This window comes from Collinsella sp. AM29-10AC (assembly GCF_003469085.1).
Lineage (GTDB): Bacteria > Actinomycetota > Coriobacteriia > Coriobacteriales > Coriobacteriaceae > Collinsella.
In genome coordinates this window covers 1-57,671 of record NZ_QSKB01000008.1, presented here as the reverse complement: position 1 = coordinate 57,671, position 57,671 = coordinate 1, and the positions used below count along the sequence as shown (strand labels likewise).

Sequence of the window (57,671 nt, the reverse complement as noted above, 5' to 3'; positions counted from 1 at the left end):
GCCCGAACCCGTCTCGGTAATATAGCCAGCCTGCTGCGGACGCTGACCATAACGCGTTGAGCGACCACCCTGAACCATCAGGAAGCGCCCGTTATCGACAGAGGAACGCGAATTGACATAGCCGGCGGCGTCCTGAAAACGACCGCCCTGCTGCGACGTCTCGCGTTCGTATGCCATCAGGTCGTCAAAGTAGGCATTGACGACCTCGCGCGGATTGAGGCCCAAAAAACGAGCATAGCTCGAAATCATGCCCTGCGCATAGCCGCGCGGCGGCATCGAAGCAAAGTTACCGGTCTCGAAAAACTCGATGATCTGCGGCCTGATTTTGATGGTGTTGGCGACCTGCTGAATGGAAAGGCCCATTCGGCGACGCTGCTCGAGCAGCATGTCACCAAAGCGTGCAGCCATCAGAATCCTCCAAACTCACGATCTTCACGTGCCATCTCGGCGTCGACAGATTCCAGCGCGGCAAGCCCCTCCTCGTCCAAAAGGACCTCGCGCGGCTTGGAACCGTCGGGCGGGCCGACGACACCCTTTTCTTCCAGCATGTCCATAATACGCCCGGCACGCGCATAGCCAACCTTCAGACGACGTTGCAGGCCAGATGTGGAGCCAAGCTGCGATTCCACCACAATATGGGCGGCTTCCCAAATGAGTGGATCATCGTCTTGCGGCTCGGTTACTCCGGTGCGGACAATGCCTCCGCCACCCGCCATGGACATGGAAGCGGGCGCCACGGCAGACAGGATCTCCTCGTGGTAGTCTGGCTCACTCTGCGACTTGACGAACTCGACAATCTCGTTGATCTCATCATCCGAGACAAAGCAGCCCTGGATACGGCGGGGCTTGCCCCAGTCGACCTTGGAGAACAACATGTCGCCCAAACCGGTGAGCTTCTCGGCGCCCATCTGGTCGATGATGACGCGCGAGTCGATGCCCGTGGCGACGTTAAAGGCGATGCGGTTGGTGATGTTGGCCTTGATGAGGCCCGTCACCACGTTGGAGCTGGGGCGCTGCGTGGCAACGATAAGATGAATACCGGCGGCACGGCCCAGCTGTGCAATACGCACGATCGAGGCCTCGACATCCTTACCGGCGACCATCATCAGGTCAGAGAGCTCGTCAATGATAATGACAAGGTAGGGCATCTTTTGCGGCGGATTGTCGTAATGCTCAAACTCGCCAGCAGCCTGCTTTTCGTTGTAGGTCGAGATCTTACGCACGTTGAGACGCTCGAAGACCTTCAGGCGACGCTCCATCTCGGACACAGCCCATTGCAGAGCGCTCGCGGCCTGCTTGGGCTCGGTCACCACGGGCACATAGAGATGCGGCAGACCGTTATAGCCCGCAAGCTCGACACGCTTGGGGTCGACCATGATCAGGCGAACGTCCTCGGGAAGGGCGCGCATGAGCAAGGTCGTGATGATGGAATTGATCATCACCGACTTACCAGAACCGGTCGTACCGGCGATCAACAGGTGAGGCATCTTGGCGAGGTCGGCGACAACCGGCGTGCCCTCGGCGTCGCGGCCGATGGCGAGCTCGAGCGGACCGCCCTTCACATAGGGCAGCACGTCGCCCAGATTGACGTTCTGGCGCTTGCGGTTGGGAATCTCGATGCCCACGAGCGAGGTGCCGGGGATCGGGGCAAAGATACGCACCGACTGGGCAGCGAGCGAAAGCGCGATATCGTCCTCGAGGCTCGAGATTTTGCTCACACGCTCGCCCTCACCGGGCTGCAGCTTAAAGGTCGTCACCGTGGGGCCGGCGATCCAGCCGACCACGCGGGCACTGCGGCCAAACTCAAGCAAGGTGGATTGCAGTGACTCAGCGGTCTGCTCCAGCTCCTTGTCCGAAGACGCAGCGGAAGCCGACTGCGGGTTGGCATGCAGGATTTCGAGCGGCGGAAGCTTGAGGCCGTCCTCTTCTTCGCCCTCGTTATCTGCGGCGCCGTCGTCCACTCCCCCATCACGAGCCGCAGCCGATTCGATAGCACTCGTGGCAGGCGCATCGGCAACCTTGGGATGCTTCAGGAAGTCGGGAATCTGAGGTGCGGCCGAGACGGGATTCACGGCAAACGGCGGCTCGGACTCGTCAATCTTATCGGGGTCGTCTTCCATCGAAAGCTGGCCGGTTACCTGGCCGCGCTTTGCATGGCGACGCGGCAGCAAAGTTGTCTTTGCGGTCTCAATCGGAGCCTCGTCGTCCTCGTCATCGCCCTCGGTAAGCTCAATCTCGCTATCGGACCAAGATGGGTCGGGCTCACTCGTATTAAGCTTAGGCGCAGCCTTGCCCTTCTTGACATGGCGACGCGGCAGCAGCGTGGTCTTGGCCCGCTCGGCATCCACGGCATCGGACACGTCAACAAACGGATCCTCGTCCTCGTCGTCATCCAAAACCGGGTCGACATCGCCACCCATGACCGTGGTCACCGCGGCGTCAGTCCCCTTCTGGCGCAGAATGCTAAGGTGCGGACGGGCGACGCCGGGAACCGACAGGGCCTCTTCATCGCCCCACGGGCTCGCATTGACATCGGCACGTCGACGCTCGGCAAAATCGGCAGCGCGATCGCGTGCGGAGCGCAAAACGCCACCCACCGAAAAGCCGATAATGACCAAACCAACGACGACAAGCCCCAGCAAGACAACCATGGCGATAGGTTTACCCAGGGCGTTTTGCAAGGCACTTGCGATAAAGGCGCCAATGTAGCCGCCCGACACGGAAAGGTTCTGCGGCGTAAACATAAGGTCGCACGAATCGCTCGTGCCCGGCACCATCAGCGAAAGAATGGAGACGACGGCGATAAAGACCAAGGCGCCGCCCGCAACAGAGCGCACGTTGAGCGGCGAGTCCTCACCCAAAAAGAGCGTGGCGGCAAACAGCAAGATGACGATCGGCAGCACGTAGGCGCCCAGACCAAAGCCCAGGTGGTAGAAACCGGCAACCGCAGCCGTCACGGGCGCTGTTGCCGGAGAGATCACGGCAATGAAGGACGCGATCGCCAAAACGGCGATGACCACACCGGCGATATCGCGATTGGCCGAAGGCTCGACCAAGGGCTCAAACTCATCAAACTCGGACTCGTGGCCCTTATTGGCACGCAGATGGGAACCGGCACCCTTAGCAGATGCCGGTTGGTTGTTGGCCTTATTGACTTTGGCGTTTTGTGCAGATCCGCGCGCCAAACTAAACCTCCATGACGACCGGGATGATCATCGGACGGGTGCGCGTACGGCTCCAGATAAAGTTAGAGAGCGAATCGCGCACGGCCTTGCGAATGGCATCGGAACCGCTGCTGGTAAAGCTAAACTTACCCTTCTCGATCGTCTTCATAATGGACGCGGAAGCATCCTCGGAGAACTGGTCGTCGATGGCAAACGAGACGCCGCGGCCCGAGAACTCGATGGCCTCGATCTTCTTGTGTTTGAGGGAGACGATGGCAACGGCCGTGACCATACCGTCGTTGGCGAGCTTCTGGCGATCGCGCAGGACGATGGGGTCGGTATCGCCGATGCGCAGGCCGTCGACATAGACGACGCCGGACTCGACGGGCGTACCGCGTTTGACGATACCGCCGCGCATCTCGAGCGTGTCGCCGTTATCGAGGATAAAGATATGATCGTCCTTGAGACCCATCTTACGGGCCAGCTGGGCATGGGCGCGTAGATGCACGGCCTCACCGTGAACCGGCATAAAGTACGTGGGCTTGGCCATGGCCATCAGGAGCTTGAGCTCCTCCTGGCTACCGTGACCGGAGACGTGGACGAGAGCGCGGTTCTTATCCCACACGTCGCAGCCGAGCTTGGCCAGGCTGTTGACGACCTGCTGGACGGCTTTCTCATTGCCGGGAACAGGAGTTGCCGAGAGGATAACGGTATCGCCCTCGTGAATGGAGAGCGTCTTGTGCTCGCCATTGGCCATGCGAGACAGGGCCGACAGCGGCTCGCCCTGCGAACCAGTGCACATGACGACGATCTTGTCGTCAGGCAGGTTATCAATATCGAAGGCATCGATGATATCGGCATCATCGATGTTGAGATAACCGAGCTCGCGCGCCACGCGGGTGTTCGTGAGCATGGAGCGACCGGTCACAACGACCTTACGGCCGCACTTGCGGGCGGCATCGCAGATCTGCTGCAAACGATGGATGTGGCTCGAGAACGATGCGACGAACACGCGACCCGGGGCGTTCTTGATGGCGTGCAGCAGGTTGGGACCAACCTCGGCCTCGGACTTGGTAAAGCCGGGAACCGTGGCATTGGTGGAGTCGGAAAGCAGCAGGTCGATGCCCTGCTTGGCAAAGCGGCTGATAGCGGCATAGTCGGGCGTGACGCCGTCGATGGGCGTCTGGTCGAGCTTAAAGTCGCCGGTGTGCATAACGGTGCCCTGGTTGGTGCGAATGAACACGCCCAGAGCGCCGGGGATGGAGTGCGTCATCGAGAAGAAGTCGAGCGAGATGCCGCCGAGGTTGACATGGCTGCCGCCCTTGACCTCGCGGAACTTGGGTGCGCGGATGCGGAACTCGGAAAGCTTGCCCTCGATAAAGCCAAGCGTCAGCTTGCTCGAGAAGATGGGCACCTTATTGTTGAGGTCCTGCAGCAGATACGGAAGCGAACCGGTGTGGTCCTCGTGGCCGTGGGTGACGACGATACCGCGGAGCTTCTCCTCGTTCTCTAGAACATAGGTGTAGTCGGGAAGCACCAGGTCGATACCGGGCTGGGAGTCATCCGGGAACATGAGACCGGCGTCGACGAGCACCATGTCGTCGCCGCACTCGAAGACCGTCATGTTCTTGCCGATGCCGTCAAGACCGCCGAGCGGGATGATCTTCAAGGGAGATGTTTTTTTAGCTGCCATAGGTTAGTGTGGTTTCCTTTCTTCGAAACGGGTCTGGAACAACCGACGGGGCGCTTCTGGCAAACCGACCGTCGGGAACGTACAAACATGCATCACAGAGTCGATGCAATAACCACAGTATGATACCCATTTGCCCACCAACAGACCACCCATGCATCAAAGCCCCATCCAAACCGGTCTATCCCGCCGGTTTCCCGTGGGGCGGGCACTGATGAAGTTTCCTGCTCTACAGTCCTGCTCACGACGGAGGCCACATTAAGTGGCCTCCTGTTCGTGCGGAACTCGCGATAAACTTCATCAGTGCCCGCCCCACGGGAAACCTGCCAAAAAGGGACAGGTTTATTTTGGTCGGTTTTATCTGGGAAGATGCTGCTGCGGCTATCTACAGATCTGAAATCTGACTACTGAATAGACTGTCTAACTAAATAGCGAGCGGCACTAACCAGTCCTTTTGCTTGCGCCCGGGAGGGCCGCATATGAAGTTTATCGCGAGTTCCGCACGCAAAGGAAAGCACTTAATGTGCTTTCCATCTTGCGCAGGACTGTAGAGCAGGAAACTTCATATGCGGCCCTCCCGGGCGCAAGCAAAAGGGCGACCCCTGTCCGGAGTCGCCCTTGCGGTGCTGGTTATGTACGGCTGTTACTCGGCGTCGTGGTGACGGCGGGGCTTGCGGCCTCCGTTGTCGCCGGGACGGCGCGGACGGTCGCTGCGCTCGGAGCGCTCGCGACGCGGACGCTCACGACGCTGGAAGTGCTCGCCGTCGCCCTCGGAGGTACCCTCGGCGCGAGCCGGGGCCTCGGGCTTGTCAAGACGATCGAGCGAGATCTTGCCGCGATCGTCGACCTCGATGACGACGACCTTGACCTCGTCGCCCACATTGAGAACGTCCTCGACCTTCTCCACGCGGCCCTTGGCAACGCGGGAGATGTGAAGCAGGCCGTCCTTACCGGGCAGCAGGTTCACGAAGGCGCCGAAGGGCTGGATGGAGACCACGCGACCGGTGTACTCCTCGCCCGGCTCGGGAACCTTGATGATGAGCTTGATGCGCTCGACGGCCTGGTCCACGGACTCGCCGGTGCCGCCGACAAAGACGGTGCCGTCCTCCTGGATGTCAACCGAAGCGCCGGTCTCGTCCTGGATGCCGCGGATGACCTTACCGCCGGAACCGATGACGTCGCGGATCTTATCGGTCGGAACCTGGATGGAGACGATGCGCGGAGCGGTGCTGCGCGTGGTATGACGCGGCTCGGGGATCACATCGAGCATCTTCTGCAGGATGAAGGCGCGACCCTCCTTGGCCTGCTGCAGAGCGCGGGCCAGAATGTCGAAGGTAAGGCCGGTGGCCTTATTGTCCATCTGCAGAGCGGTAATGCCCTCGGTGGTGCCGGTGACCTTAAAGTCCATGTCGCCCAGGAAGTCCTCGAGACCCTGGATATCGGACAGGACCACGGTCTTGCCCTCCTCCTGGATCAGGCCCATGGCGATACCGGAGACCGGGCGCTTAATGGGCACGCCGCCGTCCATAAGGGCGAGCGTAGAGCCGCAGGTCGAAGCCATCGAAGAGGAGCCGTTGGACTCCATGACCTCGGAGACGACGCGGATCGCGTAGGGGAACTCGTTCTCGTCGGGAAGCACCGGAAGCAGGGCGCGCTCGGCCAGGTTGCCATGGCCGATCTCGCGGCGCTTGGGGCTGCCCATACGGCCGGTCTCGCCGGTGCAGAACGGCGGGAAGTTGTAGTGGTGCATGTAGCGCTTGCCCTCGGTGGGCTCGATGGTATCCAGACGCTGGCCCTCGTTGAGCATGCCGAGCGACAGGACGGAGAGCACCTGCGTCTGGCCGCGCTGGAACAGGCCGGAGCCGTGAACGAGCGGCAGGTAGTTGTCCTTCACCATGATGGGACGGATCTCATCGGCGGCACGACCGTCAACGCGCTCACCAGTCTCGACGACCATGGTGCGCATAGCCTTCTTCTCGAGCTTCTTGAGCGCCACGGGGATCTCGCGCTCCCAAGCGGCCTGCTCCTCCTCGGTAAACTCGGCACGGATGGACTCCTTCAGAGCCTCGACCTTGCCGATACGGGAGAGCTTGTCGGCGTCGCGCAGGGCGGCTGCCATCTCGTCGTAGTGGGCGAAGATGCGCTCCTGGACCTCCTCGACGGGCTGATCTAGCGGGTACTCCTTCTTGACGATGGGGCCGTTGACCTGCTCCCACTCGGCGACGAACTCGTCCTGAGCCTGGCAGAAAGCAGCAAGGGCCTCCTGGCCAAACTTCATGGCAGCGAGCATGTCGTCCTCGGAGATCTCCTCGGCGCCGGCCTCGACCATCGAGATGAAGTCGGCAGAGCCGCCCAGCTCCAGGTCCAGGTCGGAGTTCTCGCGCTCCTCGTAGGTGGGGTTGACGATAAACTCGCCGGTCTCCACGTTACGGCCGATGCGCACGCAGGCAAGCGGGCCCTCGAAGGGCACGCCGCCGAGCGTCATGGCCAGGGAGGCACCCATGACGTTGATGACGTCAAAGGGGTTGACCTGGTCGGCGACGAGCGAGGTAGCGACGATGTGCACCTCGTTGCGGAAGCCGTCCGGGAAGCTCGGGCGAATCGGACGGTCGATCATGCGCGCGGTGAGCGTGGCCTTCTCACTGGGACGGCCCTCACGCTTGAGGTAGCCACCCGGGATGCGGCCGGCGGCGTACATCTTCTCGTTGAAGTCGACGGTCAGCGGGAAGAAGTCGTAGTTCTTGCGCTCCTTGGAGACGACCACGGTGTCGAGCATCGTGGTGTCGCCCTGCTTGACCAGGCAGGCGCCGGTGGCCTGCTTGGCAAGCTCGCCCGACTCAAAGGTGTAGGTCTTGCCGTACAGCTCAAAGGTCTTGGATACGAGTGTCATTGTTCTCCTTTACCCCGCAGGCCCCTTGCCTGCAGGCTCCTCATGTGACGCGGGCCCCCTGCCCCCGCCACGCTTCAGAGCGTGATTGTTCGCGCCCTTACACAAAAAGAGCGCCCCGCTGCGCAGGACGCTCTTAGCATGTACAAATCCTTACTGGATGTTGTCGCGGATGCCCAGAGCCTTGATGAGCTCACGGTACTCGACGATGTCGTTCTTCTTGATGTAGGAGAGAAGACGACGACGACGGCCGACGAGCATGAGCAGGCCACGACGGGTGTGGAAGTCCTTCTGGTGGGACTTCATGTGCTCGGTCAGCTCCTTGATGCGCTCGGACAGGATGGCGACCTGAACCTTGGGGTTGCCGGTGTCGACCGGGGTGTTACCGAACTGGGCAGTCAGCTCAGCCTTGCGCTCTTTGGAAACAGTCATTGTTTCACCTTTCGTTTCTTGTCGCCCGCGGGCGACACTATTCGCCTCGGACTGGGAAGCCGCCGGTGGAGCGAGCATCCAAGGTCGAGGTACCAACAGGTCGGTATGTTACCACAAGCAACCCGCGCCTGCGCATCATCACCGACCCAACATGAATTCCATCGCACGGAGGCGCTGATCGGCATGTGTTGCCGCCCAGACGTGCGAAAGCCCCAACAAAAAGGCGGCAGTATGGGAATCGATCCTCTCGGCCATGAGCGCATCGAAAGTCATGGACATAAGGGCACGCAGCCATGCGACCTCACCGGTCGATACCAGCTCGGCACCCGGAACGCTCGACGCGCACGAGCCGCACATGAGCCCGCCGGCCTGGGGCGAAAAATACGACAGCATGGGGTCTCCGCACAGTACGCAGGCCGAAAAATCGGGTCGGTAGCCAACGTGCGATAGCAGCTTAAACACATATGCCGCCACAAGCAGATCCATATGCGCCGTGTCGAGCCCGCTGCCCACCAGAGCAAGCGCTCGCTGCGTGATGGCAAAGGTAAACGGGTCCTCGGCATCCTCGAACGAGCACACGCGCGCGACCTCGGCGATCGCGCTTGCGGCGCAGGTCGTCTCGTAATCGGGTGCTGCGCCGAGCGGCGCCTCCATAAGCTCGGCCTGGGAAACCACGTCGAGCGACCGCCCATGCGCGAGCAGCATATCGACGGTACAGAACAGCTCGCAGCGCGCAGCCAGGCGCCCACCGGGTTTACGGGCGCCCTTTGCCACGGCACGAACCTGCCGACCCCGCTCGTCAAGCATCGTCAGGATCAGGTCCGTCTCTTTGAGCTTCGTCTTGTCGAGAACGAGCACCTTCGTGCGATATGTCCGGGAGCCTGCCATGCGTGCCGCGCGCCCTTAGTCCTCGGCGTTGTAGCCAAAGCGGCGAATCTGGGCCTCGTCGTCACGCCAGCCGGCCTTGACCTTCACGTCCAGCTCCAAAAAGACCTGCGTGTCAAAGATGCGCTCAAGATCGCGACGGGCGTCGATACCGATATGCTTGATCATCTCGCCGCCCTTGCCGATGATGATGCCCTTTTGGCCCTCGCGCTCGACGTAAATGGTGGCGTGCACGCGCAACACCTTCTTGGTCTGCTCGAGCGCATCGCAGATCACGCCAACGGAGTGCGGAATCTCATCACGGGTGCGGCGCAAGACCTTCTCGCGCACAAACTCGGCAACGAGCGTCTCGTCGGAAGCGTCGGTACCCATGTCCTCGGGGAACCAACGCGGACCCTCGGGCAAAAAGTGAGCAACGGTCTCGATAAAGGCATCGACGTTGAAGTTCTTGACCGACGACGTCACGATCTCGTCGTCATATTCCATGAGCTCGTGGGCGGCCTTAAGCTGCTCCATGACCTGTGCGGGATCGGCCTCATCGGCCTTGGTGAGCACCAGGACCTTCTTGGAACGAGCGCATCTGACTCGCTCGGCAACCCAGGCGTCTCCCCTGCCGATCGGTTTGGTGGCATCAATCAAAAACGCGACGACATCGACATCGTTCAGCTCGAACAGCGCGCTCTTGTTGAGTTCGGATCCCAGACCGTCCTTGGGCTTGTGGATACCCGGGGTATCGACAAAGACCAGCTGGTAGCCGGGACGGTTGACGACGGCGCGCATGCGGCGGCGGGTCGTCTGGGCCACCGGCGAGGTGATGGCGACCTTTTTGCCATAGCAGGCGTTGAGCAGCGTGGACTTGCCGGCGTTGGGGCGGCCGACCAGGGCCACAAAGCCGCTGCGGAAACCGGGTTCAACGTCGCCAAAGCCCGCGAGGCCATCGTCCTCGTCGCACAGGGCGTCGAGTTCCTCGTCACTCATGCCCTCAAACGGGTCAAACTCCTCGACTTCCTCGAACTCCTCGGCATCCACCACATCCAGGGACTCGTCGTCCAGAGTTTCATCGATAGGCAGCATATTGTCGGACATGGAAATCCCTTTCTAAATAAAGTCGAGCGCGTGGGCAAATACCAGCAAGCCCACAATCGCGGCGGTGATGGAAAGTACGTATACGGAGGCGGCGGCGATATCCTTCGCACGCTTTGCCAGCGGATGGAGCTCCTGGGTCGCCAGGTCGACAATCGCCTCCATGGCGGTGTTGCACAGCTCGCCGTGAATCACCAGGCCACAGCAGATGATAACCGTAGCCCACTCGGCAATGTCGAGTCCCACGATGCAGCCGGCGATGACGGTGCACACGCCCGCCACAAGCATGACCTTAATGTTGCGCTCGGTCTTGACGGCGGTGACGAAGCCCTCCATGGCGTAGGAGAACGACTTTAAGAAGGACGGATGGTCCTTGTTCGATCCGGGAATCATAGACGGCTCCTAGTCGTGGGCGTGATTGGTGATGGGACCGACGTGGACCAGCTTGGGGTCCTCGCCGCGCTCGAGCGCCAGATCGCGCAGGATGGCGTCCTCGCGGGCCTCCATGACCTCGGCCTCGTCGTCATCAATGTGGTCATAGCCCAGCAGGTGCAGAATGCCATGCACGAGCATCAGGCGGCACTCGTCGGCAGGACTATTGCCAAAGCCGGGGGCCTGACGGGCAATGACCTGCGGGGCCAGGATGATATCGCCGAGCTCGAGCGTCTCGTCGGCGGGAATATCCTCGTCAAAGGCCGAGTCACATTCAAACGAGAGGACATCGGTGGTGCGGTCGATACCGCGCCACTCGTGGTTGAGCTCGTGCATCTCGTCTTCATCGACATACGAAAGGGAAATCTCAACTTCACGCTTAACGCCCTCGGCGGCAAGCACAACCTCGCAGATGTGCTCTACCTCCTGCGCGTCGAGCAGCGTATCGAGCTCGGCATCGTTGCTGATCAATACACTCAACGGGACTCCTTTCGGTCGTGCACGCGCTTCTCGCGTACATCATCATAAGCATCGTATGCCTCGACGATACGCCCAACCAAGGCATGACGTACCACGTCGGCACGCTCGAGGTGAGAGAATGCGACATCGTCGACACGGCCCAAAATCCGCTCAACGTCAGCAAGACCGCCGCGACGACCCACCAGGTCACGTTGGCTCAGGTCGCCGGTAATCACAAACTTGGAGTTAAAGCCCAGGCGCGTCAGGAACATCTTCATCTGCTCGGGCGTGGTATTTTGGGCCTCGTCGAGCACCACGAAGGCATCGCTCAGCGTACGGCCGCGCATGTAGGCAAGCGGGGCGATCTCAATCACGCCGCGCTCCATAAGCTCATCGGTGCGTTCGCGATCCATCATGTCAAAAAGGGCGTCGTAGAGTGGACGCATGTAGGGATCGATCTTTTCCTCGAGGGTACCGGGCAAAAAGCCCAGGTTCTCCCCCGCCTCGACAACCGGACGCGCCAAGATCAGACGACACACCTCGTGACGCTTGAGCGCGGCGACGGCGAGGGCCATAGCTAGATAGGTCTTACCGGTACCGGCGGGACCTAGGCCAAACGTGATGGTATGCGAGCGGATGGCGTCAACATAGCGCTTTTGTCCGAGCGTTTTGGGGCGAATGGCACGGCCGCGATACGAAAGCAGCACATCATCGCGAAGCGATGTAGCCTCGTGCTCACCGTCGCGCAAGACGGCCAGGCAACGCGAGACATCGTCGGCAGACAGGGTACGACCGGCCGCCGCCTCGCGAAAAGCATGTTCGAAAAAGCGAGCCACGAGCTCGACCTCGTCCGGGTCGCCGCTTACGGAGATCCTATCGCCACGGGCGACCACGTGAGCGCGAACCAAGCTCTCGAGCGCACGAAGGACGCCGTCGCCGGCGCCCAAAACACGCGAGGGATCAACTCCCTCGGGAACGGTAAGTCTAATCTTCGAGGCTTCCATGGACCTCCCTGCGCGCATGGACCAAGCCGGAATCATCGACTCCGATGATAGCAACATCGAGCAGGCACGGGGCTGTAAGTCCACAGGTATCGTCAAGACGGGCATGATGGAACGAGCCGAGCGTCAAATTGTCACCGTACTCAAGCACGGCGCGTTCGACGGTACCCACGCGACGGCGGGCATCGGCAATAGCGAGCTCCTGCGCCGTGTCTCGCATACGGCGGCTGCGCTCGGCCATAGCCTCGGGCGGCACCTGGTCGGGCATGTCGGCAGCAAGGGTACCGGGACGCTTACTGTAGCGGAACACGTGCATACGCGAGAACCCCACGCGGCGGCACAGCGCCAGCGACTCCTCGAACTCCTCGTCCGTCTCACCAGGAAAACCGACGATGACGTCGCACGAAAGAGACGCCTGCGGCAGGATGGCGCGAATCATACGCACCGTGTCCTCAAAGGCCTCCGCACTATAGGGACGACCCATGCGATGCAAGGTCGCCGTACAGCCGGACTGCACGGGCAGGTGCAAAAACGGGGCGATACGCTGCGGATAGCGCGCCATAACCTTAAGCAGGCGCTCAGAGATATCCATGGGCTCGACCGAGGAAATGCGCACATGCGCAATAGTCGTGCGCTCCATGATGGCCTCGAGCAGCTCATCGATTTCGACATGCTCGTCGGTCGCGCTCTTGCCATCGTAGGCACCCAGGTTCACACCGGTCAGCACCACCTCGGGCACGCCGGCCTCCTGGGCCTCGCGAACTTGCTCAAGCACGGACTCGACGGGCACGGAGCGCTCGGGGCCGCGCGCCTTCCACACAATGCAATAGGTACAGCGATGGTTGCAGCCGTCCTGGATCTTCACGCCCAGGCGAGAGCGACCGAGCGCATCGACCACCTCGCCATCGCTGCAGGCGGGAACGCTATCGGACTCAACGCCCAGCACCTCGCAGACACGTTCGGCGACATCGATCTTGGACGGCTCGGCGATCACGCGATCCGAAAGCTCCAACAGCTCCTCGGGATGCAAATTGACCACGCAACCGGTCACGAGCACATAGGGCTCATTTGGATGGGCCAGCGCATGACGGACGGCCTTACGGGTCTTGGCCTCAGCCTCGCCCGTAACGGCACAGGTGTTAATGACGATCAAATCGGCATCCTGGGGCTCCACAATAGCAAAGCCCAGGCGCATAAGATCGGCAGTGATACGGTCAGACTCAACCCGGTTGACACGGCAGCCGAGGTTGACGACGGAAATATGGGGTGCGAGCACGCGGGCTCCTTAATCGAGGATATCGTCGAGGGCACTCTTGATACGGTCGGTCACCGACTTCTTACCGGAAGCGACGTCATCGCCCATCTCATCGGCAAAAGCACGGAGCAGCTCGCGTTGCTTATTGGAAAGATTGGTGGGAACGACCACGCGCAGTTGCACGATCAGGCGGCCACGCGAACCGCCACCGCCAATGCGCGGCATGCCGTAATTATTGACGCTCACGGTGTCGCCGTACTGGGCGCCGGCGGGAACCGTCACCTTAACGACCTCGTCGGGCATAATGCCCTCGACCTCGATCTCGCAGCCGAGCGCAGCCTGCGCAATCGAGATATCGCTCACCAGGTACAGGTCGTCACCGTTGCGCTTAAAGCGCTCATGGTCGGCAACGCGCACGTTGACAATCAGGTCGCCAGAAGGCTCGCCGCGAAGGCCGGCCTCGCCAAAGCCGCTCACACGCAGCTGGCGACCGGTCGAAACGCCGGCGGGAATATCGATGTCGATCTTTTCGTGCGAAGGCGTGCGGCCCTGACCGTCGCAGGTCTCGCAGGGATGGTCGATAACCGTGCCCTCGCCATGGCAGTCGGGGCAAGGCGAGGAAGACTGAACCTGGCCCAAAAACGATCGCTGAACCGTCGTAACGTAGCCCGTACCGTGGCAGCGACTGCACTGCTTTTCCTGTGCACCCTCGGCCCTACCGGTACCGTTGCAGTCCTCGCAAGGAGCAAGGCGATCATAGCTGATAGTCTTTTTGCAGCCGAGTGCCGCCTCCTCGAGCGTCACCGAAAGCGAGATGGCCATGTCACGTCCGCGACGACGCTCACGACGGCTGCGGGCGCCACCACCGGCGCCACCGCCAAAGAACGACGAGAACAGGTCGTCCATGCCCATGCCACCAAAGATATCGTTGATGTCGACATAGCCCGAACCACCAGGGCCGTCCGCGGTGCCGTAGCGGTCGTAGTTTGCACGCTTCTGCTCATCGGAAAGAACGGAATATGCCTCGTTGAGCTCTTTGAACTTGGCCTCGGCCTCGGGGTCGTCCGAAACGTCCGGGTGTACGGTACGGGCCTTCTTTAGAAACGCGCGCTTAATCGTCCGCGCGTCGGCATCCTTTTCGACGCCAAGTACCTCGTAGTAATCCCTATTTTCCGACACGACCGAATCCTTCCGACTTTCATTATTGTCACAGTGCGTCCTATACCCAAGCTGGGGCGGCCGCAAACAGAGGGTTTGATGTTAGTACATTCCGTACGGCGAAAGCATGGCACGCTGCGAGCAGCTCGCAAACCAAACCGACACGAGTGCGAACATGAAGCCGTTGGCAAAACCGTTGGCAAACTGCATCGCGCCGCGTTTCCACCACAGCAGGCTGCGATGAAGCACGCCGTCCGAGAGCACCATGAACAGGCCCATGGCAAACGGAATAAAGCACATCATGGCAAAGGCCGAGAACACGCCCGAGATGGCCGACAGCACCAAAAACGGCGCCACAATGCCCATCAGGTAAAAGCCAGTACGAGCTTTGCCTTCCAAGCGCTCGGCCTCAACATGGGCGCGGCCGACCAGGTCGCCGCCCGCGGCACCGTTAGTGCCTGCGTGGCCCATGCCGCTAATGCGGACCTCGTCGCCATCGTGCGTGCCGGCAGGAAACTCAATCGTCTGCTCGGAGGTCACACGGGTTCGCCCGCTGCCACCGCAATCGGGGCAGGGGTCGGCCACGACCTTACCGGAACCGCCGCACTCGGGGCAGACCGACTGGAACGTGCCCGCACCAAACAGGAAGGACAGGTCGACGTCGATGTGGCCGCGGCCACCGCAGCTCGGACAGGTGTGGGCATGCTCTGAAGAAACGGAGCCCGATCCGCCACAATGCCCGCAGGTGTCAAAGCGGGTATATCGAACGGTCTTGTGGGCACCGCTCTTGGCCTCCTTGGCGTCGAGCTTGATATCGACGACCACGTTGGCGCCGTTCTCGGGATTGTAGGCAGCCTGCCCGCGACGCTGCTGGCCCCAGGCGCCACCAAAGGGAAAGCCGCCCTCAAAGGGATTGCCATAGCCCGTGCTGCCGGCGTAGCCGCCACCATAGGGCGAAGCCGTAGGAGCACCGGCAAAGGGATTGCCAGATCGCATGGCGTCGTAGCGCGCACGTTTTTGCTCATCCGAAAGCACGGCGTAGGCCTCGGAAACCTCTTTAAACTTTTCCTCGGCATCCGGTTCTTTGTTGACGTCCGGATGGAGCTTACGGGCCTTTTGCTGGAAGGCCTTTTGAATATCACGCGAGGTGGCGTCCTTGGAGACACCCAGAATCTCGTAGTAATCTTTTTCGTTCATCGTCGCCATGCGCGGCAACCTCCTGCTCACAGCAGCGTATATATTCCGGTAATTCTACCCGAGCGGCCTAAGCTAGATCCCAAAACAGCTCGAACAGAACATTTCCATCGAGCCAGCCCAGATGGGTCGGCGCCAGACGAGCTCGAACATGGCCCGCGACGACATCTGCCGTAGTGAAGGGTCCCTCATGACCCCAGAGCGTCTCGGGCACCCAAGTGGCAAGATCCAATTCGAGCGCACGATCGCAGGCAGCTGCCAGCTCGCCCGTTGGGATGACGCAAGCTGCACGAGCCAACAGGTCGGACGCAACACCGCGCGTCATGCGACAAGCGAGCATCAAGTCTTCGGCGACAGCCTCGCGCTGCGACAGATATTCGGCCTCGAACGCCGTCGCGTCATCGTCGCGTTGCACCAGACGCACACGGTACGCATCGCCTCGAGCAGACACGCCGGGGAACAAACCTGCAAGACGGTCGAAATCCTCGGCATCGAGCATACCCGCGGCAGAACGACCCAGGCCCAGGTAGCCCCGTCCGGTCCAGTAGGCAATGTTATGGGCGCACTCATGGCCGTCGAGCGCATAGCTTGCCACCTCATAGGGGTGATAACCGGCCGCACCCAGGAGCTCGCGTGCCACGTCCATGCATGCGGCCTGAAAATCCTCATCAGGCTCAAGCGACTCGTCGCGGCACGCCATGCGATAAAGGGGCGTCCCCTCCTCGAGCGTGAGCGGGTACACCGATACATGATGCGGCGCCGCCGCCAGCACGCCATCGAGCGTGCTCCGCCAGCTTGCGGCCGTCTGCCCGGGAAGGCCGCACATCAGGTCGCACGACACATCGAGGCCAGCGTCCTTCACCGTCGCGATAGCCGCAAGTGCCCGATTAGCATCGTGAATGCGGCCAATAGCAGCCAGCTCGGTATTGTCGAGGGTTTGCACGCCCAGAGAGATGCGCGTGACGCCCGCCTCGGCAAGCGCGGTGGCGAGCTCAGCAGTCAGCGACTCGGGATTGGCCTCGCAGGTAAACTCAACGGGCTTGCACCACATGGAGATACGACGGGCAAGTTCTACCAGGCGCTCCCCTGCCAGCGACGGCGTGCCGCCGCCTACGTAGACTGTGCGGATCTGCCTGAGTGCCCCAGCGTTGCCAAAGGCATCGAGCCGCGCATACAACTGCTCAAAATAGGCATTGAGCGCAGCGTCCAGGTCGCACGGGGCAAAGCTGCGCGAGTCAAAGTCGCAATAGCGGCATTTTTGAGCGCAAAACGGTACGTGCACATACAGTGCGGTAACGGCCACCCTTAGGCCTCCAGCGGATGGGCGGGCACCGACTCGCCAGCTGCAAGTGCGGCCTCGCAGGCCACCACATCGCGCTCGATATCATCGACCAACGCCATGAACTCCTCGTATGTGGAGCAGCGCACCACCTGGGCGCGCCAGGCGGCAGCATGGGGCATGCCCTTGAGATACCAGCTTGCGTACGTACGGGCACGCGACATGAGCGGCAACAGCTCGTGCGTAAGCGTCAGGTGCTCGCGCAGGGCATCCAGACGCTCGACCGAGGTGCGAGACGGCACCGGCGTGGCGTCGAACGCAAGGGCGCGAGCATCGCCGAACACCCAAGGATTGCCATAGATACCGCGCGCGATAAACACGGCACGGGCGTCGGAGCTGCGCAGACGCTCCGCCGCATCCTCAGCCGAGAACACATCGCCCGAACCGATCACGGGAATCTCAACGGCGTCGGCAACCTCATCGACGACCGACCAATCGGCCTGGCCCGTATAGAGCTGCGTGGCGCAGCGGCCATGCACCGCCACCGCGGCGGCACCGGCGCCTTCGAGCATCTGGGCAAACGTCGCGGCATTACGGTCCTCAGCATAAAAGCCCTTGCGAATCTTGACGGTCACGGGCACGTGCGCCGCGCCCACCGTCGCCTCGACGATCTTCTCCGCCAGGTCGGGCGTGCGCATGAGCGCCGAGCCCTCGCCCTTGGTAACGACCTTGCGGGCGGGACATGCCATATTGATATCGATGAGCGACAGGCGATCGCCAACGCGCTCCTCGACGGCGGCGACGGCACTCGCAAATTGATCGGGCTTGGAGCCAAAGAGCTGCACGCAAATCTGCTGCTCCTCGTCGGCCGGCAGCACCAGGCGCCACGTTTTGTTGCTGGCATAGGCAAGGCCTGCCACGCTCACCATCTCGCTGTAGGCAAGGTTGGCACCGCGGCGGCGGCACATGATGCGGTAGGCAGGGTCGGTCACACCCGCCATGGGAGCCATAAGGAACGGCTGCTCGGCATAGGCGCCCAGCAGCCGCTTGCTGTATTCAGAAAGCACCATAGACCTACTCGTCCACCTTGAGGATCGCCATAAAGGCCTCCTGCGGGACCTCGACCGATCCGATGGCCTTCATGCGCTTCTTGCCCTCTTTCTGCTTCTCGAGCAGCTTGCGCTTACGCGAGATATCGCCGCCGTAGCACTTGGCAAGTACGTCCTTGCGACGCGCCTTGACGGTGGAGCGGGCAATAATCTTGTTGCCGATAGCACCCTGGATGGGCACCTCGAACAGCTGACGCGGGATGATCTCCTTAAGCTTGTCGCACAGGCCACGGGCCAGGCCATAGGCCTTGTCCTTGTGGACGATAAACGACAGCGCGTCCACCTCATCGCCCGAAAGCAAGATATCGAGCTTAACGAGCTCGGAGGGACGGTACTCGTTGAACTCGTAGTCGAGCGAGGCATAACCCTTGGTACGGCTCTTGAGCTGGTCAAAGAAGTCCAAGATGAGCTCGGCGAGCGGCATATCGAAGCGCATCTCGACCGATTTGCTCGTGAGGTGGATCATGTCGGTCGTGACGCCGCGGTGCTCGATGGCGAGCTGCATGACGGCACCCGTGTACTCAGGCGGGCAGATGATCTTTGCCTTGAGGTAGGGTTCCTCGATACGCTCGATGCGCGTGGCCTCGGGAAGGTCCTGCGGACTGCGGACATCGATCATCTCGCCGTCGGTCTTGTAGACGTGATAGTCGACCGAGGGGCTCGTGGCAATGAGGTCCAGGTTGAATTCGCGCTCCAGGCGTTCCTTGACGACTTCCATGTGTAGCAGGCCCAAGAAGCCCACGCGGAAGCCAAAGCCGAGCGCCACCGAGGTCTCGGGCTCCCACACCAACGATGGGTCGTTAACGTGCAGCTTATCGAGCGCGTCACGCAGGTTCTCGTAGTCCTTGTTATCGATTGGGAACAGGCCCGTATAGACCATGGGCTTGGCCTCGCGGTAACCCGGAAGCGGCTCGGGGCAGGGGTTCGACGCCCAGGTAAGGGTGTCGCCCACGCGAACGGCCTCGGGGTCCTTCAGGCCCGTGACCACATAGCCGACCTCGCCAACCGTCAGCGCGTCAACCGGGGTCTCGGCAGGACGCTTGACACCCACGCCGTCGACCAAAAAGTCGCCCTCTGCCTGCATCATGCGCAGGGTATCGCCCTTTTTGATGGAGCCGTCAAAGACGCGCACCGTGGCGACGACGCCACGATACTCGTCGAAGTACGAATCCAGAATAAGTGCCTTGAGAGGGGCATTTGCATCGCCCTTGGGAGGCGAGATCAAAAAGACAATGGACTCCAGCAGATCATGGATGCCCTCGCCGGTCTTGCCCGAGACACACACGGCATCATCGGCAGGAATCGCCAGGTCATCCTCGATCTCGGTCTTAACCTCATCGGGATGGGCAGAGGGCAGGTCGATCTTGTTGATGGCCGGCACAATGTCCAGATTGGCGTTCATGGCGAGCGTCGCGTTGGAGACGGTCTGCGCCTCGACGCCCTGCGTGGCGTCGACAACGAGCACCGCGCCCTCACAGGCTGCCAGCGAGCGCGAGACCTCATAGGTAAAGTCAACGTGGCCCGGCGTATCGATCAGATTGAACTGATACGTCTCGCCATCGTCGGCGTCATAGGACACGCGAACGGCATTGGACTTGATCGTGATGCCGCGCTCGCGCTCGATATCCATGGTATCGAGCAGCTGCGACTCCATGTCGCGTTCGTCGACGGTATGGGTGAGCTCGAGGATGCGATCGCTGATCGTGGACTTGCCATGGTCGATGTGCGCAACGATTGAGAAGTTGCGGATGTGGGAAATGTCAATTGAAGTATTCATGCGGACTATCTTACCCGAGCGGTACAAAAAATGGAGCCTGTTCCATAAAACAGGCTCCATTTATGCGCGCAATCTGTGTGGTGTGAAATTTACAACTTAGGCGTTGATGCTGTTCACGAGCTTGGCAAGACCGGACTTGCGGTTGGAAGCCTGGTTCTTGTGGATAACATGCTTGGCGGCAGCCATATCGAGACGCTTGGTGACGGTCTTGAGGGCAGCCTGGGCCTTCTCGGCGTCGCCCTCGGCGACGGCAGACTGGACGTGCTTGGTCAGCGTCTTGAGCTCGGACTTGACAGCCTTGTTACGCATGCGAGCTGCCTCATTGGTGCGGATACGCTTCTTCTGAGACTTGATGTTTGCCACTTCTGGAGTTCCTTTCGAGTTCCTTGCAAAAAATGTATGACACCTCTGAGACACGGTGAGGTCATGCAAGCGCCTACTATAGCACGCTCCCCCTCAAAGGGATAGAACGAATTTGTCAAATAGGCAGGTATCATCACGATTTTCTCAAGATGTTCGTAATCCAGAGCAAAAGCGCGGTCTGAGAATCGGCCGAACCCTTCAGCGCGAGCTCCACATCGACCGCGCCCTCGAGCGCGGCAACGAGCTCTGCCATCGAAAAGCGACGTGCCCAGGTCAGGTGATTCTTGACCTGCCAGGACTGGAGCTTAAGTGTTGCGGCCAGCTCACGACCCTGTCCGCGCGCCTCGAGCGCCTTGGCAACGATAAGCTCGCGGATGCGGCCGCACAGCAATGTGTAAGTCCACACATAGCTCTTGGCGGGCAGTAGATTGAAGAGCTCGAGCGAGCGTCGCATGTCACGGGCCGAGACCGCATTGAGAAAGTCCCAGGGTTGAACCTCGGCCGTACGGACAATCCAGCGCTCAACGTCGGCAAGCTCAATCTGGGGCGCCTCGACCATCTGGGCAAGCTTAGCCAAGTCGTTATCGAGCATGCGCGTGTTTTCGCCCGAACGCGAGACGAGCTCCTCGGCGGCCGCCGTCGAAATCGACTTACCGCGCTGCGTCGCCATCTGCTGAACACGGCGCGGCAGTTCCCAGCGCTTGGTACCCGAGCAATCGACGATAGCCTTCTTGTCGATCTTGGCGATTGCCTTATACAGGCGCGTATTCTTGGCAAGTGAGTCGGCGATGATGAGGCAGACCGTAGTGGGGCTGGGACTCGCCAGATACCCAACGAGCGGCTCCGAGACCGCCTTGGCGAGCTTTGAGCAGCCATCGAGGATTACCAGACGAAACTCGCTGCCCATCGGAAAGGTGTTAAGCGATCCGATAATGGACTCGATATCGGGGTCCTTGGTCATGTCTCGCTCGTCGAGGTTGAACTCGACCATACCCGACTTTTCCAGACGCGCTTTCATACGCGAGACGGCGTGATCGCGCTTAACTCCGTCGGTACCGACGATCAGATATGCCGGCAGCAAACCGGTTTCGGACATTGCGCTCCCCTCCCGCAGGCCTTCGCATTCGTTCCGTGCCATTCTAGCCCAGGGGCCCACCACACGCCAACGACGTCGTCACGGTCGCTGGCATCGCATCACAAAGCCATTCGCAGTCGGTGCGACGGTAATGTCGCCGTGTTCGATGGTACACGCGAACACACCACCCGCTTCCTTAACGGCATCGATGCAGGCATCGGACGGATGGCCGTATCGATTCCCCTCACCGGCGCTTGCGAGGGAAAGCTCGGGCTTCAGGACGTCCAGCAACTCACCATCGACTGAAACCTTGGAGCCGTGATGCCCAAGTTTAAGTACATCGATATCCCCCACCTCCTGCACGAATTCCCGTTCTTGGTCGAGCTCGGCATCACCGGTGAGAAGTATTCGCAGGCCCTTACCTTCCTGAACATAAGAGAGCAGCAGGACAAGCGAGTCCTCATTTCCCTCGCCATCCACGGACTCGAATGGCCACATCACGCGGGCGCAAAATGAGCCGATGTCGACCGTATCCCCACGGCGCACCTGCCGATACTCCACGCCGGGTCGGTTCAATACCTCGGCAGGAGCATCCTCCAGCGCATCCGCCGCCACGGCAATCGTTCCGACCGAAAACTGTTCGAGCACGGCAGGCAAACCACCCCAGTGGTCCTCATCCCAATGCGTCACAAAGACGGCATCGATATGGTGCACGTTATTGCGAACCAACGCCGCCACCACGCGCTCGTCGAGCCCGCAGTCGACGAGAGCTACTGCGCCGCCTTGGCGGATAAGAATCGCATCGGCCTGGCCCACATCGAGCAGCGTCACCGAAGGCGGAGCGAATCGATCCCAATAGACGTACGGAATCGCAGCCAAGAGCATCAGGCATGCAAGCCCCGCCGCCATAGGACGTGCACGGGGACGCGGCCACCAGACCAGCAGAACCGCCAGAAAACACGGCAATAGGTAAATCCACATGCTATCGGGCGGCACGCTCACGTATGCACCCGGCACGGCGGCAAACAGCTGCTCGAAGAACAGCGCGCAACGGGCGGCAATCATGGGCACAACGAGCGCCCAAGTCCGCAACGGTCCCACGAGCGAAAAGGGAGCCAGCACGATCGACACAGCGAGCAGTACGCTCACCACCGGACCGATGACCGCATTTGCCAACGGAGCAATGAGCGAGAACGTACCGAATGCAGGAATGGTAATGGGAAGGGTCGCCAACTGCGAGCACAGCGTGACGGAAAGCATGCCGGCAACGCCCGATGGCACACCCAGCTCACCCAAAGCGTAGGTCGCATAGGGGCAAAAGCACAGAATGGCTAAGACGCTGGCACATGAAAGCTGAAAGCCCATCTCGAACAGCACCGTCGGCCTCAGTAGCACAAAGATGGACATGGTTACGAAGAGTGCCGATGCGCCGTGCCGACGACGACCCGCTCCGTTTACGACAAGCGTCGCGAACACCATGCAGCACGCGCGCACGGCCGAGGGAGACGCGCCCGTAAAGGCAGCGTAGCCCACAAGCGTTATCGCCAATATCACCCGCTGAAAACCACGTGAGCACCGAGTCTTTTGCAATACGCCCTCGATCACAAACCCCACGATAGCCAGATGGCTGCCCGAGACGGCGATAAGATGCGCCGTTCCCGTCACCGAAAACCAGTCGCCCGCCGGCTGGGCGCGCAGCTCGGCCGAACGACCACAGACGACACCGGCTATGAGCGCACGTGCCGGGTCGGTCGCAGGCGCGATGGACGCAAGCAGCCAATTTCGCAGCCGAAGCAGCGGCCCCGGAGAGCCCTCATCGACCGACACAATCCGAACGGCTTTAACCTTGCGCACCTCGCCTCGGAGCACGCGCAATCGTCCATACGCATCGTTCTCAAAACGTGAAACGCGACCGATAACACGCACGTGCGCCCCGACCTTGAGCTCGCGGTCGCACGATAGGCGAACCGTTGCCAAGTTCTTACCGTCCGCGCGTACCTCGCAGGTATAGGAATACACGTCGTCGTTTATGGATGGATCACCCTGCACGACAAACTCGAGGCTGCTTGCCGCTCGACCGTCGAGCGCCTTCGAGGCGTTGAGCGCGCCCGCAGCCCACCACGCCGAGACGACCGCTCCCGCCACGAGACCGACGGACGCGGCATACAGCCACCGCTTCCAAGGGGCAAGCCGCGCACAAGATTGAGCCAGCACAACGAATACCGTCGCCGCAACGGGAATGGCCCATAGCAGCCCGACCGCCGGCGCCTGCTCCCTCAGCAGCGCATCAGCGGCCACGTTGAGCACCAAGGCGCAGCTCATGCACATGCCGGCACACAGGGCCATCGTCCACGGCATCAGGGGCCGCGGAGGCATCACATGTTCGCGCTCGGTCGCACTCATACGCAGATGCAATCTTTGATTTTGGCAAGCTTCTTCTCGCCGATTCCCGACACACGCATCAGATCGTCAACCGAGGCAAAAGCACCGTTCTTTGTACGCTCATCGATAATCGACTGTGCCACGGAGGGACCGATGCCCGAGAGCGTCTGCAGCTCTGCCGCGCTTGCCGTATTGATGTTGACTAGGCCCGTTGCGCCACTCACGCCCAATGATGCGGAAGCCCCACCATCAACACCGGCTTCCGCAATGGACGCCTGCTGCTCCCCCACCGTTGGAACGTGAATCTTCTGCCCATCGACGACCTTGGATGCCCGATTGAGCCCCGTAACGTCTGCCTCGGGCGCCAGCCCGCCGGCGGCATCAATCGCCTGAGCCACCCGCGCCCCGTCTTTGAGGCGATATACACCGGGTGACACCACGGCGCCATCAACATCGACATAGACCTCTGCCGCGGCAGACGCCTTAGGCGAAGAGCCTTCGGATGTCTTTCCGCTCGAAGCATCGCCGGATCCCGGCTCCACTAACGTGCCCGAACCATCAGTGCGCTCAAACGACACACCGCCGGCACCGCCGCCAAGGTTCGCCATCGCCAGCCCACTCGCCATCGCAATGACGACCAGTATCGCCATCACCACTGCCTTATGACCGAGCAGTTTGCCCGCCCAGCGGTCCATCTTTTTGACTCGTTCGTGTTGTTCGCGCTGCGCCATAGCAAAACCTCCCAACACCATCGTGTCAGGAAAGGAGCTCCACAACAGCCACGCCCCAAAACCGGTTTTTGCGGTCAAACCAAAAACCGACCAAAACCTTGCACAAATCTGTCCATTTATTCAGGCACACGTCAGCAAATGAACGCTTAGCCGCAAAATGCCCAGATAGCAAAAGACCGACGATGCAGGCGCATCGTCGGTCTATGCACAAATTTACTCGTAATCTTGGTAAATCTCACGCGGAGCAAGCTCCGAATGTTTGCGTTTTAAGGTCTTAGGGGCCTTATATGTGTTGCTCTCGAAGTCGATGTACTCGGTCTGCTTGAGCAGGCGCTCAATCATCTCCTCGTGATCAAACAGTTCCCAGGCCTCATGCACGGCATCGAGTTTAGCGTGCGTCTCGGGTCGGCGCGGCATAAACAGCGTGCAGCAGTCGGGAGCGGCCTCAGTCGAGATATCGAACGTACCGATCTCCTCAGCACGCGCGATGATCTCCTGCTTGTCCGAACCGATGAGAGGACGGAACACGGGGATCTTCACGGCCTCGTTGACGGCCATGATGTTCTCAAGCGTTTGGGAGGCAACCTGCCCAAGCGATTCGCCCGTAACGATGGCCTTGGCGCCCTCGATGTGCGCAATGCGCTCGGCAACCGAATACATAATGCGACGATACATGATCACACGCAGGTTGCTGGGGCAGGTGACCGAAATCTCACGCTGGCAGTCGCCAAACGGCACCACGTACAGGCGGCCGATCTGGACACCCGGCTCAAGCGCACGGATGATGTCCTGCACCAAATACTCGCTCGTATCAGGCGTCTGCGGACGACCGGAGAAATGCACCGGCACGCACACCGCGCCGCGACGCGCGAGCATCCAGGTCGCCACCGGAGAATCGATACCCGACGACAGCAGCGTCACGACCTTGCCGGCAGAACCCACCGGCAGACCGCCCACGCCGCGCTCGGAGCGCGCGTACACGTAAACGCTACCCTGGACCACCAGTACGTGCACCATCGCATCGGGGTCGTGCATTTGAACCTTTTTATCGGGGAAGGCCTCACACAGTACCTCGCCCACCTGACGATTGATATCAATCGAGGTGAGCTCATAGTCGGTATTGGAGCGCTTGGCGTGCACCTTAAACGAATCGAAGGAACCAAACTCGCGCAGCGCCTTCACGGCGGCGGCGCAGTACTCCTGCGGGTCGCGGTTGGTGTGATACGCCAAAGACACACGGGCAACGCCGGGAACGGTGCGAATGACACGCGCCGCCTCGTCGGCCTGATGCTCGTTAAAGGTCACGAGGATATAACCGGAAATTCGAGACACGGCGTTCACGGAAAAGGCGGCCAAGGCCGCCTTGATGTTATCCATGAGGATATGCTCAAAATGTGCGCGGTTCTTGCCCTTCAGTCCAACCTCGTGATAGTGGACCAGGCAGACGCGAGCCGCCATTTAGGCTTCAGCAACCTTGTGGCCAAGCGCCTTCTCGTAACGAGCCTCGTCGTAAGAGATGTCACCGTCGACAATCTCGTCCATAGCCATCGAGATGGTATCGGCACCGGAAAGCCCAATGGTGATGTCATCGACATCCTGGACGGCAAGCACGCGGTTGTGCTGGCCACGCAGCATGCTATTGATGTCGCAGGCGCGCTTGGAGGCAAGCGAAGCGAGCAGGAAGCGGTTGTGATCGGTCTTCTCCAGAAGATCGTCAATGCAAGGCTTTACAACGGACACGGACCTCAGATCCTTTCATGCATATCGAGAACGCGAACGAGCTCATCGGTCGCGCGGTCGAGATCGTCATTCACCACGACGTCGTCGTAGCGGTCGGCAAGGGCAAGCTCATCGGCGGCGTTTGCCATACGCAGCTCAATCGTCTCGGGCGTCTCGGTACCGCGACCGACTAGACGCTCGCGGAGCACCTCAAGCGAAGGCGGCTTGATAAAGATCAGCACGGCCTCGGGGAAACGCTCCTTCACCTGCAGGGCGCCCTGGACATCGATCTCCAAAATCAGAGACGAGCCCGAGGCGAGCTTGGATGTGACCTCGCTCACCAACGTGCCGTAGCAGTTACCGTGGACCTCGGCCCACTCAACAAACTCACCGTTTGCCACGCGGCGGTCGAACTCCTCGCGCGTCAGAAAAAAGTAGTTGACGCCGTCGACCTCACCTTTGCGTGGTGCTCGCGTGGTAGCCGAAACCGTCAGACCCAGGTTCGAGCGGCGCTCGCGCACACGAGCGACGAGCGTACCCTTGCCTGCGCCTGACGGTCCAGAAATCACAAAGAGCTTGGAATCCTGAGCGCTCACTTATTTGGTCAGCTGCTCGAGGAGCTGCTCGCGCTGACGGACGCCGAGGCCCTGGACGCGACGAGTAGCGGAGATACCGAGCTCCTCCATGATCTTGGCGGCCTTGGCCTTGCCATAACCGGGGAGAGACTCGATGAGGGTGGAAACCTTCATGCGGGAAGCGATGGGGTCATCGGAGTTGAGCACGGACTCGAGGGACTTCTCGCCCTTCTTGATCTGCTCGCGAAGCTCAGCGCGGGCGTGACGTGCGGCAGCAGCCTTCTCAAGAGCCTGCTTGCGCTGCTCGTCGGTAAGCTGAGGGAGTGCCATTCGTACCTCCAAATAGTTGGGTTATATCTGATTCAATAATTGGCATTTTAGCACGTAGAACGTACAAAATGCCTAATCGCGGCTCCATAGGTTAGACGATACCCGCAAAAAGTGCAATATACTGCGCCCAAAGTTAAGCCCCTGACCTGCGATTCCACACAAAGGATGGGAAAGTTTACGCAGGCACAGGGGCTATTTTGTGCTAATGAGACCCAAAAGTGGTGACTTAGGGGAATCTTTTACGCGACGTTTTCTACCAGCTCGGCGACGATGGCGTCAAAGGCGGCAACCGGATCGTCGGCACCGGTGATGGGACGGCCCACCACAATGTGGCTTGCGCCACGCTCGATAGCCTGGGAAGGCGTCGCCACGCGGGACTGGTCACCAAGGGCGGCACCCACCGGACGCACACCCGGAGTCACGATCAGGGCATCAGGACCCAGCAGCTCACGCATGTCATGAGCCTCCATCGGTGAGCACACGATGCCATCGATGCCGTTGGCCTGGGCAAGCTTTGCCAAGCGGGCGGCCTCCTCGGCCACGGGCGACTCGACGCCGATCTCGGCCAGCGCATCCTGGTTCATACTCGTGAGCACGGTAATGGCGACGAGCTTGGCGCGGTCCTCGCGCGCCTCCTCGGCACCCTCACGGCACGCGGCGAGCATGGCGCCCGAACCCAAACCGTGGACCGAGAGCAGGTCGGCACCGGCAAGCGAGGCCGAACGGGCGGCACCGCGCACCTGATGCGGAATGTCATGGAACTTGAGGTCGAGGAAGACCTTAAAGCCCAGGTCCTTGAACGTCTTGACGATCTCGGGGCCCTCAGCGTAATAGAGCGTCATGCCGACCTTGAGCCAAGCGGCATGACCAGAAAGCTCGTGGGCGAGCTCGAGCGCACGCTCACGGTCGCAGTCGAGGGCGACGATAACGCGGTCGCGGGCATCGGTCTCTAGCATTCGAAAGCACCTACCAGCTCGTTGATGTCCTTCACGCCCTGGGACTCCGCCCAGGCCTCGAGCTCGTGCGCGATCTTGAGCGAGGCGCACGGATCGACGAAGTTGGCCATGCCGACCGACACGCAGGTAGCGCCAGCCAGGATAAACTCGGCCGCATCCTCGCCCGTCATGACGCCGCCGACACCGTTGATGGGGATATCGACGGCCTGAGCGACCTCCCAGACCATGCGAACGGCGATGTGGTGGCACAGTGGACCCGAAAGGCCGCCCTTGGGTTTGGCAACGCGGGACTTGCGGGTGTGCACGTCAATGGCCATGCCCTGGATGGAATTGATGACCGAAAGGCCGTCGGCGCCTGCGGCCTCGAGGGCTTTGGCGATCTCGGCGACGTTGACCGGAGCCATCTTGACGAACAGCGGCTTATCGGTCACCTTACGGCAAGCAGCCATAACGGCAGAGGCGCCCTCGGGCGAGGAGCCCATGGCGGCACCGCCGGCGGCGATATTGGGGCAGCTCACGTTGATCTCATAGCCGGCAGCCCAGGGGCACAGCTCGACATACATCTCGAGCGCGCGGACAAACTCGTCAACGGAATGGCCGGCGACCTGACAGATGACCTGGCAGCCGTCCTTGGACAGCTGTTCGAGCCACGGACCGGACTCACGGGCAAAGGCGGCCACGCCAGGGTTCTGAAGGCCCACGGAGTTGATCATGCCGCCCGGGATCTCGGCCATGCGGGGCGCGGGGTTGCCGGGCCAGGGCTCGGCAGCGCAGCCCTTGGTGGTGATGGCACCCAGCTGGGAGACATCAAAGAAGTTCTGGAACTGCCAACCGTAGCCAAAGGTACCGGCTGCGGTGTTGATGGGGTTCTGCATCTTGACGCCGCCGAAATCGACGGCCATATTCACGGTACCCACTAGAAGACCACCACCTTGGAAGCATCGAACACGGGGCCGCACATGCAGGCGCCCTTCATACCGTCGACCGTCTCGACGTTGCAGGTGTTGCAGGCGCCAAAGCCGCAGCTCATCATGCGCTCGAGCGACACCTCGCAGTACACACCGGCCTCAGCGGCAGCGGCGGCGACCTTCTTCATCATGACGGCAGGGCCGCAGCTGGCCACGTAGTCGTAGCCGCCCTCGCCGAGCAGCTCGGCTGCCGGTTCGGTGCAAAAACCGTGCGTGCCCAGCGTGCCATCGTCGGTGCATACGTTAACCGTGGCGCCCAGCGCGCGGAACTCATCGACACCCACGGCCTTGGAAGCGGTGCCAAAGCCCAGGCACACGTCGACATCCACGCCCTGCTCGGCAAGCATGCCAGCGAGGCAGAGCACGGGCGGAACGCCGATGCCGCCTGCCACGAGCAGCGCCTTCCTGGTGCCCTCGGGAACAAGCCAGCCGCGGCCGCCAGGGCCCAGCAGATTAGAGGTGGAACCGGGGGCCATCTGCGACAGACGGCGGGTGTCGTCGCCCACGACGGCGTACCACAGCTCGACGGTGCCGGCCTGGGCGTCGGCGCGATAGAAGCTCAGAGGCACGCGAAGCAGCGAAGAGGCATCGCCGGGCACGGCGATGTTCACAAACTGACCGGGCTTGAGCGCACTTGCAAGCTTGGGGGCCGAGATTACGAGCGAGAAGATGCCCTCGGCGATCTCCTGGTTCGAGACGACCTCGAAGTCGTGCATGCGTGCAGTGGAAGGTGTGGGCATAGACGCTCCAATCCCCCATGCGGTTGCATGGTTCAGGCGAACAGAAAGCGCGGCACCGCAAGGGCGCCGCGCACAAAAGCGATAAGGCTATGCTAGCAGATGCAGCCGTCGGCGAGCGTCTGCTTGCCGCCGACAAACACATCGGTGGCACGACCGGTGAGCGTGCGGCCGGCAAAACCGGAGTTCTCGGCGCGCGACTCGTAACCGTCCTCGCCGACCGTCCAGGTGGCGGACGCGTCGAACACGGTCAGGTCGGCAACGGAGCCCGCCTTGACCTGAACCTGGTCGAGGCCCAGGATCTCACGAGGCTTGATGGCCATGAGCTCGACCATGCGGCCCATGCTCATCTTGCCCGTGTTGACCAGCTCGGTGAGCACGAGCGACAGCGAGGTCTCGAGGCCGATCATGCCGAAGGGCGCAAGCTCGAACTCGCGCGCCTTCTCCCACGGAGTGTGGGGAGCGTGATCGGTGACGATAGCGTCGACGGTGCCGTCGATGACGCCCTGGCGGATGGCCTCGGCGTCCGCCTCGGTACGCAGCGGCGGGTTGACCTTGAGCGAGGTGTTGTAGGTCTCGTCCAGGTCGTTCTCGGTCAGGAACATGTGATGCGGCGTGGCCTCGCAGGTAACCTGAACGCCAGCGGCCTTGCCGGCACGCACGAGCTCCAGGCCATGGGCGGTGGAGATGTGCTGGATGTGCAGCTTGGCGCCGGTCAGCTTGGCAATCTCGATGTCGCGGGCGATCTGGAGCTCCTCGCCGACAGCCGGCCAGCCCTCGAGAGCCAGACGGGTCGAGACCTTGCCCTCATTGATCTGGCCGTGACCGACCAGGTCCTCGTCCTGGCAGTGGCTCATAAAGACCTTGCCGAACATCTTGCCGTAGTCCATGCAGCGACGGAGCATGCCCGCGCCCTGCACGCCGCGACCGTCGTCGGTGAAGGCGACGGCGCCGTGGGCGACCATATCGCCCATCTCGGACATAGCCTCGCCCTTAAGACCGCGGGTCATGGCGCCCGACGGATAGACGCGGCAGTGACCGACCTCGGCAGCACGGGACTTGACGAACTCCACGACGGTGCCGTTATCGGTGACGGGATCGGTGTTGGGCATGGAGCACACGCCGGTAAAGCCGCCCTTGGCAGCTGCGCGGGTGCCGCTCTCGATGTCCTCTTTGACCTCGTAGCCGGGCTCGCGAAGGTGAACGTGCATATCAACCAGGCCGGGGACGAGGTACTTGCCGGAAAGGTCGCGGACCTCGGCTCCCTCGACGGCGAGATTCTCGCCGACCTCGGCGATCTTGTCGCCGTCAATCAGGACGTCAACGACACCGTCAAGCTCGACGGACGGGTCGACGACGTGGGCATTCTTAAGAAGCAAGGCCATTATCGGCACCTCCAAGCAGCAGATACAGGATAGCCATACGCACGCAGATACCGGCGTAGACCTGCTCCAGGATGACGGAGCGTTGCGGGTGGTCGGCCATATAGGAGTCGAACTCGACGCCGCGGTTGATGGGGCCCGGGTGACAGATGATCGCGTCGGGCTTCATGAGCTTCTCGCGGTCCTTGGTCAGGCCGAAGAGCTTGTGGTACTCACGAATGGTCGGGAACGGAGCGCCCTCGAGGCGCTCCTGCTGCACGCGCAGCATGTAGACGACGTCCAGCTCGGGGAGTACCGAATCGAGGTCGCTCGTCACGTGGTCGCAGCCCAGGACCTCGGGCGCCGGCGGCAGCAGCGTGCCGGGGGCGACGGCGTAGGTCTCGCAGCCCATGATCTTCAACGCGGGGATCAGCGAGCCGCAGACGCGGGAGTGCGCGATATCGCCGACGACGGCGACCTTAAGACCGTGGAAGTCGCCCTTGTGCTCCCAGATGGTGTACAGGTCGAGCAGGGCCTGCGTGGGATGGTTGTGCTTGCCGTCGCCGGCGCAGATGACGCTCGCGGGCGAGTTCTGCGTGACGATGTAGGGAGCACCGGCGTGCTTATCGCGAACGACGATGCAATCAATCTTGTAGGCGTTGAGGGTCTCGACGGTGTCGACGAGGCTCTCGCCCTTGACCGTGGAGGTCGAGGAGCCGCCAAAGTTGAGGCTGTCGGCCGAAAGACGCTTCTCGGCGAGCTCGAAGGAGCTGCGGGTGCGCGTCGAAGGCTCGTTGAACATGTTGACGATGGTCTTGCCCTTGAGCGTGGGGACCTTCTTGATCGCACGCTCATTGACCTCGGAGAACGCCTTGGCGGTCTCGAGGATGAGCTTGATGTCCTCTTCGGAGTACTCGGTAATGTCGATCAGGTGCTTATGGTTGAACGCCACGGTACTACTCACCTCCCAGCGGCGCGGAGCCCACGTGGGAACCCGGCGCGACGTCGTTAATCTCGACGGCGGTGTGGCCGTCGACTTCCTTCATATATAGGTGCACGTTCTCCTCATGCGACGAGGGAACGTTCTTGCCGACAAAGTCCGGCGAGATGGGGAGCTCACGGTGACCGCGGTCAACGAGAACTGCCAGCTCGATGCGGCTCGGACGGCCCAGGTCCATGACGGCATCCAGAGCGGCGCGGATAGTACGGCCCGTATACAGGATGTCGTCCACCAGCACGACGCGCTTGCCGTCGACGCTGAAGGGAATGTTGGTAGCGTGGATCGCGGGAGCGAAATTGGTCGCATAGTCATCGCGGTAGAAGCTGATGTCCAGGCTGCCGAGCGGAACGTCGACGCCCTCGATCTCCTTGATCTCCTCGGCGAGCTTCTTTGCCAGAAGGTCGCCGCGCGTGACGATGCCGACCAGAGCGAGGTCTTCACAGCCCTCGTTGCGCTCGAGAATCTCGTGCGCGATGCGGGTCATCGCTCGATTGACGGCGGTCTCGTCCATGATGACCGCCTTGGGGGAAGTCGTGCCCATCGATCTCCTTCCTCACATGTCTTGACTGCTGACACAGTCAAAAAAAATAGATGCCCGACCGCTTAAAGCGGACCAGACACCCACAGGAAGGGCTGCTCTTTGGCAGCTATGTAATTCCATGTGGGTATCTCGTACCCCTTTAATGGTCAAGGGATAGTGTAGCCAACCTCGAGCTTAATTGCGAGCATAAATACAGGGCAATCCGTAAACGGGCGCAGGTGCTCCATAAACCTATATATATTTGTGGGACGAGCTTGAAAACGCACGCACGAGCTGGCATAATCCCCTCTGCTGCACGCAAATCGGATCTACGTCCAGGGCCGTGGCGTGAGCACTATCGCCAAAAGAGGAATATCTCTGTGTAGATTACGCACAGGGAGCTGCTTCTGTGCTATAGTTCAGGCTTGTTTGTTAACGCGACATGTTCGTTTGTCGCCCAAGGAGGGTCAGTTATGTCCAAAGTTTGCGAAGTTTGCGGTAAGCACCCCGTTGCCGGTCGCTCCATCAGCCACTCTCACCGCGTCACCAACCGTAAGTTCCGCCCCAACATCCAGCGCGTTTACGTCGTCGTCGATGGTCACCGTCGCAAGATGAACGTTTGCTCCACCTGCCTCAAGTCCGGCAAGGTTGCGCGCTCCTAAATAAGGTCTTACCAACAAGTACCTCGGACTCTCCGGGTCAAAGACCTCGCGTTCACATAGAACTTACCAAAGGCGTCCTCCCATGTGGAGGACGCCTTTTTTTCAATCATTGGGAACAGACTTACATGAGTGTTTTCGAGCATAGGGGCCGCATCACAAATATCAAAAGGATCGTAGCCCAGCTGATATGCTTTGCAACTTGACCAGCAGTACGACTCGAGCGAGTCAAGCGCACCTTTCACAGGATTGAGATGGATGTAATCGAGCAGCTGCACCGCCTGCGTGTCCGACTCAACCGCGACCCGCGAATATCGATTATCAAACAGTTGCCCCGTTCTCCCCGTTTTCCCATTGAAATACTCATGCAAGTCTGTCCCCAATGAGCAGGGTGATGCAGTAGGCTGATAGTATTTAGTTAAAACGCTTCATTAGGTTGAAGCGTTTTAGTATGCCTTTTACGGGAATCTTACCGTTCGCCGAATAATTTCTTGCTATCATGCAAGGCGTAGGGTAAATCTCCGATCGCAAGGAGACACAAATGGTGAAAAAGTCACCGGAAAACACTACTCCCGCAATTGTGGACAACGTAGAGGCGCTTGAGGCTAAGCTCGCTCAGATGCGAGAGGCCCAGGCGCTTTTTGCTACGTACACGCAGGAGCAGGTCGACAAGATCTTCTACGAGGCCGCCATGGCCGCCAACAAGGCTCGTATCCCGTTGGCGAAGATGGCCATCGAGGAGACCGGCCGCGGCGTTCTTGAGGACAAGGTCATCAAGAACCACTACGCCGCAGAGTACATCTACAACGCTTACAAGAACACCAAGACCTGTGGTGTCCTGGAGCGCGACGAGGCCTACGGCATCACCAAGATCGCCGAGCCCATCGGCATCGTGGGCGCCGTCATCCCGACGACCAACCCCACCTCCACCGCGATCTTCAAGACGCTGATCAGCCTGAAGACCCGCAACGGCATCATCATCTCGCCGCACCCGGCAGCCGCCAAGTGCACCATCGCCGCCGCCAAGCTCGTGCTTGACGCCGCCGTCAAGGCCGGCGCCCCCGAGGGCATCATCGGCTGGGTCGATGTCCCCTCCATCGAGCTGACCAACATGGTCATGCGTGACGTCGACATCATCCTCGCCACCGGTGGCCCGGGCATGGTCAAGGCCGCCTACTCCTCGGGCAAGCCCGCCCTGGGCGTTGGCGCCGGTAACACCCCGGTCATCATCGACGACACCGCCGACGTGCTGCTCGCCGTCAACTCCATCATCCACTCCAAGACCTTCGACAACGGCATGATCTGCGCTTCCGAGCAGTCTGTGACCGTCATCGACACCATCTATGACCAGGTTAAGGCCGAGTTCCAGAAGCGCGGCTGCTACTTCGTCAAGCAGGGTGCCGAGATGGAGGCCCTGCGTGCCGCCATGTTCAAGAACGGCGCCCTCGATCACCGCATTCCCGGCATGGCTGCCGCCAAGATCGCCGAGCTCGCCGGCATCGAGGTTCCCGCCAAGACCAAGATCCTGATCGCCGAGGTCACCTCCACCGACCCCGCCAAGGAAGAGTTCTCCCACGAGAAGCTCTCCCCGGTCCTGGCCATGTATCACGCCAAGGACTTCCAGGAGGCCGTCGACAAGGCCGAGCACCTGGTGCTCGCCGGTGGCCCGGGCCACACCGCCTCTCTGTACGTGCACCCCGCCCAGGCCGAGAAGATCAGTCTGTTCGAGCACGTCATGAAGGCCTGCCGTATCGTCATCAACACCCCGTCCTCGCACGGCGGCATCGGTGACCTGTACAACTTTGGCATGAAGCCGTCTCTGACCCTGGGCTGCGGCTCCTGGGGCGGCAACTCCGTCTCCGAGAACGTTGGGGTGAAGCACTTGATCAACGTTAAGACTGTGGCCGAGCGCCGTGAGAACATGCTGTGGTTCCGCGCTCCCGAGAAGGTCTACTTCAAGAAGGGTTCCACGCCCGTCGCCCTCGACGAGCTCGGTACCGTTATGGGCAAGAAGCGCGCCTTCATCGTCACCGACCAGTTCCTCTTCAAGAATGGCAACACCCGCGCCATCGAGGCCAAGCTCGACGAGATGGGCATCGCCCACGACTGCTTCTACGACGTCGAGCCCGATCCGTCGCTGCAGTGCGCACGTCGCGGCGCCAAGCAGATGGCTCTCTTTGAGCCTGACGTGATCATCGCCGTCGGCGGTGGCTCCGCTATGGACGCCGGCAAGATCATGTGGATGATGTACGAGCACCCCGAGTGCAAGTTTGAGGACATGGCCATGGACTTCATGGACATCCGCAAGCGTATCTTCACTTTCCCCGAGATGGGCAAGAAGGCCTACTTCGTCGCCGTCCCGACCTCTTCGGGTACCGGCTCCGAGTGCACGCCGTTCGCCATCATCACCGACAAGGAGACCGGCATCAAGTGGCCGCTCGCCGACTACGCGCTGCTCCCCAACATGGCTATCGTCGACGCCGACAACTGCATGACCGCCCCGCGCGGCCTGACCGCTGCCTCCGGCATCGACGTCATGACCCACGCCATCGAGTCCTACGTCTCCATCATGGCTTCCGACTACACCAAGGGCCTCTCCGAGCGCGCTGCTAAGCTCGTCTTCGAGAACCTGCCCTCCAGCTTCACGAACGGCGCCAAGGACCCGCATGCCCGCGAGGAGATGCACAACGCCTCTTGCATGGCCGGTATGGCCTTCGCCAACGCCTTCCTGGGCCTCAACCACTCCATGGCTCACAAGCTCGGCGCCTTCCATCACCTGCCCCACGGCCTCGCCAACGCCGTCATCCTGACCCGCGTTATGCGCTACAACGCCGCCGAGGCTCCCGTCAAGATGGGTACCTTCTCCCAGTATCCTTACCCCAACGCGCTGCACAACTACGCCGAGATGGCCAAGTACTGCGGCATCGAGGGCAAGGACGACAAGGAGGTCTTCGAGAACTTCATCACGAAGCTCGAGGAGCTCAAGGACTTCATCGGCGTCAAGAAGACCATCGCCGACTACGGTGTTGACGAGCAGTACTTCCTCGACACCCTCGACGAGATGACAGAGCAGGCATTCAACGACCAGTGCACCGGCGCCAACCCGCGCTACCCGCTCATGAGCGAGATCAAGGAGCTCTACCTGGACGCCTACTACGGCCGCGAGCCTCAGGACTACGCCGTCTGCTAGTTTTAGCACGGTTTTTAACGGCGGGGGTGCACGGGTGTTTCACACACCCCCGCCGTCGCTTCTATCGCATCGTTGAAAGGATGCAACCATGCTGCTACCCGATTCCAAGACCGAGCTCGTCCGCCGTGGCAACAAGGTCGTTTACGACCTGGGCGACAAGATCGTCAAGGTCTTTAACGAGACCAAGCCTGTCTCCGACGTGTTCAACGAGGCTTTGAATCTTGCCCGCATCAATGAGTGCGGCATCCGCAGCCCCAAGGCTCTCGAGGTTTCCCAGCTCGAGAACGCCAACGGCTGGGCGCTCGTGACCGAGAAGGTTCCGGGCACCACCCTTGCCGAGAAGATGACTGCCGAGCCCCAGCGCTTTGGTGAGTATCTCGAGATGTTCGTCGACCTCCAGATCGAGATCCACGGCTACACCTCCCCGCTGCTCAACCGTCAGCGCGACAAGTTCGCCCGCATGATCGACAGCCTTGATCAGCTCAATGCCACCACGCGCTACAACCTTCAGGAGCGTCTGGACGGCATGACCAAGGAGTTCAAGGTCTGCCACGGCGACTTCAACCCCTCCAACGTCATCGTCGGCGACGACGGCCAGCTCTATGTGTGCGACTGGGCACACGCCACCCAGGGCTCCCCTGCTGCCGACGTTGCCACCACCTACCTGCTCTTCGCCCTCAACAGCAAGGATCAGGCTGAGGCCTACCTGGAGCTCTACTGCGACCGCGCTGACATGCCCATGCAGGTCGTGCGTCAGTGGACGAGCATCGTCGCCGCTTCCGAGCTCGCTCGTAAGCGCAACGTGAACGATGAGTTCCTGAAGAACTGGATCGACGTCGTCGATTATCAGTAATATCTGAGCGATTTATTTCGCATCGGAGGCACAAGAAAACCCCGCAGCTCATATGGGCTGTGGGGTTTTCCTTTTAGATATCGAGGATGCCACAAGATAAAAGGACGGCCCCACATCTCCCCGATCTGGAGAAATGTGGGGCCGTCCCGTATATCGAACTACAAGCGAAATCGTCGATTAACGGCGGGCCGCCTTAACAAGCTCGGCAACCTTGGCGACGACCTCGTCGATCGCCACGTCCTCACGCTCGCCCGTGGCACGGTCCTTGAGCTCCACAGTACCATTCTTGAGGCCGCGCTTACCCAGAACGACCTGATACGGGAAGCCCATGAGGTCGTTATCGGCAAACTTAAAGCCGGGACGCTCGTCACGGTCATCGACGACAACCTCGATACCCTCGGCGCACAGGCCCTCGACGATTTGGTCGCAGACGGTTGCGCACTCCTCCTTCTTGGGATCGAGCGGAATCACCGCGACCTCGTACGGGGCAACGGAGACCGGCCAGACGATGCCGTGTTCGTCGTTGTGCTGCTCCACGACGGCAGCAAGCGAGCGGGACACACCAACGCCGTAGCAACCCATGATGAGCGGCTTCTCCTTGCCGTCCTCGTCCATAAAGGTGGCACCCATGGCCTCGGAGTACTTGGTGCCCAGCTGGAACACCTGAGAGACCTCGATGCCGCGGGCAGCAGAGAGCGGCTTGCCGCAGTGCGGGCAGGGATCGCCGGCAACGACGGTGACCAGATCTGCCCACTCATCGACGGTAAAGTCTCGCTCGGGGCAGGCACCGGTAAAGTGATAATCGACCTCGTTGGCACCGCAGGCCCACTGCTTGGACTCGCGCAGGCTCTCGTCACACACCAGACGGATGCCCTCGGGCAAGTTAACCGGTCCGATAAAGCCCTTGTGCAGACCGTTCGCCTGAAGCTCCTCGTCGGTCATCATGCGATAGCCCTTGCCAAAGACATGCTCGGCCTTGCAATCGTTGAGCTCGTGGTCGCCCGGGACAATGGCCACGACGGGCTTGCCCTCGGCGTCGATGAGTGCCAGAGACTTGCGCGTGCCGTTCTCGGGGAAACCGAAGAACTTTGCAACGGCCTCGATGGTGCCCATGCCCGGAGTCTCGACCTTGGTAAGCGCACCGTCGCCAGGACCCTCGGTCACAACGACCTTGGTGCTTGCGGCCTCATCGTCGGCTGCAAAGCCGCAATCGTCGCAGTAGACGAGCGAAGCCTCGCCGGCGTCAGCCAAAGCCATGTACTCGACGGAGGTATCGCCACCGATCTCGCCGGAGTCGGCGACAACGGGCAGAGCCTTGATGTAGCAGCGCTCGCAGATGTTGGCGTAGGCCTGCTTCATCTTGTCGTACTCCTCCTGCAGACTCTCCTGCGTGGCGGAGAAGCTGTAGGCGTCCTTCATGATGAACTCGCGGCCGCGCATCAGGCCAAAGCGGGGACGGAACTCATCGCGGAACTTGTCCTGAATGTGGTACAGGTTGACGGGCAGTTGCTTATAGGAGCGCAGCTCGTTGCGCACCAGGGCAGTCACGGTCTCCTCGTGGGTGGGGCCCAGCACGAACTCGCGACCATGACGGTCGTCAAAGCGCACAAGCTCCTTGCCATAGGCATCGATACGGCCGGACTCACGCCACAGCTCGGCATCGACCATAATGGGCATCATGAGCTCCTGGGCGCCGGCGGCGTCCATCTCGTCGCGCACGATATTCTCGATCTTGCGGATCGAGCGCCAAGCAAGCGGCAGGTAGGAATACAGACCGGCGGCCTCCTTGCGGATCATGCCGGCACGGAGCAGCAGGCGGTGGCTGGCGAGCTCAGCGTCCGCCGGATCCTCTTTAAGCGTCGGCGCATAGAGCTTAGACATATACATTGCTCGGGTCATTTATTTCTCCTCAATAAGTTTGTCGACCTCGGCCATAAGCGCGTCGACAATTTGATCCTCAGCTACTTTACCAATGATCTGGCCATGCGAAAAGAGCAGGCCCTGACCACGTCCGCAGGCAACACCCAGGTCGGCGTCAGATGCCTCTCCGGGGCCGTTGACCGCACATCCCATCACGGCGATCGAAAGCGGCGCGGAATAGTTCTTAAGCCGCTCGGTGACCTCCTCGGCGATGGGAATCAGGTTAACCTGGCAGCGGGCGCACGTGGGGCACGAGACAATCTCGGGACCACGGCGACGCAGGCCCAGCGACTGTAGAATTCCCCAGGCGACCGGCGGCTCCTCAGCCGGATCGGCCGTGAGCGACACACGCATGGTGTCACCGATGCCTTCGGAAAGCAAGATACCCAAGCCTACAGAGCTCTTGATGGTGCCCTGAAGCTTGGTCCCCGCCTCCGTCACGCCCAGGTGGAGCGGAACATGCGGTATCTCGCGCGACAGGGCGCGATAGGTATCAAGTGTCGTCTGTACGCGATGGGCCTTGGCGGATAGCACGATGTTGGTAAACCCACGGTCCTCAAAGTGCCGCACAAAGCGATCGCTCGACATCACGAGCTTTTCGGGCTGCGTGAGGTCGTCGCGCTCGGCAATATCTTGCTCAAGCGAGCCCGCGTTCACGCCAATGCGAATCGCGCAGCCCGCGGCACCCGCGGCATCGATGACGGCATCGACCTTAGCCCAATCGCCGATATTGCCGGGGTTGATGCGCAGCTTAGAGGCACCAGCCTCGACAGCGCCAATGGCAAGCTTATGGTTAAAATGGATATCGGCGACGATTGGCACCGGAGACTCGGCACAAATCGTGCGAAAGCCCTCGAGCGCAGCCTCGGTAGGCACGCTCACGCGCACGATATCGCAGCCAGCCTGCGCCAACGCGCACACTTGCGCAAGCGTTGCCTGGGCATCAGCAGTATCGGTGCAGGTCATAGACTGAACCACGACCGGAGCGCCACCACCGATCTGCACGCCGCCCACATGCACGGGGCGCGTCAACTCGCGAGGCAAAGGATGGGATAAAGACAATCCAAACACTCCCCTACAGAATAAATCGAAGGATGTCGGAACGAAGCATATAGACAAACAGCAGTGCAAAGAGCGCGATGCCGACATAGCTGACGATTGTCTGCACTTTGAGCGGCAACTCGCGGCCCGCAATCTTTTGAATGATCTCGATGACCAGCTTGCCGCCATCGAGTGGTGGGATGGGCAGCAGGTTCATAAAGCCAAGCGAGAACGAAATGAGGGCGGCAAAGGAAAGGAACGTGGCAGGGCCGGCAGCAGCGGCCTGTGAAGACATAACGCTAATACCCACGATCGAAGAAGACTGATCGAGAATCTCCATCGTATGCTGCGGCTGGAGCAGGCGCATCACGCCCTCCGCTGTCTGCGCAACATACGAGAAGGAGAGGCGCGCCGAGGTGATGGGGTCCAAACGGACCACCTGCGTAGAGGCATAAACGCCCAGACGTTCGTCCTCTTTGAGTGTGACCGAGGTCGAGCACTGCTTGCCATCGCGCTCATACTCAATAGCAATATCGTCCTTACCGGCAGCCTTGCCGATGGCATCGTAGACATCCATCCAAGTGGAACATGAGACACCGTCAACCGAAAGGATCGCGTCACCGCCCTCGATACCCGCCTTGGCGGCAATAGACCCCTCGTCAACCTGACCGATCACGTTGGTATCCATCGGCACGGTGACACCCGCAATGGAATAGATGCTCATAAGGAGCAAAAAACCCGTCAAGATATTGACGATAATGCCCGCGAGCAGCATAAAGGCGCGCTTGAGAAAGCCTTGGCCAAGATAGGTGTGCGAGCGCTCTTGCGCAAGGAACTCGGCCTCGCCGCACGGCAGCTCCCACACATCGCCCTCGGCAGTCGCATGTTCGCGATCGAAACGACGACCATCAAAGGTGGTATAGCCTGCCGTGTCTCGCGGCAACGTCTGATATTTGGTGGGATAGTAGCTCGGCGAGGGCTTCTCCCCTTCCTCATACCAGGGCGCGATGGAGCCCCAGCCCAGCAAAAGGGCGCATGCCTCGAGCACATCCTCCTCGGAAAGCTCGAGCTCGACAGCAAGGTCGGCCACGGTCACGCGACCATGACGATAGATAGCCGCGAGCACGCGGTCGGCGCACGAAACATCGGTCGGATCCATACCGCAGATGGCAGCGTAGCCACCCAGCAGCAGCGGGGTCACGCCAAACTTGGTTCCAATGCGACGCGACGTGTAATGGATGTCAAAGCGGCACGGCAGACCCAAAAAGAACTCGGTCACACGGACGCCGCAGGCACGCGCCGCCAAAAAGTGGCCGCCCTCGTGCAAAAACACGAGGACGGAAAGCATCAGCAGGCCCCAAAAGACCGATGAGAGAACGCTCAGAACAGTATCCATAAAACGAAAAAGCAATCCTTATGGGTTAGGAACGGGTTGCGGCGAGCACCTGCGCAGCCTTTTCACGCGCCCACGCATCGATGTCGCGAAGCTGCTCAAACGAATCGACCACCTGCATATCGTGGGCGTCCATGCAGGATTCCACAATGCGATCGATATCGGTAAAGCTGCAGCCATCGTGCAGGAAGGCATCGACGGCGACCTCGTTGGCGGCATTGAGAACGCACGGCATGGTGCCACCCGTCTTGCCGGCACGCTCGGCCAGTGCCAGACAGCGGAAGGTATCCATGTCGGCAGCATCAAACGTGAGCTGCCCCAGCTCGCGGAAATCGATACGAGGCGCCGGAGTATCCCAACGCTCGGGATACGAGAACGCGAACTGGATGGGGATACGCATGTCGGATGCACCGAGATGCGCCATCACGGAGCCGTCGGCGAACTCGACCATAGAGTGAATCTTGGACTGACGCTGCACGACCACGTTAATGAAATCGAGGTCGCAGTTAAACAGATGCATGGCCTCAATGCGCTCCAGGCCCTTGTTCATGAGGGTGGCGGAGTCAATGGTGATCTTGGCACCCATGGCCCACGTGGGATGCGCGAGGGCATCGGCACGCGTCACGCGATCGAGCTCGTCGCGCGTGCGGCCAAAGAACGGACCGCCCGAGCAGGTGAGCCAAATGCAGTGGGCCTCGCGCGGGTTCTCCCCCAGATAGCACTGGTAGATGGCGGAATGCTCAGAGTCGACCGGAATAAGCTGGCCCGGTTGCGCCAACGGCATAAGCAAGTCGCCACCGACGACGAGGGACTCCTTGTTGGCAAGGGCAAGGCGCTTATTCGAGGTCAAGGCCGCATGGCTCGCCTCGAGACCGGCGGCGCCCACAATAGCGACGAGCACGCAGTCGACATCGTCGCGACGCGCGAGCTCGCAAACCGCCTGCGCGCCAACGCCGAGCTGTGTGCCCTCGGGCAACTCCTGCAGCACGGCGTCATCGCCATGAGCGACATCGGCAACGGCAACCGCCGGAACCGAGAACTCGCGGGCAGCGGCAACGAGCTCCGAGGTGCTGGAATTAACGGACAGCGCCGTCACCTGCAGGCGATCGGCATGCTGGCGGCACACATCGAGCGCCTGGGTGCCGATAGAGCCCGTACAACCCAGGAAGGCAACGCGAAGGCGTCCATCGGGGCCATACGTCGTCTGGAAGGACATTACAGCACGCCTCCGATCATCAGCAACAGCTGTGCGGTGATGCAACCGAAGATAAGCGAATCGCTACGATCGAGCATTCCGCCGTGGCCCGGGATAAGGTTGCCGGAATCCTTGACGCCCACACCGCGCTTGATGCGGGACTCGATAAGGTCGCCGATAACGCCCAGAATAGACACGGCCACGCCGCACAGCAGCGCATAGGGCAGGCTGAGCTTGTAGAAGTGCGTCGCCCACAGGATGAGCCAAATCAAAACCGAGCCCAAGATGCCGCCGGCAAACCCCTCCCAGCTCTTTTTGGGGGAGATCTTGGGAACCATCTTGTGTTTGCCGATACGGCTGCCCACGATGTAGGCAAACGAATCGGAGACCCAAAGGGACGCGCAAACGCCCACTGAAAGCAGGGCGCCGGCAAAACCGGGCACGGCATCGCGCAGCAGCACGATAGCCGACAGCATAAAGCCAGTGTAGATGGGACCCATGAGCGTCACGGCCACATCAGAGATGCGGGTACGCGGCGACCAAACATACCAAATGCCCACAGCGAGCATCAGGGCAAAAAGCAGGGCATTCAGCAACATCGAATCGCCCAACGCCGACAGCGGAAAGAGTACGGCGGCAGCGATACCCATGCGCTCGTTAGCCATCTTGCCATCGAGCCTCGTCATACGGAAAAACTCATAGCAGCACAGACCGCTCATGACAGAAACAAAGATGGCCGTGGGCACGATACCCAAAACCAGGCACAGGATAAAGACAACGGCGTAGACGATACCGGCGGCGGCACGGATGATAAAGCCCGCCAGCCACGAACCGGTGCCGCTCTTTGCTGCAGGTGCTCCCGCAGCGGCAGCCTTGCGCGCAGGCGCCGCGGAAACTGGCGTCTTGGGAGCAGATGCCTTGGGACGATCGGACACGATTAAGCCTCCTCGGTCTTACTCAGTCCACCAAACCTACGGTCACGGCCCTGATAGGCCAAAATGGCGTCGACAAGGCCCCAACGATCAAAGTCGGGCCAATAGGTATCGGTGACGTAGAATTCGGAATAAGCCACCTGCCACAGCAGATAGTTCGAAAGGCGCAGCTCACCAGAGGTGCGAATCACAAGTTCGGGATCGGGAAGACCGGCGGTATAGAGGCGGGAAGCCACCATGTCGTCATCAATTGCGGCAGGGTCGATCTTACCGGCGGCAGCGTCGGATGCGATCTGACGGACAGCGCGGGTAATCTCGGCACGCGCGCCGTAGTTGACGGCAAGCGCCAGCGTCATACCGGTGTGATCGGCGCACTCGGCAAGACCGCGCTCAAAAACGTCGCGAGTCTTCTTGGGCAGCGCGGAAATGTCACCCAAAAAGACTACGCGCACATTTTCGCGCTTCAGAAGCGGCAGCTCGTCGATAAACGTCTTGGCAAACAGGTGCATCAGAACGTTGACTTCGTGCTGCGGTCGATTCCAGTTTTCGGTCGAAAATGCATAGGCCGAAAGCACGTCGACGCCCAGGCGCACGCAGGCGGTAATGATCTCGCGCAGCGAGACGATACCCGCCTTGTGGCCCTCAGTGCGTGCAAGACCGCGCGACGTGGCCCAACGACCGTTGCCGTCCATGATGCACGAGATATGGTGCGGAATGTTATTGAGGTCAAGGTCGGAAAAACCGACGCCCGCAGGGGCGTCGGCAAAGTACTCGACCAGTTTATGCTCGTCGTATTGCACCTTAGATCTCCATGACCTCGGCTTCTTTTTCCTTCAGAAGCTCCTCGACCTTGGCGACATACTCATCGGTGTGCTTCTGGACCTTGGCCTGCTCGCGACGGACATCGTCCTCGGTGAGCTCCTCATCGCGCTCGAGCTTGTTGTTGAAGTCGCGACGGATGTTACGGATAGACACCTTGGCCTGCTCGGCGTACTCGCGGCACTCCTTGACGAGTTCGCGACGGCGCTCCTCAGTGGGGGCCGGGAACGGCAGACGAACGACGGTGCCATCGGAGTTGGGGGTAATGCCCAAATCGGAAGCGCCGATGGCCTTGACGATAGCGTTGATGAGCGCCTTGTCCCACGGCTCGATGAGCAGCATGTGAGCCTCGGGGGTCTTGACGGCGGCAACCTGCGTGACCGGCGTGGGGACACCGTAATAATCGACGGTGATGTCGGACAGAATGTTGGCGTTGGCGCGACCGGTACGGACCTTGGAGAAGTTATGCTTGAGGGACTCGAGCGACTTGTCCATATGGGCGGTGATGTTCTCTGCCATGCTTAATCCTCCTGATAGACGAGCGTGCCGACGGGCTCACCCGCGAGCGCGCGCTTGACGGTGTCCTCGCCATCGATGTTGAGGACCAAAATCGGCATACGGTTATCCTGGCACAGTGCCGTAGCTGTGGAATCCATAACCTGCAGACCGCGGACGAGAACCTCGTGATAGGTAATCTTGTCAAAACGGACGGCATCGGCGCACTTGACGGGATCCTTGTCGTAGATGCCGTCAACCTTGGTGGCTTTAATCAGAATCTCGGCGCCGATCTCGCACGCACGAAGAGCCGCGGCGGTGTCGGTCGTAAAGTACGGATTGCCCGAACCGGCAGCGAAGATGACGACGTTGCCCTTGGACAGATGGTTGATAGCGCGGCGACGAATATAGGGCTCGCAGATCTCGTTCATCTGGATAGCGCTCATCACGCGGCAAGGAACATCGTTGTGCTCGAAGGCATCCTGCAGGGCGAGCGCGTTCATAACGGTTGCCAGCATGCCCATGTAGTCGGCCTGAGCACGCTCCATGCCACCGGCAGCGCCTGCCATGCCGCGGAAAATATTGCCGCCGCCGACAACGACGCCGACCTCATGGCCAACGGCGAGCAGCTCCTTGACCTGCTTGGCAAGATGATCGGTAACCTTGGGGTCGATGCCATATTGGCCGTCGCCCATCAGTGCTTCGCCGGAAAGCTTAAGAAGCACGCGTTTATATCGGATGTCGGACAAAGCGATCCTCCTTTAATTAGACTCTCAATATGATATCAAAGGCTCTGATAAGAGCCATGAAAAAGCAGGCTGTGAGTAAAACCCACAGCCTGCTCATTACCAGCTACAAGAGCTTATTTACTCGCCACGGACCAGACGGTCAAAGGCAACGACGGTAATGGTGTCGCCGAGCTCCTTGGAGACCTGCTCAGCGTACTTCTTGATGGTGAGGGAGCTGTCCTTGATGAACTCCTGCTCGGTGAGCACGGACTGCTTGTAGAACTTCTCCAGACGGCCAACAGCCATCTTCTCCTGGATAGCCTCGGGCTTGCCGGACTCGGCAGCCTGGGCCATGTAGATCTGCTTCTCGTGCTCGACGGTCTCGGCCGGAACCTGATCGCGGGTAGCGCAGATCGGGGCGACGGCGGCAACCTGAAGGGCAACGTCGTGAGCGAAGGTCTTGAAGGACTCAGCCTGAGCGGTCTCGGCCTTCTCGAAGGCGAACTCGACGAGGACGCCGATCTTACCACCCATGTGGATGTAAGAAGCGAGCGCGCCGTTCTCGGCCTTGCGGGCAGCGAAGCGGGAGATCTTCATGTTCTCGCCCATGATGTGAATCATCTCGGTGAGCTCGGAGGAAACGGTCTCCTCGCCCATCGGCTTCTCGAGCAGAGCATCGACGTCAGCAGGCTCGGTGGTGGCGACAACCTCGGCGACCTTGGAAGCAAAGCCGGTGAACTTGGCGTTGGAGCCAACGAAGTCGGTCTCGCAGGAGAGCTCGAGCAGAGCGCCGGTCTTGCCATCCTCGGAGACGAACGCGGCTACAGCGCCCTCGTTGGTCTCGCGGCCAGCCTTCTTGGCAGCCTTGGCGAGGCCGTTCTTACGCAGAACGTCGACAGCAGCGTCCATGTCGCCGTCTGCCTCGACGAGAGCCTTCTTGCACTCCATCATCGGGGAGTCGGTCATCTCGCGGAGCTGCTTGACCATAGCGGCGGTAATCTGGGCCATTGTGGTTCCTTTCAAAGAGATGAAAAAGAATTAACTAAGACTGATTTACTCGGCCTTGGGCTCAGCGGCCATCTCGGCCTCGGAGACCTGCTCCTTGCCGGAGCCAGCGAGGCAGGCGTCAGCCATGAGCTCGCACATAAGGGTGACAGCGGAGATAGCGTCATCGTTGCAGGGGATGCCGTACTCGACCTCGTCGGGATCGGAGTTGGTGTCGATCAGAGCGACGACGGGGATGTTCAGGCGCTGGGCCTCCTTGATGGCGTTCTCCTCGCGCTTGGTGTCGATGACGAAGAGAGCCTGAGGCAGGCCCTTCATGTCGCGGGCGCCACCGAGGTTGGTCTGGAGCTTGGTGAGCTCCTTACCGAGAACAGCCTGCTCCTTCTTGGGCAGAACAGCCATGCGGCCGTCCTCGACCATGGCCTCGAGCTCCTCCATGCGGTTGATGCGAGAGCGGATGGTGACGAAGTTGGTCAGCATGCCGCCGAGCCAACGCTGGTTGATGTAGGGCATGTTGGCGCGCTCAGCAGCGTTCTTGACGGCCTCCTGAGCCTGCTTCTTGGTGCCGACGAACAGCACGTTGCCACCCTTGGCGACGTTCTTGACGAAGGTGTAGGCCTGATCGGCGTCGAGGATGGTCTGCTTGAGGTCGAGGATGTAGATGCCGTTGCGCTCACCGAAGATGAACGGCTTCATCTTGGGGTTCCAGCGACGGGTCTGGTGACCGAAGTGGCAGCCGGCCTCGAGCAGGGTGCGGATATTAATCTTGGTAGCCATGTTAAACCTCCTGTGGTTTGCCTCCGCGCGGGGTCATCCTCCAAAACCAACCCGGACATGTGCTACCAAAGCCCGGGCACCACGGTATGAAGTAGCCGCGCGTGCGTGATAAAAACATGTTGCCGTGAAGCAACCTGATGAATGATAGCAGGAATGCTTCTTCCTGCCAACCCGCAATCAAAACCACACACCTGAGTGCGGCGCGGGACGTCCCAGCCACTATTCGCCTCGGGGATGGGCTTGAGCCACGGCACGTTTGAGCCGATCGGGCGTGAGATGCGTGTAGATCTGCGTCGTGGACAGGCTCGCATGACCCAGCAGCTCTTGAACCGAGCGCAGGTCCGCGCCGCCCTCGAGCAAGTCGGTCGCAAAGGTATGGCGCATCGCATGCGGGGCGATGTCGGCCGGAATGCCGGCGAGCGTCGCCAGCATATGAAACCGCCGCCTGAGCATGGCGGCACTCATGCGATTACCGCGCGCCGATATAAGCAGCGGATGCGGCCCGGTAGCGGGGTCACGACGCTTTGCCTGAGCGAGCAACTCCGGCCTCCCCTCCTCAATATAGAGACGCGTCGCCTCGAGCGCACGACGATACAGAGGGACGATACGTTCTTTGCTCCCCTTGCCCCACAGGCGCAGCGTGCGTTCGGACCACGCAATGGACTCCACATTGAGTGCTGCGAGCTCAGAGATACGGGCGCCCGAGGCATAGAGCAGCTCGAGCATCGCCGCATCGCGCAGTCCCGCGGGTGTTGAGGTATCAGGCGTCTTGAGCAGCGCCTCCACCTGATGGGTCGTCAGCACACCGGGTAGATCGCGCGGGAGCTTGGGCGAGGAAATTGCCGAGACCACATCGCCCTCCACGACCCCCTCGGCAGCCATCCACCGATAGAGCGAGCGAATGGCAGACAGGTGTGCCGCAAGCGTTCGGGGAGTCACCTGCTCACGCGAAAGCTCGGCAAGATAGCGACGAATGGTGCGCACGTCGGCAGCGAAAGAATCTATATTCTCACGCTCGCACCAGGCAGCAAAGCGCTCCAGCCTCGAGCCATAGGCCGTCACCGTGTTGGGAGAAAGTCCCTCGACGCGTGAGATATAGGCAATAAACGAGTCGACGGTGTCGTACAGGTCAAAGGCTATGACCGGTCGCCTCCAAACAGATCGGGGCGAGTGGCCAGATAGGCATCAAGGGCCTCGAGCGCACGGTCCGCATAGGCCTGGTAGCGGTCGCGCTTGCTGCGGCGCTTACCATCCTCGAGTGGCGGCACCAGGCCAAAGTTGACATGCATAGGCTGATAGCCCACCGTGGCCGGATCGGTAGCATAGCCCACGAGCGCGCCCAAAGCACCCACGCGCGGCAGCTCGACGGGAGCGGCCCCGACAGCCTCGGCATAGGTGTTGAGTGCCGCGAGCAGACCTGTCGCCACGGCTTCCATGTACCCCTCGGTGCCGGTGATCTGACCGGCCAGGCGCACGCCGGTACCAGGCACGGCAAAGGTGCCATCGAGCACGTGCGGCGCATCGACAAAGGTATTGCGGTGCATGACACCGTAGCGGAAGAACTCGGCGTTCTCCAGACCCGGCACCATATGGAAGACGCGCTTCTGCTCGCCAAAGGTCAGGTTGGTCTGGAAGCCCACCAGGTTATAGGCGGTCTTCTCCTTGTTCTCGGCACGCAGCTGAATCGCCGCCCAGGGACGACGACCGGTTCGCGGGTCGGTGAGGCCGACGGGCTTCATGGCGCCAAAGCGAATGGCGTCCTTGCCGGTGCGCGCAACTTCCTCGGCAGGCTGGCAGGCCTGGAACAGATCGCCGCCCTCAAAGTCCTTGAGCACCACGCGGTCGGCCGTGGTAAGCGCCTCGATAAAGGCCTCGTACTCTTCCTTGTTGAGCGGAGCGTTGAGATAGTCGCCGCTCCCCTGCTCCTCGTAGCGCGACTGCGAGAACAGCACGTCCATATCGAGCGTGGAGGCATCGACGATCGGCGCCGCGGCATCGAAGAACGCAAGGGCGTCGCCACCGACGAGCTTCACGACCTCTTCGCTCAACGCCGGCGAGCACAAGGGGCCGGCGGCAATGACCACGTGACCTTCGGGAATCTGCGTGACCTCGCCGTGAACGATCTCGATATTGGGACGGGCGGCAACCTCGTCCTCGACAAGCTCGGAAAACTTGACGCGGTCGACCGCCAAGGCGCCACCGGCGGGAACAGCCGCGCGATGGGCGCAATCGAGCAGGACCGAACCCATGCGCTCAAGCTCGGCCTTCAGCAAACCAGCCGCGGAATCCGGACGGGTCGACTTAAACGAATTGGAGCAGACGAGCTCTGCCAGGTGATCGGTATGGTGGGCCGGGGAGCTCACCTGGGGGCGCATCTCGCACAGCTTTACGGCAAACCCGCGATCTGCCAGCTGGATCGCGCACTCCGATCCCGCCAGACCGCCACCGATAACCGTCACCTGATCGAACTGCATCTGCAAACACCTTTCTAATTGACACGTTTTCCATTGTGACCGAAGGGCGTCTGGGCGTGAAGGGCAAACTTGGAGGGCGCATACCTTCCATCCATCATGCGCTCGATAAGGCCCTCGAGCTCAAGCGAACCCAGGAGCTTAAGTACGCCGACGGCATCAAGCGAGACGAGCGCCGCAATGTCATCGACCTTGAGCGGAGAGGCGATGAGCGCATGCATCACGGTCTGCTGCGTTGGATCCAGGTCGGCAATGCCGGGAGCATCGGGGCGCGAGTAGCGCAGGGTGCCGTAGATGCGTGAGATAGCCATCTCGATAGATTCCTCGTCGATGATGCAGCAGGCACCGTTCGCAATGAGGTAATTCGTGCCACGCGACTCGGGCGATAGGATCGACCCCGGCACGGCAAGAAGTTCGCGCCCCAAATCCATAGCAGCCTCGGCTGTAGAAAACGTCCCGGAAGGCATACCCGCCTCGGATACAAAGAGGGCTTGCGACAGGGCCGCGATCACGCGATTGCGGCGCGGAAAGGCAAACTTGCGCGGACCCATGCCCCACGGAGAGATCGACACGATCGCGCCGCCCGTATCGAGCGTGCGAGTAATAAGCCCCGCGCTCGAACGCGGGTAAACCACGTCGGCGCCCGTCCCTAGCACCACGACGTGTTTGCCGCCGGCGTTGACCGCAGCCCAACCCGAGGCCTGGTCACAACCGACCGCGCCGCCCGAAACAACCGTCACTCCCGCCTCGACCGCCATCTTTGCCGCAAGCTCTGCCACGGCAAGACCATACGGAGAGGCCTTGCGCGCGCCGATGATGGAGAGCGCAGGCGTCGAAAGCACCTCGGGGTTGCCGCGCACAAAGAGCGTCTGGGGTACATCAGATAGCTCCAAAACGGACTCTGGATACAACGCGTCACCTGGATGCAGTTCGAAGGTCCCCTCGGCCATCATTGGTCCCTCCTTCCCTGGTACATCGCCGCCTCGAGCACGTGATCCTGCGTCACCTGCTCGCTCTCGGCGACATCGGCGATGGTACGTGCGATACGCACCAGGCGCACGATGCCGCGGCCCGTGAGATGCGTGCGCTTCGACAGGCCGAGCACACACTTCTCCGCCGCATCATCGAGCTCAAAGGTCGAAACGACGCCGTCAATGGACCGCGTCTCGTCATCCTCGACCTCGGCATCCGCATCGTCCATACGGGACTCGCGCCAGGCGCGAAAGGCGCGACCGCGCACAACGTAGTCACGCAACTCGGCCGACGACATACCCTCCGCACCCTCGATAATCACTTGGGGGTCGGGACGGGTCACATCGATCATCATGTCGATACGGTCGGCTAAAGGACCGCGCAGCTTTGCCCGATAGCGCTCCACCATCGATGCCGAGCAGCGGCATGGCACCTCGCGATCGCCCAAAAAGCCGCAGGAGCAGGGATTGCTCGCGGCCAGCAGCTGAAAGCGCGACGGGAAGGTAAAGGCCCCGTCGACGCGTACGATCCTCACATAGCCGCGTTCGATGGGCTGACGCAGCGTCTGCAGCACACCCGTGGGAAACTCGGCAAGCTCGTCCAAAAAGAGCACGCCGCCATGAGCCAGGCTGATCTCACCCGGATGCACCGGGCGTCCTCCGCCAATGAGACCCGCCGTTGAAATACTGTGATGGGGGCTTCGAAACGGCCGATGACCTGCCAATAAGCCATCGATGTTCTCGCCCAAGACCGAATGGATGCACAGCGCCTCCTGCTGATCCTCAATGGAAAGCTCGGGCAGGATGCCGGTCATACGGCGCGCAAGCATCGTCTTGCCCGATCCCGGGGACCCAATCATGAGCAAGCCGAGTTCTCCTGCCGCCGCAAGCGCCATGCCGCGTTTAGCGACTTCCTGCCCCAGTACGTCGGCATAGTCGAGCTCGGGCTCAAAGGTCGCCTCGACGCCCTCGGAATCCAGATAGTGCCGAGCCGCCTCGCCCATGCCATGGGCAAGCTGAGACAAATGATCGATGAATCCACAATCCACGCCCGCGAGCGGCACATGCTGATCGGACCTGCCGGCGATAAAGGACAGCCCCATATCACGCGCCAATAGCTGAAACGCCACCTCGCCCTTGACGGGAAGCACCGTACCGTCCAAGCCGAGCTCGCCGGCGATAAGGCAGCGATCGAGGTTGTCACGGGGAATCTGCCCATCGGCCGCCAGAACCGCGATGGCGATGGGCAGATCAAAGCCGCTACCGGTCTTGCGAATATCGCCGGGTGCCAGGTTGACGGTAATGCCAGAGCGCGGGATCTCGAAGCCTGCCGAGCGCATAGCGCACCGGATACGCCCGCGCGACTCCATCACCTCCATACTCGGAATGCCGAGCATCTGGATGCCCGGAACGCCACCGGCAAGCGAAACCTCGACGGTGACGGGAATTGCCTCGACGCCGCGGATACAGGCCGCGTGTACGGCAAACGTCTCAAACGCCATCACGACACCTGCCAATCGAACGCATTGTACTGGTGCTCAATCTCGGCGATATGCCCGCCGCGGATGGTGACGCCCACGGCATCGAAGCGAATCGACCTGAGCGGATAGTGCTCCATGAGATAGTAACTTGCGATACGGCGATACCGACGCTGCTTTTGGGCGTCCACGGCCTCCTCGGGAAAGACCCGCGTGGTGCAATCCAGGGCGACGCGTCTCGTCTTGACCTCGGCCATCACCACGACATCATCGAGCTCATCGAGCAGCACCAGATCGGCTTCGCCCTCAATGCAACGATAGCCCTGCTCCAACAAGGTGTATCCACGCTCGTTAAAGTAATCGATGGTGATCAGCTCGCCCAGCATGCCGAGCTCGCGGGGACTGAGCCCCTTGATAAACTCGGGCGTAATCGCCCCGCAGTCGAGCTCGCCGTCTTCCCAGCGCTCCTTGAGTTGCTGCGTCTTGCTCTTTTTGCTTGCGGCACACATGGGGTCTCCTTTCCCGCACACTGCATTGCCCCGATGATGAGGGCGCCTTTCATGCGGGTAAGTACCGGAAACAAACCAAAAGCTGACCAAATACCGACAAAAAACGGGCCGTACGCAACTATCACGTTGCACACGGCCCGCTACCAGCAGGTTTATAAAACGCCAGAGGTCCCTGTCTCCACAATTGGCCTAGAAAAGGCGCTCAGTCTGCAGAAAGTTTCCGCAAAAGCTCACACGATGCAGCGGACAAAGTCCATGTTTGCGAATCGCCTCGATGTGCTCGGGACTTGCGTAGCCCTTCGACTCGGCCAAATGATACTCGGGGTACTCGGCGTCGTACTCGACCATCATCTCGTCACGCGTGACCTTGGCCATGATGGACGCCGCGGCGATACAGGCGATTTTGGCATCGCCCTTCACCACGTCGCGCTCGTTGGGAACGGCGCCCAAGGGGTTACCGTCCATAAGCACGCAATCGGGCTCGAGCCCCGTATCGGCCACGGCGCCCGCGACGGCAGCGCGGATGGCGCGGGCCATGCCCATATCGTCGATATCGGCAGGCGCGATATGGCAAAAACCAATCGCCGTCGCGACCTCGGCAATCTTCACCGAGAGCAGCTCGCGGCGCGCCGGCGTGAGCTTTTTGGAATCGTTGATGCCCCAGACGCGCGGCTCCATGGGAAGGCACACGGCGCACACCGTCAAAGGACCGGCCACCGAGCCGCGACCCACCTCGTCGACACCCACGACCACGCCATCCCCACCGAGCTCGTGCATCAGCTCGTACATACCGTTGACGCGCTCGCGCTCGGCAAGTTCCTTGGCATGGCGCTTAAGGGCGCGCTCGCAAGCCTTGATCACTTGCTGGCGCGGATCCTCGCGATAATGCTCCACGAGGGCGGGGATCTCCTCAAACGTGGCGCTCGCCAGCTCGCCGGCAACCTGCGATGCCGAAACCGAGCTCGTCATGTTGGCCATATCGGGGCCTCCTTGCATGCAAATCAGATAAAAAGAAGGGCCACCCGAAGGTGACCCTTTTGTCCAAACGAGTGGACAGACGCTGCGATCTTCTTAGCGCTTCTCGGGGATGCGAGCAGCCTTGCCCACCTTGTCGCGGAGGTAGTACAGCTTGGCGCGACGGACGCGACCATGACGGACGACCTCGAGCTTGGCGATCTTGGGGCTGTGAAGCGGGAAGGTACGCTCAACACCGACACCGAAGGAAATCTTGCGGACGGTGAAGGTCTCACGGGCACCGGCGCCGGCCATGCGGATGACGTCACCCTGGAAAACCTGGATGCGCTCGCGGTCGCCTTCCTTAATGCGGTAGTGAACCTTGACGTTGTCGGCAACGCGGACCTGCGGGATGTCCTCGCGGATCTGCTGACGCTCGATTGCGCGGATGTAATCCATGTGCAATTCCTTACTCTTCTAGAGGTGCCGTACCACCTTGGCCGGCACGTAGTTGAACAAACGTATTCGAGTATACACGCGCGGGTTTCTGCTGCAAGAACAATTTTTTGCGCAGACAAAAAGACAAAACCCGCACATGATAACCGCCCGCTTCACGAATGAGACGGGCGGTATGAGGGGGGGCTACGCTAGGCGTCTAAACGCTAAACGCTAGGCGGAACGCTTGGCCTCGAGCTTGGCCTGGGCGGCAGCTAGGCGCGCGAGGGGCACGCGGTAGGGCGAGCAGGACACATAGTCCACGTCGGCCACGTTAAACAGGCCCTTGATGGACTTGGGGTCGCCGCCGTGTTCGCCGCACACGCCAAAGTGCATGTCGGGATTGGTGGCGCGGCCCTTCTCGACGGCCAAGCGCACGAGCTCCAGCACCGCCGTGTCGATGGTCTCGAAGGGGTTGTCCTTCAGGATCTTCTTGTGCAGGTACAGCGGAATGAACTTGGCCTCGGCATCGTCGCGGGAGAAGCCGAAGGTCGTCTGGGTGAGGTCGTTGGTGCCAAAGCAGAAGAAATCTGCGTGATGGGCGATCTCGTCGGCGACCATGCAGGCGCGCGGCAGCTCGAGCATCGTGCCCACGGGAATGTTGAGCTCGACACCTTCCTCGGAGGAAACCTCGGCGATGGCACGCTCAATGACCTCGCGGGTCTGGACATGCTCTGCCGTGATGGAAACGAGCGGAACCATGATCTCGGGGCGTGGGTCGACACCATCCTTGATAAGGCGGGCAGCAGCCGTGGCCACGGCGCGGACCTGCATGAGCGGCAGATCGCCAAAGACGACGGACAGGCGCACGCCGCGCAAGCCCAGCATGGGGTTGGACTCGACCATGCCGTCAATGCGACGTAGGCGGGCGCGCAGGGCAGTGAGCTCCTCCTCGGGAGCGCCGGCGGCCTCCTTCTTGGTGATGGCGACCTCGAGCTCGCGAGGATTATCCAGGAACTCGTGCAGCGGCGGATCAAGCAGGCGAACGACCACATCGCGACCGGACATGGTCTTGAACATGGCTAGGAAGTCCTCGGTCTGGACCTTGAGCAGGTCGGCCAGGGCCTGCTGCTTCACGGCCTCGTCGTCGGACAGGATGAAGCTCTGGATGATGTTCTTACGATCGCCCAGGAACATGTGCTCGGTGCGGCACAGGCCGATGGCCTCGGCGCCAAACTCGAGGGCGAGTGCGGCATCCTCAGGGTTGTCGGCGTTGACGCGCACATGGTTGGCGTGGCCACAGGTCTCGTCCAGGCGAATCTCGTCGGCCCAGGACAGGATGGTGTCCAGATCGCCGGTGAGTTCAGCGGAGACCAAATCGACAGCGCCATCGACGACGATGCCCTGGGTACCGTCGATGGAGATGACATCGCCCTCGTGCAGTACGCGGTCGCTGCCATCGATGTGCACGACCTTCTCGGCGGCGTCGATGTGGAAGCGCTCGACACCGCAGACGCAGGGTGTACCCATGCCGCGGGCGATAACGGCTGCGTGGCTCGTCTTGCCACCATGGCTGGTGAGGATGCCCTCGGCAGCGACCATGCCCTTCAGATCGTCGGGGTTGGTCTCCCAGCGAACCAGGATAACCTTGTGACCCTCGGCGGAACGCGCAACGGCGTCATCGCTCGAGAACACAACCTCGCCCACGGCGGCACCGGGGCTGGCGTTAAGGCCGGTAGCAAGTGCCTCATACTTCTTGGAGGCATCGAACTGCGGGTGCAGGAGCTGATCGAGCTGTGCGGGGTCGATGCGCCCCACGGCTTCCTCGCGCGTGATCAGGCCCTCCTCGACCATCTCGATGGCGATGCGCAGGGCGGCCGTGGCGGTACGCTTGCCCACGCGGGTCTGGAGCATCCAGAGCTTGCCCTGTTCGATGGTGAACTCGATATCGCACATATCGCGATAATGATCCTCGAGGGTCAGGAACACGCGCTCGAGCTCCTCACCTGCAGACTCGAGGCCCGGGGTGGTCTTGAGGTCGGCGATGGGCTCGGTATTGCGGATGCCGGCGACGACGTCCTCGCCCTGGGCGTTAACCAGAAAGTCGCCGTAAAACTCCTTGGTGCCGTCGGCCGGGTTGCGCGTGAAGGCGACGCCGGTCGCGGAGGTCTCGCCCTTATTGCCAAAGGCCATAGCCTGAACGTTGACGGCGGTGCCGAGTTCGTCGGAGATACCATGCTGCTTGCGGTAGATGCAGGCGCGCTCGTTCATCCAGCTGCCAAAGACGGCCTGGATGGCAAGACGCAGCTGGAGCTCCGGGTCGTGCGGGAAGACGGGCTTGCCGTCAGCGACCTCGAGCTCGGGGTACAGGGCGGCCTCGACGTTGTCGGAGAAGATCCCCTTGAAGGTCTCGACGAGCCCCTGCAGGTCCTCGGCCGAAAGCTCGGAATCGACGCGAACGCCGGCGACCAAGCGTGCCTGGGTCAGAGCGTTCTCGAACAGGTCGGCGTCGACGCCCATGACGACGTTGGAGAACATCTGGATAAAGCGGCGGTAGCTATCCCAGGCAAAACGCGGGTTTTGCGTCTGGGCGATAAGGCCCTGAACGGAATCGTCATTGAGGCCCAGGTTGAGGACTGTGTCCATCATACCGGGCATGGAGAACGGAGCGCCCGAGCGAACCGACACGAGCAGCGGGTCGGAGGCGTCGCCGAGCTTCTTGCCACAACGGGCCTCGAGGTCGGCCTCAGCGGCAACGATCTCATCGAGTGCGCCCTCGGGCCACACGTTGCCGGCACCGGAGTACTCGACACAAGTCTGGCAGGTAATGGTAAAGCCACCGGGAACCGGCAGGCCGATGCGGCTCATCTCGGCAAGGTTTGCGCCTTTGCCGCCAAGCACGAAGTACATGGACTTGTCGCCCTCGGTGACACAGGTGCCCTGGGCGTCGGTTCCAAAACGGTAAACCCTCTTGCAATCGCTCACGATACTTCCCCTTCCATGCGCTTACGCGCACGACCGTGGTAACGAATCGACCCGCCGGATGCGGGCCGTGAGGGAACTATACGGCGGGTTTTGGGCAGGCTTGAGCAGAGGGTGCGCGGTTTGGTAAACGTGCTAAAACTAGCGGTAAACGGTAGGTAAAGTTGGTTACCTTATGAAGATACCACTACAAGAAGAATGCAGGTCAGATGCGATGTTTTTGCTAAATCGCTTTATCAATTCAGGCTATTTAGCCACTCCGATGATTTTTCTGGGACGGGGATTAAAAAAGGCTCTGTTAGACCAAGATTGACATACATGTGTCCCCACGGTGCCATATCG

Annotated in this window: 51 protein-coding genes (1 of these 51 running past the window's edge); 3 read left to right on the top strand and 48 right to left on the bottom strand. The window is 61.0% G+C overall.

Annotated features, from left to right (window positions below):
• From DW754_RS03985 to pyrR, 30 genes are all read right to left on the bottom strand, one after another.
• Positions 1-408, bottom strand: the 5' end (the start) of a protein-coding gene (locus DW754_RS03985; protein ID WP_117758514.1) for a RodZ family helix-turn-helix domain-containing protein. 1,104 nt of this gene lie to the left of the window's left edge; the window shows 408 of its 1,512 coding nt (coding positions 1-408); the start codon lies at positions 406-408; its stop codon lies off the left edge, out of view.
• Entirely contained in the window at positions 408-3,185 is a 2,778-nt protein-coding gene (locus tag DW754_RS03980) for a DNA translocase FtsK (protein ID WP_233508847.1), read from the bottom strand. Before DW754_RS03980 ends, DW754_RS03985 begins: the two co-directional genes overlap by 1 nt.
• Before the next feature lies 1 nt (position 3,186).
• A complete protein-coding gene (locus DW754_RS03975) occupies positions 3,187-4,857 on the bottom strand; it encodes a ribonuclease J (protein WP_117758515.1) in 1,671 nt (556 codons plus the stop codon).
• Between the two features lie 640 nt (positions 4,858-5,497).
• Positions 5,498-7,744 (bottom strand): polyribonucleotide nucleotidyltransferase, encoded by a 2,247-nt coding sequence (locus DW754_RS03970; protein ID WP_117758516.1) that lies wholly within the window; start codon positions 7,742-7,744, stop codon positions 5,498-5,500.
• A gap of 150 nt (positions 7,745-7,894) precedes the next feature.
• A complete protein-coding gene (gene rpsO / locus DW754_RS03965; RefSeq protein ID WP_035138510.1) occupies positions 7,895-8,173 on the bottom strand; it encodes a 30S ribosomal protein S15 in 279 nt (92 codons plus the stop codon).
• A gap of 138 nt (positions 8,174-8,311) precedes the next feature.
• Positions 8,312-9,061, bottom strand: a complete 750-nt coding sequence (gene recO, locus DW754_RS03960; protein ID WP_117758517.1) for a DNA repair protein RecO — start codon at positions 9,059-9,061, stop codon at positions 8,312-8,314.
• A gap of 15 nt (positions 9,062-9,076) precedes the next feature.
• Positions 9,077-10,144: a GTPase Era gene (gene era, locus DW754_RS03955; RefSeq protein WP_199411439.1), complete on the bottom strand. Its 1,068-nt coding sequence runs from the start codon at positions 10,142-10,144 to the stop codon at positions 9,077-9,079.
• 12 nt (positions 10,145-10,156) lie between these two features.
• Complete coding sequence (locus tag DW754_RS03950; protein ID WP_022094706.1) at positions 10,157-10,534, bottom strand: diacylglycerol kinase family protein; 378 nt, start codon at positions 10,532-10,534, stop codon at positions 10,157-10,159.
• A gap of 9 nt (positions 10,535-10,543) precedes the next feature.
• Complete coding sequence (ybeY, locus tag DW754_RS03945; protein ID WP_117758518.1) at positions 10,544-11,053, bottom strand: rRNA maturation RNase YbeY; 510 nt, start codon at positions 11,051-11,053, stop codon at positions 10,544-10,546.
• Positions 11,050-12,036, bottom strand: a complete 987-nt coding sequence (locus DW754_RS03940; protein WP_117758519.1) for a PhoH family protein — start codon at positions 12,034-12,036, stop codon at positions 11,050-11,052. The genes ybeY and DW754_RS03940 overlap by 4 nt, the downstream gene beginning before the upstream one ends.
• Complete coding sequence (locus tag DW754_RS03935) at positions 12,017-13,309, bottom strand: MiaB/RimO family radical SAM methylthiotransferase (protein WP_117758520.1); 1,293 nt, start codon at positions 13,307-13,309, stop codon at positions 12,017-12,019. The genes DW754_RS03940 and DW754_RS03935 overlap by 20 nt, the downstream gene beginning before the upstream one ends.
• 9 nt (positions 13,310-13,318) lie before the next feature.
• Positions 13,319-14,467 (bottom strand): molecular chaperone DnaJ, encoded by a 1,149-nt coding sequence (gene dnaJ, locus DW754_RS03930; protein ID WP_117758521.1) that lies wholly within the window; start codon positions 14,465-14,467, stop codon positions 13,319-13,321.
• An 81-nt stretch (positions 14,468-14,548) separates the two neighbouring features.
• On the bottom strand, positions 14,549-15,652 hold the full coding sequence (locus DW754_RS03925) for a DnaJ domain-containing protein (protein WP_199408765.1): 1,104 nt from the start codon (positions 15,650-15,652) through the stop codon (positions 14,549-14,551).
• A 58-nt stretch (positions 15,653-15,710) separates the two neighbouring features.
• Entirely contained in the window at positions 15,711-16,943 is a 1,233-nt protein-coding gene (hemW, locus tag DW754_RS03920; protein ID WP_089573389.1) for a radical SAM family heme chaperone HemW, read from the bottom strand.
• 2 nt (positions 16,944-16,945) lie between these two features.
• The gene (gene dusB, locus DW754_RS03915) at positions 16,946-17,989 is read right to left on the bottom strand and encodes a tRNA dihydrouridine synthase DusB (protein WP_089573390.1); all 1,044 of its coding nucleotides are present in this window, start codon (positions 17,987-17,989) and stop codon (positions 16,946-16,948) included.
• Positions 17,990-17,993: 4 nt separating this feature from the next.
• On the bottom strand, positions 17,994-19,805 hold the full coding sequence (gene lepA / locus DW754_RS03910) for a translation elongation factor 4 (protein ID WP_117735177.1): 1,812 nt from the start codon (positions 19,803-19,805) through the stop codon (positions 17,994-17,996).
• A gap of 96 nt (positions 19,806-19,901) precedes the next feature.
• Entirely contained in the window at positions 19,902-20,168 is a 267-nt protein-coding gene (gene rpsT, locus DW754_RS03905) for a 30S ribosomal protein S20 (RefSeq protein WP_022094714.1), read from the bottom strand.
• Positions 20,169-20,301: 133 nt separating this feature from the next.
• Positions 20,302-21,264 (bottom strand): DNA polymerase III subunit delta, encoded by a 963-nt coding sequence (gene holA, locus DW754_RS03900; protein ID WP_117758522.1) that lies wholly within the window; start codon positions 21,262-21,264, stop codon positions 20,302-20,304.
• 78 nt (positions 21,265-21,342) lie between these two features.
• A complete protein-coding gene (locus DW754_RS03895) occupies positions 21,343-23,646 on the bottom strand; it encodes a DNA internalization-related competence protein ComEC/Rec2 (RefSeq protein WP_117758523.1) in 2,304 nt (767 codons plus the stop codon).
• Positions 23,643-24,356 (bottom strand): helix-hairpin-helix domain-containing protein, encoded by a 714-nt coding sequence (locus DW754_RS03890; RefSeq protein WP_117758524.1) that lies wholly within the window; start codon positions 24,354-24,356, stop codon positions 23,643-23,645. Before DW754_RS03890 ends, DW754_RS03895 begins: the two co-directional genes overlap by 4 nt.
• 213 nt (positions 24,357-24,569) lie before the next feature.
• On the bottom strand, positions 24,570-25,814 hold the full coding sequence (gene thiI, locus DW754_RS03885; RefSeq protein WP_117758525.1) for a tRNA uracil 4-sulfurtransferase ThiI: 1,245 nt from the start codon (positions 25,812-25,814) through the stop codon (positions 24,570-24,572).
• Positions 25,815-26,096: a DNA-directed RNA polymerase subunit omega gene (locus DW754_RS03880; RefSeq protein WP_035138532.1), complete on the bottom strand. Its 282-nt coding sequence runs from the start codon at positions 26,094-26,096 to the stop codon at positions 25,815-25,817.
• A gap of 5 nt (positions 26,097-26,101) precedes the next feature.
• The gene (gmk, locus tag DW754_RS03875) at positions 26,102-26,671 is read right to left on the bottom strand and encodes a guanylate kinase (RefSeq protein WP_117629178.1); all 570 of its coding nucleotides are present in this window, start codon (positions 26,669-26,671) and stop codon (positions 26,102-26,104) included.
• Positions 26,672-26,980 carry an integration host factor, actinobacterial type gene (gene mihF / locus DW754_RS03870; RefSeq protein ID WP_006236130.1) on the bottom strand — a complete coding sequence of 103 codons (309 nt, stop codon included), beginning with the start codon at positions 26,978-26,980 and terminating at the stop codon, positions 26,672-26,674. It lies immediately after the preceding gene.
• Between the two features lie 239 nt (positions 26,981-27,219).
• The gene (gene pyrF, locus DW754_RS03865; RefSeq protein WP_117758526.1) at positions 27,220-27,936 is read right to left on the bottom strand and encodes an orotidine-5'-phosphate decarboxylase; all 717 of its coding nucleotides are present in this window, start codon (positions 27,934-27,936) and stop codon (positions 27,220-27,222) included.
• Entirely contained in the window at positions 27,930-28,838 is a 909-nt protein-coding gene (locus DW754_RS03860; RefSeq protein ID WP_199411071.1) for a dihydroorotate dehydrogenase, read from the bottom strand. The genes pyrF and DW754_RS03860 overlap by 7 nt, the downstream gene beginning before the upstream one ends.
• Positions 28,839-28,852: 14 nt before the next feature.
• On the bottom strand, positions 28,853-29,620 hold the full coding sequence (locus tag DW754_RS03855; protein ID WP_117758541.1) for a dihydroorotate dehydrogenase electron transfer subunit: 768 nt from the start codon (positions 29,618-29,620) through the stop codon (positions 28,853-28,855).
• 116 nt (positions 29,621-29,736) lie between these two features.
• Complete coding sequence (locus tag DW754_RS03850; RefSeq protein ID WP_117758528.1) at positions 29,737-31,026, bottom strand: dihydroorotase; 1,290 nt, start codon at positions 31,024-31,026, stop codon at positions 29,737-29,739.
• Positions 31,010-31,954, bottom strand: a complete 945-nt coding sequence (locus DW754_RS03845; protein ID WP_035138537.1) for an aspartate carbamoyltransferase catalytic subunit — start codon at positions 31,952-31,954, stop codon at positions 31,010-31,012. The genes DW754_RS03850 and DW754_RS03845 overlap by 17 nt, the downstream gene beginning before the upstream one ends.
• Before the next feature lie 4 nt (positions 31,955-31,958).
• Positions 31,959-32,543: a bifunctional pyr operon transcriptional regulator/uracil phosphoribosyltransferase PyrR gene (gene pyrR, locus DW754_RS03840; protein ID WP_006236123.1), complete on the bottom strand. Its 585-nt coding sequence runs from the start codon at positions 32,541-32,543 to the stop codon at positions 31,959-31,961.
• A 452-nt stretch (positions 32,544-32,995) separates the two neighbouring features.
• Here pyrR and rpmB point away from each other — a divergent pair, with 452 nt between their 5' ends.
• From rpmB to DW754_RS03825, 3 genes are all read left to right on the top strand, one after another.
• On the top strand, positions 32,996-33,184 hold the full coding sequence (gene rpmB / locus DW754_RS03835) for a 50S ribosomal protein L28 (RefSeq protein WP_022094725.1): 189 nt from the start codon (positions 32,996-32,998) through the stop codon (positions 33,182-33,184).
• 538 nt (positions 33,185-33,722) lie between these two features.
• On the top strand, positions 33,723-36,371 hold the full coding sequence (adhE, locus tag DW754_RS03830; protein WP_117758530.1) for a bifunctional acetaldehyde-CoA/alcohol dehydrogenase: 2,649 nt from the start codon (positions 33,723-33,725) through the stop codon (positions 36,369-36,371).
• 88 nt (positions 36,372-36,459) lie between these two features.
• A complete protein-coding gene (locus DW754_RS03825; protein WP_006236119.1) occupies positions 36,460-37,224 on the top strand; it encodes an aminoglycoside phosphotransferase family protein in 765 nt (254 codons plus the stop codon).
• A gap of 177 nt (positions 37,225-37,401) precedes the next feature.
• On the opposite strand, the gene DW754_RS03820 is transcribed toward DW754_RS03825, so the two are convergent.
• The 18 genes from DW754_RS03820 to ppdK all read right to left on the bottom strand — a co-directional run bounded on the left by DW754_RS03820 (position 37,402) and on the right by ppdK (position 57,332).
• Positions 37,402-39,123, bottom strand: a complete 1,722-nt coding sequence (locus DW754_RS03820) for a proline--tRNA ligase (protein ID WP_233508850.1) — start codon at positions 39,121-39,123, stop codon at positions 37,402-37,404.
• Positions 39,124-40,206, bottom strand: coding sequence for a flavodoxin-dependent (E)-4-hydroxy-3-methylbut-2-enyl-diphosphate synthase (ispG, locus tag DW754_RS03815; protein ID WP_117758531.1), 1,083 nt, complete (start codon positions 40,204-40,206; stop codon positions 39,124-39,126). It abuts the gene before it with no gap.
• 13 nt (positions 40,207-40,219) lie between these two features.
• A complete protein-coding gene (locus DW754_RS03810; protein ID WP_117758532.1) occupies positions 40,220-41,581 on the bottom strand; it encodes an RIP metalloprotease in 1,362 nt (453 codons plus the stop codon).
• A 25-nt stretch (positions 41,582-41,606) separates the two neighbouring features.
• Positions 41,607-42,794 carry a 1-deoxy-D-xylulose-5-phosphate reductoisomerase gene (gene dxr / locus DW754_RS03805; RefSeq protein WP_117758533.1) on the bottom strand — a complete coding sequence of 396 codons (1,188 nt, stop codon included), beginning with the start codon at positions 42,792-42,794 and terminating at the stop codon, positions 41,607-41,609.
• The gene (locus DW754_RS03800) at positions 42,794-43,708 is read right to left on the bottom strand and encodes a phosphatidate cytidylyltransferase (RefSeq protein WP_233508851.1); all 915 of its coding nucleotides are present in this window, start codon (positions 43,706-43,708) and stop codon (positions 42,794-42,796) included. Before DW754_RS03800 ends, dxr begins: the two co-directional genes overlap by 1 nt.
• A 2-nt stretch (positions 43,709-43,710) precedes the next feature.
• Complete coding sequence (locus tag DW754_RS03795) at positions 43,711-44,505, bottom strand: isoprenyl transferase (RefSeq protein WP_117758534.1); 795 nt, start codon at positions 44,503-44,505, stop codon at positions 43,711-43,713.
• Position 44,506: 1 nt separating this feature from the next.
• Positions 44,507-45,043 carry a ribosome recycling factor gene (frr, locus tag DW754_RS03790; protein WP_006236112.1) on the bottom strand — a complete coding sequence of 179 codons (537 nt, stop codon included), beginning with the start codon at positions 45,041-45,043 and terminating at the stop codon, positions 44,507-44,509.
• Positions 45,044-45,045: 2 nt separating this feature from the next.
• Positions 45,046-45,768, bottom strand: coding sequence for a UMP kinase (pyrH, locus tag DW754_RS03785; RefSeq protein ID WP_040359955.1), 723 nt, complete (start codon positions 45,766-45,768; stop codon positions 45,046-45,048).
• 117 nt (positions 45,769-45,885) lie between these two features.
• Positions 45,886-46,755, bottom strand: a complete 870-nt coding sequence (tsf, locus tag DW754_RS03780) for a translation elongation factor Ts (protein WP_022094736.1) — start codon at positions 46,753-46,755, stop codon at positions 45,886-45,888.
• A gap of 45 nt (positions 46,756-46,800) precedes the next feature.
• On the bottom strand, positions 46,801-47,529 hold the full coding sequence (gene rpsB / locus DW754_RS03775; RefSeq protein ID WP_006236109.1) for a 30S ribosomal protein S2: 729 nt from the start codon (positions 47,527-47,529) through the stop codon (positions 46,801-46,803).
• A gap of 219 nt (positions 47,530-47,748) precedes the next feature.
• Positions 47,749-48,657, bottom strand: coding sequence for a tyrosine recombinase (locus tag DW754_RS03770; RefSeq protein WP_369832194.1), 909 nt, complete (start codon positions 48,655-48,657; stop codon positions 47,749-47,751).
• 8 nt (positions 48,658-48,665) lie between these two features.
• Entirely contained in the window at positions 48,666-50,003 is a 1,338-nt protein-coding gene (trmFO, locus tag DW754_RS03765) for a methylenetetrahydrofolate--tRNA-(uracil(54)-C(5))-methyltransferase (FADH(2)-oxidizing) TrmFO (RefSeq protein ID WP_117635269.1), read from the bottom strand.
• Positions 50,004-50,017: 14 nt separating this feature from the next.
• Positions 50,018-50,953, bottom strand: a complete 936-nt coding sequence (locus DW754_RS03760; RefSeq protein WP_369832162.1) for a DNA-processing protein DprA — start codon at positions 50,951-50,953, stop codon at positions 50,018-50,020.
• Complete coding sequence (locus DW754_RS03755; protein WP_117758535.1) at positions 50,950-52,473, bottom strand: YifB family Mg chelatase-like AAA ATPase; 1,524 nt, start codon at positions 52,471-52,473, stop codon at positions 50,950-50,952. The genes DW754_RS03760 and DW754_RS03755 overlap by 4 nt, the downstream gene beginning before the upstream one ends.
• Positions 52,473-52,958 carry a YraN family protein gene (locus DW754_RS03750; RefSeq protein WP_117758536.1) on the bottom strand — a complete coding sequence of 162 codons (486 nt, stop codon included), beginning with the start codon at positions 52,956-52,958 and terminating at the stop codon, positions 52,473-52,475. Before DW754_RS03750 ends, DW754_RS03755 begins: the two co-directional genes overlap by 1 nt.
• Positions 52,959-53,147: 189 nt before the next feature.
• The gene (locus tag DW754_RS03745; RefSeq protein WP_117583230.1) at positions 53,148-53,936 is read right to left on the bottom strand and encodes a ribonuclease HII; all 789 of its coding nucleotides are present in this window, start codon (positions 53,934-53,936) and stop codon (positions 53,148-53,150) included.
• A gap of 93 nt (positions 53,937-54,029) precedes the next feature.
• On the bottom strand, positions 54,030-54,371 hold the full coding sequence (gene rplS, locus DW754_RS03740) for a 50S ribosomal protein L19 (RefSeq protein ID WP_117583231.1): 342 nt from the start codon (positions 54,369-54,371) through the stop codon (positions 54,030-54,032).
• A 210-nt stretch (positions 54,372-54,581) separates the two neighbouring features.
• Positions 54,582-57,332 (bottom strand): pyruvate, phosphate dikinase, encoded by a 2,751-nt coding sequence (ppdK, locus tag DW754_RS03735; protein WP_117758537.1) that lies wholly within the window; start codon positions 57,330-57,332, stop codon positions 54,582-54,584.
• Positions 57,333-57,671: the final 339 nt, after the last annotated feature.

Bases quoted from the DNA above. Each gene is read 5' to 3' on its own strand.
- frr (WP_006236112.1), bottom strand. From the start codon at position 45,043: ATGGCAGAGAACATCACCGCCCATATGGACAAGTCGCTCGAGTCCCTC.
- DW754_RS03940 (WP_117758519.1), bottom strand. From the start codon at position 12,036: ATGGAAGCCTCGAAGATTAGACTTACCGTTCCCGAGGGAGTTGATCCC.
- DW754_RS03925 (WP_199408765.1), bottom strand. From the start codon at position 15,652: ATGGCGACGATGAACGAAAAAGATTACTACGAGATTCTGGGTGTCTCC.
- adhE (WP_117758530.1), top strand. From the start codon at position 33,723: ATGGTGAAAAAGTCACCGGAAAACACTACTCCCGCAATTGTGGACAAC.
- holA (WP_117758522.1), bottom strand. From the start codon at position 21,264: ATGTCCGAAACCGGTTTGCTGCCGGCATATCTGATCGTCGGTACCGAC.
- thiI (WP_117758525.1), bottom strand. From the start codon at position 25,814: ATGGCGGCTCGCGTCTGCCTGGTCCACTATCACGAGGTTGGACTGAAG.
- DW754_RS03895 (WP_117758523.1), bottom strand. From the start codon at position 23,646: ATGAGTGCGACCGAGCGCGAACATGTGATGCCTCCGCGGCCCCTGATG.
- rpsO (WP_035138510.1), bottom strand. From the start codon at position 8,173: ATGACTGTTTCCAAAGAGCGCAAGGCTGAGCTGACTGCCCAGTTCGGT.
- DW754_RS03755 (WP_117758535.1), bottom strand. From the start codon at position 52,473: ATGGCGTTTGAGACGTTTGCCGTACACGCGGCCTGTATCCGCGGCGTC.
- dusB (WP_089573390.1), bottom strand. From the start codon at position 17,989: ATGGTGCTTTCTGAATACAGCAAGCGGCTGCTGGGCGCCTATGCCGAG.
- pyrR (WP_006236123.1), bottom strand. From the start codon at position 32,543: ATGGGCACGACTTCCCCCAAGGCGGTCATCATGGACGAGACCGCCGTC.
- DW754_RS03750 (WP_117758536.1), bottom strand. From the start codon at position 52,958: ATGTGTGCCGCAAGCAAAAAGAGCAAGACGCAGCAACTCAAGGAGCGC.
- era (WP_199411439.1), bottom strand. From the start codon at position 10,144: ATGTCCGACAATATGCTGCCTATCGATGAAACTCTGGACGACGAGTCC.
- rplS (WP_117583231.1), bottom strand. From the start codon at position 54,371: ATGGATTACATCCGCGCAATCGAGCGTCAGCAGATCCGCGAGGACATC.
- DW754_RS03825 (WP_006236119.1), top strand. From the start codon at position 36,460: ATGCTGCTACCCGATTCCAAGACCGAGCTCGTCCGCCGTGGCAACAAG.
- pyrF (WP_117758526.1), bottom strand. From the start codon at position 27,936: ATGCTAGAGACCGATGCCCGCGACCGCGTTATCGTCGCCCTCGACTGC.
- rpmB (WP_022094725.1), top strand. From the start codon at position 32,996: ATGTCCAAAGTTTGCGAAGTTTGCGGTAAGCACCCCGTTGCCGGTCGC.
- tsf (WP_022094736.1), bottom strand. From the start codon at position 46,755: ATGGCCCAGATTACCGCCGCTATGGTCAAGCAGCTCCGCGAGATGACC.
- DW754_RS03970 (WP_117758516.1), bottom strand. From the start codon at position 7,744: ATGACACTCGTATCCAAGACCTTTGAGCTGTACGGCAAGACCTACACC.
- DW754_RS03760 (WP_369832162.1), bottom strand. From the start codon at position 50,953: ATGATGGCCGAGGGGACCTTCGAACTGCATCCAGGTGACGCGTTGTAT.
- DW754_RS03745 (WP_117583230.1), bottom strand. From the start codon at position 53,936: ATGGCCAACATGACGAGCTCGGTTTCGGCATCGCAGGTTGCCGGCGAG.
- DW754_RS03810 (WP_117758532.1), bottom strand. From the start codon at position 41,581: ATGGATACTGTTCTGAGCGTTCTCTCATCGGTCTTTTGGGGCCTGCTG.
- DW754_RS03820 (WP_233508850.1), bottom strand. From the start codon at position 39,123: ATGACCCGAGCAATGTATATGTCTAAGCTCTATGCGCCGACGCTTAAA.
- recO (WP_117758517.1), bottom strand. From the start codon at position 9,061: ATGGCAGGCTCCCGGACATATCGCACGAAGGTGCTCGTTCTCGACAAG.
- dxr (WP_117758533.1), bottom strand. From the start codon at position 42,794: ATGTCCTTCCAGACGACGTATGGCCCCGATGGACGCCTTCGCGTTGCC.
- DW754_RS03855 (WP_117758541.1), bottom strand. From the start codon at position 29,620: ATGCACGACTTCGAGGTCGTCTCGAACCAGGAGATCGCCGAGGGCATC.
- DW754_RS03950 (WP_022094706.1), bottom strand. From the start codon at position 10,534: ATGATTCCCGGATCGAACAAGGACCATCCGTCCTTCTTAAAGTCGTTC.
- mihF (WP_006236130.1), bottom strand. From the start codon at position 26,980: ATGGCACTCCCTCAGCTTACCGACGAGCAGCGCAAGCAGGCTCTTGAG.
- DW754_RS03890 (WP_117758524.1), bottom strand. From the start codon at position 24,356: ATGGCGCAGCGCGAACAACACGAACGAGTCAAAAAGATGGACCGCTGG.
- DW754_RS03975 (WP_117758515.1), bottom strand. From the start codon at position 4,857: ATGGCAGCTAAAAAAACATCTCCCTTGAAGATCATCCCGCTCGGCGGT.
- rpsB (WP_006236109.1), bottom strand. From the start codon at position 47,529: ATGGCTACCAAGATTAATATCCGCACCCTGCTCGAGGCCGGCTGCCAC.
- DW754_RS03850 (WP_117758528.1), bottom strand. From the start codon at position 31,026: ATGGCCTTGCTTCTTAAGAATGCCCACGTCGTCGACCCGTCCGTCGAG.
- trmFO (WP_117635269.1), bottom strand. From the start codon at position 50,003: ATGCAGTTCGATCAGGTGACGGTTATCGGTGGCGGTCTGGCGGGATCG.
- DW754_RS03860 (WP_199411071.1), bottom strand. From the start codon at position 28,838: ATGGCCGTCGATTTCGGCGGCGTCAAGATGCAGAACCCCATCAACACC.
- lepA (WP_117735177.1), bottom strand. From the start codon at position 19,805: ATGAATACTTCAATTGACATTTCCCACATCCGCAACTTCTCAATCGTT.